60 protein-coding genes and 1 pseudogene (2 of these 61 only partly in view) are annotated in these 55,745 nt (G+C 71.1%); 42 read left to right on the top strand and 19 right to left on the bottom strand.

Translation table 11 applies throughout. The features are described from left to right. Positions 1-388 carry the 5' portion of a DUF6069 family protein gene (locus DEI95_RS05105; RefSeq protein WP_111059572.1) on the bottom strand. 35 nt of this gene lie to the left of the window's left edge, so only the first 388 of its 423 coding nucleotides appear in the window; the start codon lies at positions 386-388; its stop codon lies off the left edge, out of view. A 109-nt stretch (positions 389-497) separates the two neighbouring features. Continuing rightward, positions 498-1,010, bottom strand: coding sequence for a MarR family winged helix-turn-helix transcriptional regulator (locus DEI95_RS05100; protein ID WP_111059571.1), 513 nt, complete (start codon positions 1,008-1,010; stop codon positions 498-500). A gap of 91 nt (positions 1,011-1,101) precedes the next feature. On the opposite strand from DEI95_RS05100, the gene DEI95_RS05095 reads away from it, so the two are divergent. The 6 genes from DEI95_RS05095 (at position 1,102) to DEI95_RS05070 (ending at position 6,502) form a co-directional block, all read left to right on the top strand. Continuing rightward, positions 1,102-1,464 (top strand): DoxX family protein, encoded by a 363-nt coding sequence (locus tag DEI95_RS05095; protein WP_110826189.1) that lies wholly within the window; start codon positions 1,102-1,104, stop codon positions 1,462-1,464. 46 nt (positions 1,465-1,510) lie between these two features. After that, entirely contained in the window at positions 1,511-2,083 is a 573-nt protein-coding gene (locus tag DEI95_RS05090; protein WP_110889417.1) for an NADPH-dependent F420 reductase, read from the top strand. Next, a complete protein-coding gene (locus DEI95_RS05085; RefSeq protein WP_110889416.1) occupies positions 2,080-2,943 on the top strand; it encodes an SDR family oxidoreductase in 864 nt (287 codons plus the stop codon). Before DEI95_RS05090 ends, DEI95_RS05085 begins: the two co-directional genes overlap by 4 nt. Before the next feature lie 159 nt (positions 2,944-3,102). Continuing rightward, positions 3,103-3,765, top strand: coding sequence for a TetR/AcrR family transcriptional regulator (locus DEI95_RS16605; protein WP_181436196.1), 663 nt, complete (start codon positions 3,103-3,105; stop codon positions 3,763-3,765). Beyond that, positions 3,762-5,459, top strand: coding sequence for an MDR family MFS transporter (locus DEI95_RS05075; protein WP_258367467.1), 1,698 nt, complete (start codon positions 3,762-3,764; stop codon positions 5,457-5,459). Before DEI95_RS16605 ends, DEI95_RS05075 begins: the two co-directional genes overlap by 4 nt. A 122-nt stretch (positions 5,460-5,581) precedes the next feature. Further along, complete coding sequence (locus DEI95_RS05070) at positions 5,582-6,502, top strand: alpha/beta hydrolase (RefSeq protein WP_110889415.1); 921 nt, start codon at positions 5,582-5,584, stop codon at positions 6,500-6,502. A 38-nt stretch (positions 6,503-6,540) separates the two neighbouring features. Here the strand turns inward: DEI95_RS05070 and DEI95_RS16600 are convergent, their stop codons facing one another. After that, positions 6,541-6,786, bottom strand: coding sequence for a hypothetical protein (locus DEI95_RS16600; RefSeq protein WP_146236276.1), 246 nt, complete (start codon positions 6,784-6,786; stop codon positions 6,541-6,543). A gap of 133 nt (positions 6,787-6,919) precedes the next feature. Between DEI95_RS16600 and DEI95_RS05065 the strand changes: the two genes are divergently transcribed. The 4 genes from DEI95_RS05065 (at position 6,920) to DEI95_RS05050 (ending at position 12,677) form a co-directional block, all read left to right on the top strand. After that, on the top strand, positions 6,920-8,104 hold the full coding sequence (locus DEI95_RS05065; protein WP_181436195.1) for a sensor histidine kinase: 1,185 nt from the start codon (positions 6,920-6,922) through the stop codon (positions 8,102-8,104). Next, a complete protein-coding gene (locus DEI95_RS05060) occupies positions 8,101-8,760 on the top strand; it encodes a response regulator transcription factor (protein WP_111059569.1) in 660 nt (219 codons plus the stop codon). Before DEI95_RS05065 ends, DEI95_RS05060 begins: the two co-directional genes overlap by 4 nt. A gap of 209 nt (positions 8,761-8,969) precedes the next feature. Continuing rightward, positions 8,970-11,177, top strand: a complete 2,208-nt coding sequence (locus tag DEI95_RS05055) for an MMPL family transporter (RefSeq protein ID WP_111059568.1) — start codon at positions 8,970-8,972, stop codon at positions 11,175-11,177. A gap of 915 nt (positions 11,178-12,092) precedes the next feature. Next, positions 12,093-12,677, top strand: a complete 585-nt coding sequence (locus DEI95_RS05050; protein ID WP_146243597.1) for a hypothetical protein — start codon at positions 12,093-12,095, stop codon at positions 12,675-12,677. Positions 12,678-12,873: 196 nt separating this feature from the next. On the opposite strand, the gene DEI95_RS05045 is transcribed toward DEI95_RS05050, so the two are convergent. Further along, the gene (locus DEI95_RS05045) at positions 12,874-13,584 is read right to left on the bottom strand and encodes an SDR family oxidoreductase (RefSeq protein ID WP_111059566.1); all 711 of its coding nucleotides are present in this window, start codon (positions 13,582-13,584) and stop codon (positions 12,874-12,876) included. Here DEI95_RS05045 and DEI95_RS05040 point away from each other — a divergent pair. Then, entirely contained in the window at positions 13,525-14,034 is a 510-nt protein-coding gene (locus DEI95_RS05040; RefSeq protein WP_309146521.1) for a MerR family transcriptional regulator, read from the top strand. The two genes, DEI95_RS05045 and DEI95_RS05040, sit on opposite strands and share 60 nt — an antisense overlap. A gap of 436 nt (positions 14,035-14,470) precedes the next feature. Here DEI95_RS05040 and DEI95_RS05035 read toward each other — a convergent pair whose 3' ends face one another. Together DEI95_RS05035 and DEI95_RS05030 are read right to left on the bottom strand one after the other, a co-directional pair. Next, positions 14,471-14,848, bottom strand: a complete 378-nt coding sequence (locus DEI95_RS05035) for an MMPL family transporter (RefSeq protein ID WP_258367465.1) — start codon at positions 14,846-14,848, stop codon at positions 14,471-14,473. Positions 14,849-14,969: 121 nt separating this feature from the next. Further along, positions 14,970-15,515, bottom strand: a complete 546-nt coding sequence (locus tag DEI95_RS05030; RefSeq protein ID WP_111059563.1) for a TetR/AcrR family transcriptional regulator — start codon at positions 15,513-15,515, stop codon at positions 14,970-14,972. A gap of 120 nt (positions 15,516-15,635) precedes the next feature. On the opposite strand from DEI95_RS05030, the gene DEI95_RS05025 reads away from it, so the two are divergent. Next, a complete protein-coding gene (locus DEI95_RS05025; protein WP_111059562.1) occupies positions 15,636-16,670 on the top strand; it encodes an aldo/keto reductase in 1,035 nt (344 codons plus the stop codon). A gap of 57 nt (positions 16,671-16,727) precedes the next feature. Here the strand turns inward: DEI95_RS05025 and DEI95_RS05020 are convergent, their stop codons facing one another. Continuing rightward, positions 16,728-17,222, bottom strand: a complete 495-nt coding sequence (locus DEI95_RS05020) for an ASCH domain-containing protein (RefSeq protein ID WP_110889405.1) — start codon at positions 17,220-17,222, stop codon at positions 16,728-16,730. A gap of 349 nt (positions 17,223-17,571) precedes the next feature. Between DEI95_RS05020 and DEI95_RS05015 the strand changes: the two genes are divergently transcribed. After that, positions 17,572-18,759 (top strand): adenosylhomocysteinase, encoded by a 1,188-nt coding sequence (locus DEI95_RS05015; protein WP_111059561.1) that lies wholly within the window; start codon positions 17,572-17,574, stop codon positions 18,757-18,759. Positions 18,760-18,852: 93 nt separating this feature from the next. After that, a complete protein-coding gene (locus tag DEI95_RS05010) occupies positions 18,853-19,689 on the top strand; it encodes a hypothetical protein (protein ID WP_111059560.1) in 837 nt (278 codons plus the stop codon). Between the two features lie 60 nt (positions 19,690-19,749). Here the strand turns inward: DEI95_RS05010 and DEI95_RS05005 are convergent, their stop codons facing one another. Then, positions 19,750-21,108 carry a hypothetical protein gene (locus DEI95_RS05005; RefSeq protein ID WP_146243596.1) on the bottom strand — a complete coding sequence of 453 codons (1,359 nt, stop codon included), beginning with the start codon at positions 21,106-21,108 and terminating at the stop codon, positions 19,750-19,752. Positions 21,109-21,267: 159 nt separating this feature from the next. On the opposite strand from DEI95_RS05005, the gene DEI95_RS05000 reads away from it, so the two are divergent. Beyond that, the gene (locus DEI95_RS05000; RefSeq protein ID WP_111059558.1) at positions 21,268-21,495 is read left to right on the top strand and encodes a hypothetical protein; all 228 of its coding nucleotides are present in this window, start codon (positions 21,268-21,270) and stop codon (positions 21,493-21,495) included. Between the two features lie 262 nt (positions 21,496-21,757). Then, positions 21,758-22,306: a hypothetical protein gene (locus DEI95_RS04995; RefSeq protein WP_146243595.1), complete on the top strand. Its 549-nt coding sequence runs from the start codon at positions 21,758-21,760 to the stop codon at positions 22,304-22,306. Between the two features lie 99 nt (positions 22,307-22,405). Here the strand turns inward: DEI95_RS04995 and DEI95_RS16910 are convergent, their stop codons facing one another. The 3 genes and pseudogenes from DEI95_RS16910 to DEI95_RS04985 form a co-directional block, all read right to left on the bottom strand. Then, a complete protein-coding gene (locus DEI95_RS16910; protein WP_258367469.1) occupies positions 22,406-22,627 on the bottom strand; it encodes a hypothetical protein in 222 nt (73 codons plus the stop codon). A 118-nt stretch (positions 22,628-22,745) separates the two neighbouring features. Further along, positions 22,746-23,066 (bottom strand): annotated as a pseudogene (locus tag DEI95_RS16905) (NAD(P)-dependent oxidoreductase); the annotation flags it as partial. Further along, entirely contained in the window at positions 23,066-24,136 is a 1,071-nt protein-coding gene (locus tag DEI95_RS04985; protein WP_111059556.1) for a zinc-binding alcohol dehydrogenase family protein, read from the bottom strand. The gene DEI95_RS04985 and the pseudogene DEI95_RS16905, both read right to left, overlap by 1 nt. A gap of 94 nt (positions 24,137-24,230) precedes the next feature. Between DEI95_RS04985 and DEI95_RS04980 the strand changes: the two genes are divergently transcribed. Continuing rightward, the gene (locus DEI95_RS04980) at positions 24,231-24,845 is read left to right on the top strand and encodes a TetR/AcrR family transcriptional regulator (protein WP_181436194.1); all 615 of its coding nucleotides are present in this window, start codon (positions 24,231-24,233) and stop codon (positions 24,843-24,845) included. Here DEI95_RS04980 and DEI95_RS04975 read toward each other — a convergent pair. Then, on the bottom strand, positions 24,823-25,290 hold the full coding sequence (locus DEI95_RS04975) for a hypothetical protein (RefSeq protein WP_110910613.1): 468 nt from the start codon (positions 25,288-25,290) through the stop codon (positions 24,823-24,825). The genes DEI95_RS04980 and DEI95_RS04975 overlap by 23 nt on opposite strands. Before the next feature lie 39 nt (positions 25,291-25,329). Between DEI95_RS04975 and DEI95_RS04970 the strand changes: the two genes are divergently transcribed. From DEI95_RS04970 to DEI95_RS04895, 16 genes are all read left to right on the top strand, one after another. Next, on the top strand, positions 25,330-26,367 hold the full coding sequence (locus DEI95_RS04970; protein ID WP_111059554.1) for a zinc-binding dehydrogenase: 1,038 nt from the start codon (positions 25,330-25,332) through the stop codon (positions 26,365-26,367). A 126-nt stretch (positions 26,368-26,493) separates the two neighbouring features. Further along, complete coding sequence (locus DEI95_RS04965) at positions 26,494-26,895, top strand: hypothetical protein (RefSeq protein ID WP_110858034.1); 402 nt, start codon at positions 26,494-26,496, stop codon at positions 26,893-26,895. Positions 26,896-26,954: 59 nt separating this feature from the next. Next, entirely contained in the window at positions 26,955-28,910 is a 1,956-nt protein-coding gene (locus tag DEI95_RS04960; protein ID WP_111059553.1) for a hypothetical protein, read from the top strand. Beyond that, positions 28,901-29,632, top strand: a complete 732-nt coding sequence (locus DEI95_RS04955; RefSeq protein ID WP_111059552.1) for a hypothetical protein — start codon at positions 28,901-28,903, stop codon at positions 29,630-29,632. Before DEI95_RS04960 ends, DEI95_RS04955 begins: the two co-directional genes overlap by 10 nt. Positions 29,633-29,811: 179 nt before the next feature. Further along, positions 29,812-30,369, top strand: coding sequence for a hypothetical protein (locus tag DEI95_RS04950; RefSeq protein WP_111059551.1), 558 nt, complete (start codon positions 29,812-29,814; stop codon positions 30,367-30,369). Positions 30,370-30,447: 78 nt separating this feature from the next. Next, on the top strand, positions 30,448-31,227 hold the full coding sequence (locus DEI95_RS04945; RefSeq protein WP_146243593.1) for a hypothetical protein: 780 nt from the start codon (positions 30,448-30,450) through the stop codon (positions 31,225-31,227). 91 nt (positions 31,228-31,318) lie between these two features. Next, on the top strand, positions 31,319-31,849 hold the full coding sequence (locus DEI95_RS04940) for a hypothetical protein (RefSeq protein WP_111059550.1): 531 nt from the start codon (positions 31,319-31,321) through the stop codon (positions 31,847-31,849). A 62-nt stretch (positions 31,850-31,911) separates the two neighbouring features. Then, positions 31,912-32,622 (top strand): GntR family transcriptional regulator, encoded by a 711-nt coding sequence (locus DEI95_RS04935; protein ID WP_110889390.1) that lies wholly within the window; start codon positions 31,912-31,914, stop codon positions 32,620-32,622. Continuing rightward, positions 32,619-33,644, top strand: a complete 1,026-nt coding sequence (locus tag DEI95_RS04930; RefSeq protein WP_111059549.1) for an ADP-ribosylglycohydrolase family protein — start codon at positions 32,619-32,621, stop codon at positions 33,642-33,644. Before DEI95_RS04935 ends, DEI95_RS04930 begins: the two co-directional genes overlap by 4 nt. Positions 33,645-33,730: 86 nt before the next feature. Continuing rightward, positions 33,731-35,236, top strand: a complete 1,506-nt coding sequence (locus DEI95_RS04925) for a cytosine permease (protein ID WP_110889388.1) — start codon at positions 33,731-33,733, stop codon at positions 35,234-35,236. After that, entirely contained in the window at positions 35,236-36,156 is a 921-nt protein-coding gene (locus DEI95_RS04920; protein ID WP_111059548.1) for a PfkB family carbohydrate kinase, read from the top strand. Before DEI95_RS04925 ends, DEI95_RS04920 begins: the two co-directional genes overlap by 1 nt. Positions 36,157-36,373: 217 nt before the next feature. After that, positions 36,374-39,583, top strand: a complete 3,210-nt coding sequence (locus tag DEI95_RS04915; RefSeq protein ID WP_111059547.1) for a hypothetical protein — start codon at positions 36,374-36,376, stop codon at positions 39,581-39,583. Positions 39,584-39,801: 218 nt separating this feature from the next. After that, positions 39,802-40,854: a BLUF domain-containing protein gene (locus DEI95_RS04910; RefSeq protein ID WP_181436193.1), complete on the top strand. Its 1,053-nt coding sequence runs from the start codon at positions 39,802-39,804 to the stop codon at positions 40,852-40,854. A 293-nt stretch (positions 40,855-41,147) separates the two neighbouring features. Then, the gene (locus DEI95_RS04905) at positions 41,148-42,914 is read left to right on the top strand and encodes a hypothetical protein (RefSeq protein WP_111059545.1); all 1,767 of its coding nucleotides are present in this window, start codon (positions 41,148-41,150) and stop codon (positions 42,912-42,914) included. Positions 42,915-43,122: 208 nt separating this feature from the next. Further along, complete coding sequence (locus DEI95_RS16425) at positions 43,123-43,668, top strand: hypothetical protein (protein ID WP_146243592.1); 546 nt, start codon at positions 43,123-43,125, stop codon at positions 43,666-43,668. 13 nt (positions 43,669-43,681) lie between these two features. Next, positions 43,682-43,879 carry a hypothetical protein gene (locus DEI95_RS04895; RefSeq protein WP_111059543.1) on the top strand — a complete coding sequence of 66 codons (198 nt, stop codon included), beginning with the start codon at positions 43,682-43,684 and terminating at the stop codon, positions 43,877-43,879. Positions 43,880-43,934: 55 nt separating this feature from the next. On the opposite strand, the gene DEI95_RS04890 is transcribed toward DEI95_RS04895, so the two are convergent. Next, the gene (locus tag DEI95_RS04890) at positions 43,935-44,816 is read right to left on the bottom strand and encodes an SDR family oxidoreductase (RefSeq protein ID WP_111059542.1); all 882 of its coding nucleotides are present in this window, start codon (positions 44,814-44,816) and stop codon (positions 43,935-43,937) included. A 113-nt stretch (positions 44,817-44,929) separates the two neighbouring features. On the opposite strand from DEI95_RS04890, the gene DEI95_RS04885 reads away from it, so the two are divergent. After that, complete coding sequence (locus DEI95_RS04885) at positions 44,930-45,508, top strand: TetR/AcrR family transcriptional regulator (protein WP_111059541.1); 579 nt, start codon at positions 44,930-44,932, stop codon at positions 45,506-45,508. A 38-nt stretch (positions 45,509-45,546) separates the two neighbouring features. Here the strand turns inward: DEI95_RS04885 and DEI95_RS04880 are convergent, their stop codons facing one another. Together DEI95_RS04880 and DEI95_RS16900 are read right to left on the bottom strand one after the other, a co-directional pair. Next, the gene (locus DEI95_RS04880) at positions 45,547-46,074 is read right to left on the bottom strand and encodes a hypothetical protein (RefSeq protein ID WP_146232823.1); all 528 of its coding nucleotides are present in this window, start codon (positions 46,072-46,074) and stop codon (positions 45,547-45,549) included. Between the two features lie 149 nt (positions 46,075-46,223). Beyond that, a complete protein-coding gene (locus tag DEI95_RS16900; RefSeq protein WP_258365834.1) occupies positions 46,224-46,349 on the bottom strand; it encodes a hypothetical protein in 126 nt (41 codons plus the stop codon). A 337-nt stretch (positions 46,350-46,686) separates the two neighbouring features. Here DEI95_RS16900 and DEI95_RS04875 point away from each other — a divergent pair, with 337 nt between their 5' ends. After that, entirely contained in the window at positions 46,687-47,238 is a 552-nt protein-coding gene (locus DEI95_RS04875; RefSeq protein ID WP_111059540.1) for a MarR family winged helix-turn-helix transcriptional regulator, read from the top strand. 122 nt (positions 47,239-47,360) lie between these two features. After that, entirely contained in the window at positions 47,361-47,855 is a 495-nt protein-coding gene (locus tag DEI95_RS04870) for a DUF4126 family protein (protein WP_110824391.1), read from the top strand. Between the two features lie 88 nt (positions 47,856-47,943). Here the strand turns inward: DEI95_RS04870 and DEI95_RS04865 are convergent, their stop codons facing one another. Further along, a complete protein-coding gene (locus DEI95_RS04865; RefSeq protein WP_111059539.1) occupies positions 47,944-48,924 on the bottom strand; it encodes an aldo/keto reductase in 981 nt (326 codons plus the stop codon). A 51-nt stretch (positions 48,925-48,975) separates the two neighbouring features. Here DEI95_RS04865 and DEI95_RS04860 point away from each other — a divergent pair, with 51 nt between their 5' ends. The 3 genes from DEI95_RS04860 to DEI95_RS04850 all read left to right on the top strand — a co-directional run bounded on the left by DEI95_RS04860 (position 48,976) and on the right by DEI95_RS04850 (position 51,696). After that, on the top strand, positions 48,976-49,956 hold the full coding sequence (locus DEI95_RS04860) for an NAD(P)-dependent oxidoreductase (protein WP_111059538.1): 981 nt from the start codon (positions 48,976-48,978) through the stop codon (positions 49,954-49,956). Positions 49,957-50,006: 50 nt separating this feature from the next. Then, complete coding sequence (locus DEI95_RS04855) at positions 50,007-50,546, top strand: dihydrofolate reductase family protein (RefSeq protein WP_111059537.1); 540 nt, start codon at positions 50,007-50,009, stop codon at positions 50,544-50,546. 82 nt (positions 50,547-50,628) lie between these two features. Then, complete coding sequence (locus tag DEI95_RS04850) at positions 50,629-51,696, top strand: SDR family oxidoreductase (RefSeq protein WP_110889378.1); 1,068 nt, start codon at positions 50,629-50,631, stop codon at positions 51,694-51,696. A 39-nt stretch (positions 51,697-51,735) separates the two neighbouring features. On the opposite strand, the gene DEI95_RS04845 is transcribed toward DEI95_RS04850, so the two are convergent. Both DEI95_RS04845 and DEI95_RS04840 read right to left on the bottom strand, forming a co-directional pair. After that, entirely contained in the window at positions 51,736-52,851 is a 1,116-nt protein-coding gene (locus DEI95_RS04845; RefSeq protein ID WP_111059536.1) for a sorbosone dehydrogenase family protein, read from the bottom strand. Positions 52,852-52,967: 116 nt separating this feature from the next. Then, a complete protein-coding gene (locus DEI95_RS04840) occupies positions 52,968-53,738 on the bottom strand; it encodes an SDR family oxidoreductase (RefSeq protein ID WP_110910596.1) in 771 nt (256 codons plus the stop codon). An 89-nt stretch (positions 53,739-53,827) separates the two neighbouring features. Between DEI95_RS04840 and DEI95_RS04835 the strand changes: the two genes are divergently transcribed. The 3 genes from DEI95_RS04835 to DEI95_RS04825 all read left to right on the top strand — a co-directional run bounded on the left by DEI95_RS04835 (position 53,828) and on the right by DEI95_RS04825 (position 55,314). Further along, positions 53,828-54,196 (top strand): MerR family transcriptional regulator, encoded by a 369-nt coding sequence (locus DEI95_RS04835; protein WP_375342340.1) that lies wholly within the window; start codon positions 53,828-53,830, stop codon positions 54,194-54,196. A gap of 59 nt (positions 54,197-54,255) precedes the next feature. Next, positions 54,256-54,921, top strand: a complete 666-nt coding sequence (locus tag DEI95_RS04830) for an SDR family oxidoreductase (protein WP_110824378.1) — start codon at positions 54,256-54,258, stop codon at positions 54,919-54,921. Positions 54,922-55,029: 108 nt separating this feature from the next. After that, a complete protein-coding gene (locus DEI95_RS04825; protein WP_146243591.1) occupies positions 55,030-55,314 on the top strand; it encodes a hypothetical protein in 285 nt (94 codons plus the stop codon). 76 nt (positions 55,315-55,390) lie between these two features. On the opposite strand, the gene DEI95_RS04820 is transcribed toward DEI95_RS04825, so the two are convergent. Next, positions 55,391-55,745 carry the final stretch of an ABC transporter permease gene (locus tag DEI95_RS04820; protein WP_111059533.1) on the bottom strand. Its footprint extends 2,453 nt past the window's final position, so the window shows 355 of its 2,808 coding nt (coding positions 2,454-2,808); its start codon lies off the right edge, out of view — the gene reads right to left on this strand; it ends in the stop codon at positions 55,391-55,393.

Here is a 55,745-nt window from a genome sequence, read left to right as displayed (position 1 = left end):
GCACCGCAACCGCCGTCGTCACGAGGTGCATGATGCCCAGCGCCACTCCCGCGGTGATCGCAGCGGAGCCACCACTGACGGCGAGGAGCACGTCGGGGATGAGGGAGAGCACCAGGACGACCGGGACGAGGATCGCGAGCGCGCGCCCAGCCGAACGCGTACGGCTGATGAGCGCCCACCCGATCGCGCCGATCAGGACCCCGACGACCGTGAAGGTGATGTAGGCCGGCGGCGTCAGGCCTTGCACTGCGGGGCCAGCGCCGGCCGCGAGGGCACTGACGGCGATGATCGCGTTGGCGATGCTGCCGATGACGGCTGCGAGGACAGTCGCGACGAGGACCCCGCGGAGGCGGCTCGGGCGGCGGGTTGTCGTGTCGATCGTGCTCATGGGAGTTTCCGTTCTGGGAGGCGCGGCCGTATCGGACGAGCGGGCGCGGCGGAGCAACGGGCTGGCAAGTGCCAGTCCGGGCGGTCGGGGGTCTGTGGAGAATCGTCGGTCAGTCGTGAGCCACCGGCGCAGCGGCGGCGCGCGCCGCCGGACCGCAGTCGGCGTCCGGCGTCAGGAGGTTCGCGGCGATCGGCCGCAGGATCTCGGCGAGATCGCCGACCCGCTCGGGCGGGATCGCATCGAAGAACGCGCGTCGAGCCTCCTCGACGTGATACGGAGCCGCTCGCTCGATGAGTGCTCGTCCGTCCACTGTCAGGGTGGCCACGAGCGAGCGCTTGTCCGTCTCGGACGGCACGCGACGCACCCACCCACGCTTCTCGAGCTTCGTCACCGCGTGTGACAGACGGGAGAGTGATCCGTTGGTGAGGAAAGCCAGGCTGCTCATCGGAGCACTGTCGTCGGGTGACTCGCTGAGCATCGCGAGGACGTTGTACTCGAAGCGGGTCATCGCGAAGTCACGCTTGAGCTGCGCGTCGAGCGCCGAGGGCAGCAGCTCGATGATCGCGAGGAGATCCATCCAGGCTGCCGCCTCGGTCTTGTTGAGCCAGCGCGGTTCGTCCATGCGCACATCGTCGCAGAAAAAACTTGACCGTTCAACAAAACGCTGTGTACTGTCGGCCTCGTTACTTCAACGTTCAAGCACAAGGAAGATCATGCTCATCGCACTCTGGATCATCAACGGCCTCCTGGCACTCGCGTTCCTCGGAGCCGGCCTGATGAAGCTGGCCCGTCCCGCGGAGGCCCTGGCCAGCAGCGGTATGGGCTGGGCGGCCGACTTCGCCAGCAGCCACGTCAAGCTCATCGGCCTCGCGGAGGTCCTCGGTGCCATCGGCTTGATCCTGCCGCTGCTGCTCGACGTCGCGCCGGTCCTCACCCCGATCGCCGCGATCCTCCTCGCTGTCCTCATGCTCGGCGCCGTGGTCGTCCACCTGCGCCGCAAGGAGTCCCCGGCGGCCCCGATCGTCCTGGCGATCCTCTCGATCGTCAGCGCGATCCTCGGCTTCGCCGCCCTCTGACCACACCTTCTCCAACCGCACCACCTCTGAAACAGGAGCACGCATCATGACCAGCATCAGCATCCTCGGCACCGGCAACATGGGCACCGCGATCGCCTCCGTCTTCTCCGATGGAGGAGCCACCGTCGAGTCGATCAAGCACAGCGACGAGCCCACCTCCTTCGCCGGCGACATCGTCGTCCTCGCGGTGCCGTACGCCGCCCTCCCCGAGATCGCCGACAAGTACAAGAGCGCCCTCGCCGGCAAGACCGTCGTCGACATCACCAACACCGTCGACTTCGCCACCTTCCAGCCGGTCGTCTTCGACGCCGGCAGCGGCGCCGCGGACCTCGCCGCCCGACTGCCCGAGTCGCACGTCGTCAAGGCGTTCAACACCAACTTCGCCGGCGCGCTGGCCGCGAAGAGCGTCGGCGGCAAGAGGACCGCCGTGCTCATCGCCGGCGACGACGCCGACGCGAAGGCCGCTCTCGGCGGCGCGATCACCGCCGGTGGCCTCGACGCCTACGACGCCGGCCCCCTCGCCCGTGCCCACGAGCTCGAGGGCATCGGCTACCTCCAGATGGGTCTCGCGGTCTCCGAGCAGATCAGCTGGACCGACGCCCTCGGGGTCATCAAGTGACGATCGCCGTCACCGGTGCGACCGGCAACCTCGGTCGCCTGATAGTCGAACACCTCCTCGCTCGTGGCGTCGCAGCCGACGACGTCGTCGCCATCGGCCGGAACGCCGAGCGCCTCTCCGCGCTGTTCGCTGACTCCGGTGTCCGCACCGCCGTTGCCGACTACGCCGATCCGGCGGCTCTCGCGTCCGCGTTCGACGGCGTCGAGACCCTGGTGCTGGTCTCCGGCAGCGAGGTCGGGCAGCGTGTGCCGCAGCACACCAACGCCATCCGCGCCGCGGAGCAGGCCGGCGTACAGCACATCGTCTACACCAGTGCTCCCCGCGCCGACACGTCGACGCTGTTCGTCGCTCCCGAGCACAAGGCCACCGAGGACCTCCTCGCGGCCTCGCTCGTCACGGCGACCGTGCTCCGGAACAACTGGTACAACGAGAACTACGAGCAGGCCTTCGCTCAGATCGCCGCGACCGGACAGTGGCTCGCCAGCAGCGGTACCGGACGGATCGCTTCGGCGGCTCGCTCCGACTACGCCGAAGCGGCCGCCGTCGTCGCTGCGACGGGTGCCCACCGTGGCGAGACGCTGGAACTCGCCGGTGTCACCGCCTGGGACGGCGCGGAGTTCGCCGCGACCGCAGGCCGCGTCCTCGGACGTGACGTCGCGTACGCCGACGTCTCGTCGGAGGAGCACCAGCAGGTTCTGGTGTCCGCCGGTCTCGACGAGGGCACCATCGGGTTCCTCGTCGGCCTCGACGCAGCCGTCGCCGCCGGCGCCCTCGACGGCCCCTCCCCGGTCCTCTCCACGCTGATCGGTCACCCGACCGTGACACTCGAGGAGACCTTCCGCAGGCTCCACACGGCCTGACCCATCCGCGGAACGACAACGCTCCGTGGTGCCGGACGACAGACGGCACCACGGAGCGTTCTCGTGTTCGTGACACCCGCTGCAGGTTCGGAGAACTCCCCGTGGAAGGGCCGTGCGGGGGACTTGCACTTTCTCCTCGGAAGTGCAAAACTGCAGAGTGTGAAGACATCTGAGCGGACCCGACTGCTTCGCCGTCGCATGATCGCCACCGCCCGTCGTCGGACGATCTCCGATGGGCTGAACGGCTTCACCATCGAGCAGCTCTGCGAAGAAGTCGGCGTGTCCCGTCGCACCTTCTTCAACCACTTCGCCTCCAAGGAGGACGTCGTACTCGGCATCGAACTCGGCGTCGAAGACGGCCTGCTGACCGCGTTCGCTGCCGGAACGGCCGTCGATCCAGATCTCGCCCCCATCGATGCGGCAGTCGCCCTGGCCATCGAGCACCTGCACGTCGTCGGCCTCGACCGCGGCGAAGAATCCCTCATGCGGGACGTGCTGGATCGCGAGCCGTCCCTCGTGGCCCGGTTCGTGTCCGCGACCGACCGGCAGATGGAGCTCGTCGGGGACGCCCTGCGCTCCCGGTTCGGATGGACCGACCCGACCGATGACCGCGGACGCCTGGTCGCCGAGATCGTCGGCGCGCTCCTCAAGGCGACCGCGTGGCGGTTCTTCGCCGACGAGGACGGACCACCGTTCGAAGACATCCTCCGGACCAACTTCCGCCTCGTCACGGCGATGGCGACCTCGGACGGCGCAACCGTCCCGACCAGCACGCCGCTCGGAGCGGCCCACTCGACAAACGAACTGGAGCACACCCCATGAGCTCGACCAAGAGCGCGACACGAGCAGGACGGTCAGACGGACCGCTCCTGCTCACCCAGCGCCGCATCTGGACCATCTTCTCGGCGCTCATCGCGGGCATGCTGCTCTCCAGCCTCGACCAGACGATCGTCTCCACCGCGATGCCGACCATAGTCGGCGAGCTCGGCGGTGTCGCGCACCAGGCGTGGCTGACCACCGGGTACCTGCTCGCCTCCACCATCGTGATGCCGATCTACGGCAAGTTCGGTGACGTGCTCGGGCGGCGGAACCTGTTCCTCATCGCCATCGCGCTGTTCACCATCGCATCGGCGGGCTGCGCGTTCGCCGGCGACTTCACACAGCTGATCGTGTGGCGTGCGGTGCAGGGCCTCGGTGGAGGTGGTCTGATGATCTTGTCGCAGGCGATCATCGCGGACATCGTCCCCGCCTCGCAGCGCGGCAAGTACCTCGGCCCGCTCGGTGCGATCTTCGGCCTCTCCGCCATCGGTGGCCCGCTCCTCGGTGGCTTCTTCGTCGACCACCTCACCTGGAACTGGGCGTTCTACATCAACATCCCCGTCGGGATCGCCGCGTTCTGCATCGCTTGGTTCGCACTGACCCTGCCGACCAAGAAGGCCGAGAAGAGGATCGACGTCCTCGGCGTGCTCCTGATGTCCGCTGCCACGACGTGCCTGGTGTTCTTCTCCGAGTTCGGCGGCAACAAGGACCACGGCTGGGATGCGCTCGAGACGTGGGCCTGGTTCGCGGGCCTCGTCGTCGCCGCTTCGTTGCTCGTGCTCGTCGAGACCCGCGTCGAGGACCCGGTGCTCCCGATGTCCTTCTTCCGCAACCGCACCTTCCTGCTCGCGACCGGCATCGGTCTCGTGCTCGGTATCGGCATGTTCGCCGCCATCGGCTTCGTCCCGACGTTCCTGCAGATGGCGTCCGGCACCTCGGCCGCGGTCTCGGGTCTGCTGATGCTGCCGATGATGGTCGGCCTCATCGGGACCTCCATCGCGTCCGGCAACCTGATCTCGAAGACCGGTCGCTACCGCGCGTTCCCGATCGTCGGCACGATCCTCGTCGCGGCCGCGATGCTCTGCCTCACGCAGCTCGCCGCGGACACCCCGATCTGGCTTATCTGCTTGTACCTGTTCGTCTTCGGCGCGGGCCTCGGCCTGATCATGCAGGTCGTGGTCCTCGTCGCGCAGAACGCGGTGCCCGCATCGCAGGTCGGGACCGCCACCTCGACGAACAACTACTTCCGCGAGGTCGGTGCATCGCTCGGCACGGCCGTGTTCGGTGCACTGTTCACCGCACGGTTGACCACGTCGCTGACCGACGTGTTCCGCGGCGCCGGCGGTTCCGCGACCGATGCCGCGTCCTCGGCGGGCAGCATCGACCCGGCGACCGTGGCGAAGCTGCCAGAGGCGGTACAGGACGGCATCGTCAACGCGTACGCCGACTCCCTCGCGCCGGTGTTCTGGTACCTGCTGCCCTTCATCGCCGTCGCGTTCCTGCTCGCCCTGTTCCTGCCGCAGATCAAGCTCTCCGACACGGCCGGCATGGTCGCTCGTGGCGAAGCCATCGGCGGCGCAGAAGCCGACGAACTCGAGAAGGCGCGACAGGACGCCGCCGCCGGTGGGCACTCAGTCGCAACGGCAGGCCCCTCCGTTCCGGACTCCGTCCGATCCGGGGCGCCGCGCGACGAGTAGCCGGGACGCAGCGAGGAGGGCGCTGCGAGGCGCCCCCTCACTCCGTCCGTCGGACGCACCAGCGAGGACGCTCGACCCACAGATCACATCAGCAGCCCCGACCGAATGAGAGAGAGCACATCATGGCCGCCCCCCTCGGCATGCGCGTCCGGACCTGGGCGATGTCGACCCTCGTCACACGCATCATCCGGGCACCGAAGGTGGAGCTCACTTCCCGTGCCGTTCCCGACAACGAGATCGTGCACGTCCCCACCCGTCACGGTTCGATCCGCTGCTCCATCACGCGGCCTCCCGCTGACGCCCCCCTCGCCGTGAACGGTGCCACGCCGCCGGTGGTCATCAACACCCACGGTGGTGGGTTCGTGATCGGGAACCCGCTGCAGGACAACCACCTCGCTCGAGGGATCGCGGGCGAAGTGGGCAGCGTCGTCGTGAACGTGGACTACAGCACATCACCGAGAGCCCGGTTCCCGCAGGCGTTGGAGGAGTGCTTCGACGTGCTCACGTGGGTCGCCCGCTCCGGGGAGACCATGGGGTGGGACGGTACCCGGATCGCGGTGACCGGCAGCAGCGCAGGTGGGAACCTCGCCCTCGGCACCCTCACGCAATCGACACGCGAGCATGGCCCTGCTGTTCGCGCTGCCGCCCTCATCGTTCCCGCCGTGGACCTGTCGATCCCGCCCGCCGGAGCGACCTTCCTGATCGAGAAGCCGTTCGTCAACGCCGGGATGCTCGAGATGGTCGACGCGGCCTACCCGCTGCCGAGCACGGACCGCAAGAACCCGCTCGTCTCGCCCGCTTTCCTCCCCGAGGCGGAGCTCCGCGCACTGCCACCGACCCTGGTCGTCACCGCGGAGTACGACACGCTCCGTCCCTCGATCGAGGAGTTCACCGCGCATGCTGTGGAGGTCGGTGCGCCGGTCGAGACCCGACGGTTCGACGGGGTCGATCACGACTTCTACTACGCCGGCTCCACCCCGAAGGCGACGCTCGACACGCTCATGGCCGCGTTCACCACGCACCTCCTCGAACACCTCCGCTGACCCGCGCGTTCCAGGGCGTTGCAGCGCGGGCGGGCTCGTCAGCGGGAGATGATGCTCCGCGCTGCGCTCTCGAGGAGCATCGACGTGGCCAGCACCATGAAGCCCGCGAACCGCAACACCGCGCTCGTGGTGGCGACCGCTGCCCAGAGCGGCAGCAACGGCACGCGCGCGATCGTCCCCGCTCGAGAACGGTGGATCTGCTGGTCGTACCCGTCATCGAGCTCCGCCGGCGTCGAGACGAACATCGCCGCCGTGGCAGATGGAGCGGGAAGAAGCGTGGTCATGAGGTGTCCCTTCATCGGTGCGACTGGTGAACAGCATCAGCGCAGCGACACCCGCCGGCGTCGTTCCCCGGAACTGGAGAACCTGATGCAGATGGAGTACATGTCCGGCACCGGCCTCCCTCAGACTCAAGGGATGACCGTTCCGACGCCCAGCGTGTCCGCGACGCGCCCGCTGTGGCTGCGCGCGCAATCTGTGCTCGAGCGCCTCCCGCTGTGGGTGAGCGTGACCGCGATGATCGTGGAACTGGTCGTCATCGCCACCGACGGCGATGGTCTGCTCGCCGGTGTCGGCGCACTCGTGACCCTCACCGGAGCGCTCGTCGCCGTCCGGCTGCCGCAGGTCGGTCTCGCGTTGACGATGGCTGGCGTCGTCGTGGTGATCGTCGGAGGGCGGGACCCGATCGGTGAATGCACCGTCGTGGTGTTCGTCCTGTTCGCACTCACCCTGCGCGGCTTGCCGCCCACGCGCAGCACCGGGATCACGGCGCTGGCGATGGCCGTCATCTTCGGGCTCGCGAGTTTCCTGTCCGCTGGCCGCGCGGTCGGTCTCGACGCCGTCGCGGTCATCGTCGCCGTCGTCGCCGGTGGTGCCGTGGGCGCGGCGCTGCGGCTGCAGCGCCAGTACTGGGAGTCGCTCGAGCAGCGCACCCGCGACGCGATCGCGACGCGGGAGGCCGAAGCTGAGCGGCGAGTGGCGGAGGAGCGGGTCCGCATCGCCCGTGACCTGCACGACATCGTCGGCCACCAGGTCGCCGTCGTGAGCATGCACCTCGGCGCGGTCGAGGTCACCGCCGGCCGTGACGACGCCGCGACCCAGCGGTCGCTGGTCGCGGCGCGCACAGCGGTGCAGTCGATCCTCAGTGACACGCAACGGACGCTGGCCATGCTCCGCAGCGACGACGCCGACGACGATCACGCGGGGCGCCCGACACCCGGCCTGTCGAGCATCGACGAGCTGGTCTCCTCGTTCCGGGACGCCGGCCTGTCGATCGACGTGCAGATCACCGACCAAGCTCGCCGAGCGCACGAGGCCGTCGGGGTGACGGTGTTCCGGGTGGCGCAGGAAGCGTTGACGAACGCGCACCGGTACGGCACCGGTGAGGCCGCGCTGACGGTGCTGACGGACGAGGCCGACCTGATCATCAGCGTCACGAACCCGGTCGCGTCCACGCCGCCGACCGCCCACGGCAGCGGGTACGGACTCGTCGGCATGCGCGAACGCGTCGAGTCTGCTGGCGGAACCCTGCAGCTCGGCGCCGACGATGATGTCTTCACCGTCACGGCACGGATCCCATGGAACGAAGGAGCAACCCCGTGACACGCGTGCTGCTGGTCGATGACCAAGAGATGATCCGTCTCGGACTGCGGACCATCATCGACGTGCACCCGGACTTCGCCGTGGTCGGTGAAGCAGGGGACGGGTTCGCCGCCCTCGCGTTCCTCCGGGACCACGATGTCGACCTCGTCCTCATGGACGTCCGCATGCCCGGGATCGACGGCGTCGAGGCGACGCGACGCATCCGGGAGCGGATCCCGTCCGAACAGACCCGCATCGTCGTCCTGACCACCTTCGAGCACGACGACACCGTCCTCGCCGCGCTCCGGGCTGGCGCGAACGGGTTCCTCGGCAAGGGCGTCGGACCAGCTGAGCTGATCGCGAGCCTGCAGGAAGTCATCGGCGGGGGAGGTGCCCTGTCCGCAGCTGCCTCTGCCGCGCTCATCGGGCACGTCACCGACAGCCCGAGCCGTGTCGTCGACGCCGACCTCGCCGACCGGTTCACTGCCCTGACAGCCCGCGAACGGGACGTCGTCCTCAGCATCGCAGAGGGCCACGACAACGACTCCATCGCAGCGGAGTTGTTCGTCTCACCGTTCACCGTGAAGACCCACGCGAGCCGTGCGATGGCGAAGGTCGGCGCCCGCGACCGGGCCCAACTGGTCGCGTATGCCTACCGAGCCGGCCTCATCGCCTGACCCGACCACCTGGTCGTTTCCTCTACCCATCGCTCAGCCAGCGGAGGATGCCCGAGCGTTGTCGCCTGTCTTGACAGTGCGAGCGGGGGGCAGGATCTACTGCAGATGAAGTAGTTCGGACGGTGCAAAAGGAGGCCGTACCGAAGCGTCCCGGACGGGATCGTTGACGTTGTCCGCACCTCGCGGACCACGACGACGAAGGAAACCGCATGTCCACGTTCCTGTCCCACCTCGGGCGCTTCAGTGCCCGGTTCCGATGGCTGGTGATCGGAGCGTGGCTCCTGATCATGGCCGTGCTGATCGGCATCTTCGTCGTCGGCAGCGGCATCGAGAAGGACGCCGCGACCACGAGCATCCCCGACACCAAGGCCTCGCAGGCGTTGGAGCGGATGAACAAGGAGTTCCCCTCGACAACCGGCTCGGACACCGCGTCCCTGCAGTTGGTGTTCCAACCGGAGTCCGGCGACGTCACGGACGCGTCGACAGCGAAGCAGATCGAGTCGTTCCTCGCGAAGGCCGACAAGGTCGACGGGGTTCAGTCCGTCAGCGACCCACTGAACGCCGAACAGCCGTACATCTCGAAAGACCGCACGATCGCCGTCGCCACGGTGACCTACGGTGACCTGACGAAGGCCCAGCAGACGAAGTTCTACGACGCGGCCCTCGACCTGCAGGAGAACGCTCCTCCGGCGCTCGGCGTCGAGCTCGGCGGGAACCTCGTTCCCCTCGGCGCCCCGGCCACCGGCCCGGGTGAAGGCGCCGGCGTCATCATCGCGTTCATCATCCTCGCGATCACGTTCGGCTCGCTCCTCGCCGCGGGCATCAACCTCCTCGTCGCCGTCTACGGCGTCGGCGTCGGCCTGATCGGTGTCCTCGCCTACGGCGCACTCACCCCGATCGGTGACAACGCGATCATCCTCGCGACCATGCTCGGCCTCGCCGTCGGGATCGATTACAGCCTCTTCATCCTGTCCCGCTTCAAGACCGAACTCCGCTCCGGACGGAGGGTCGACGACGCGATCGCCCGGGCAACCGGTACCGCCGGCACCGCCGTGGTCTTCGCCGGCATGACCGTCGTCGTCGCCCTCGTCGCGCTCCTGGTCGCGAACCTCAGCTACATCACCGAGATGGGTGTCGCCGCCGCCTTCGCCGTCGCCGTCGCCGTCCTGCTCTCGCTCACCCTGCTGCCGGCACTGATGCGGTTCATGGGTGTCAAGGCCCTGTCGAAGAAGCACCGTGCGGCGCTGCAGCGCGGGGAACTCTTCACCGAAGACGGCCCGCAGAAGCGCGGCGTCCTCCGCTCGTGGGGCAGCTTCGTCGTGAAGCGCCCGATCGTTTCCCTCCTGGGCGGGGTGCTCGTCCTCGTCGTCGTCGCGCTCCCCATGCTCAGCATGAAGACCGCCTCCAACGTCCCTGGCGGATCCGACCCGGAATCCACCGAACGCACCGCCTACAACCTCATCGTCGACGAGTTCGGCGGCGTCCAGAGCCCCCTGATCGTCCTGGCCGAGGGCGACGACATCACCTCGAAGACCGCCGCAATCGAGAAGGCACTCACCGCTCTCGATGGCGTGCAGCAGGTCGTTCCCGCTCAGGTCAGCTCCGACGGCGATTACGCGCGCATCACCGTCATCCCGACCGAAGGGCCGATCGACGACTCGACCAAGGACCTGGTGCACCAGATCCGTGACGACGCGGACACCATCAGCGGCGCGCACCTCGAGGTCACCGGTGAGACCGCGATCGGCATCGACTCCGACGACCAGCTCGCTCAGGCGCTGGTGAAGTACGTCATCGTCATCGTCGTCATCTCGATCATCCTGCTCATCGTCCTGTTCCGATCGCTCCTCATCCCCGTGATCGCGACGCTCGGCTACCTGCTCTCCGTCGGCGCATCCTTCGGCGCGAGCGTCGCGGTGTTCCAGTGGGGCTGGCTGGACTTCCTGCCCGCACCGCAGGGTGACCCGATGCTGAGCATCCTGCCGCTGCTGCTCGTCGGAGTGCTCTTCGGACTCGCGATGGACTACCAGGTGTTCCTCGTCTCCCGCATCCAGGAGATGTACCGCAAGGGCCTCGACCCGAAGCAGGCAATCCGCGAGGGCTTCTCCCGATCCGGACCCGTCCTCGTCGCCGCCGCGAGCATCATGATCGTCGTCTTCGGCGGGTTCGCCACCGGAGAGTTCGCGATCGGCGCCTCCATCGCGTTCGGTCTCCTCGTCGGCGTCGCCGCGGACGCGTTCATCGTCCGCATGGTCCTCATGCCGGCTGCGCTGTCCCTCCTGGGACGCTCCGCCTGGTGGATCCCCAAGTGGCTCGACAAGGTCCTCCCCGACGTCGACGTCGAAGGCCACGCCCTCGACAAGCACGACGACGCGGCACCCGCCGCGCACGACCAGCCACGAGTCCTCGTCGGCTGACACTCCGAAGGGCCCCGGTGAACACACCGGGGCCCTTCGTCCTCCGCTCGACGAACGAAAGTGACCAGCTGATGCAGCACCCCGTCCGCCCCGACGACATCCACCTCCCCCCGACTCAGCCCATCGACATCACCGCCTACCTCGCAGCGGAAGCAGCCCGTGCGTCCGCCGAGAACGGCTCCGCACCAGGGTTGAGCGGTCAGGATCCCGAACCGCCTTGCTGAGCGCAGAAGCAGCTGGCAGCCGCTGCCCGACTCGTGCGTGGTGAACGTAGACGGAGCGCCAGGCGGCAGGCCGACCCTGTTGCAGGGCGACGCCGCCGGTGAGCGCGACCTGGGTCAGCTCGCGACCTCGATGCTGTAGTTCGGCCAGCGACACGACCCAGGTCGCGCTTGAAGGCGGCTCGGATCCAGGTGCCCATTCAACGTCTCGCATCGCGGCGCGCATGCCCGCGGTGGTGGGCCGCACCCAGCAGGAAGCCCAGTACCCTCCGAATCGGACTCCGTTGCGCTCGATGACACGCTGAACCCCGATCGTCCCGGCGGCGCTTGATGCGGGGATGACGGACAGGGCGCCAGACCCTCCGTGTGCCGGTGATGCCACACGGTTGATCGTGCCGTCTCCGATGGTGCCTTGCTCCTCTCGTGGGCAGGGATGTTTGGGGCTAGCTTTGGCGGGGGGAACCCGACTTTCGCAGCAGTCGCAAACGTCGATCCGGCGCTCGTCGGCGTTGAGGGATTCGGCGGCAGTCGGATGGACATCGACAGCTTCGTACTACCTCAGCAGCGCCGAACTGAGCCCCCGGCAAATCCACGGATACCATCGACCCGACGGGTACCCGCTGGTATCGCGCGTATGTCAGGATCGCGGCGTGGCCGCGCCGACGGCCGGGCGGGGGACCCGATGACCGACGCGATGACAGCCAACGAAGGCCGGCCGACAGCGGAGGGCCGGTGGTGGATGGGGGCCCGGGGCGTCCTCTCCGCCGCGACGATCGGCGCTCTCGTGCTGCTCGCCGGCCTCGTCGTCGCAGAGCAGCCAGGCCGACCCGACCTGCGGACGGTCGCTGCCGATGGTGGTTGTGGCGGATGGTCCGAGGACAGGCCGGGGTTCGATGAGTCGGTGATGACCGTCGCGTTCCTCGTCGAGAACCCGTCGGCCGAGCCGGTGACGATCCGAGGGACCCGCATGACGTGGGACGCCGGGCTCAAGTCGGTGCGCGTGCAACTCGCGCGACCGATCGTCGGCGTCGACGAGGGCGCGATGTTCGGCTACTTCTCCGACGACATCGACGCGGACCACGTGCTGCCGACCCGGGGCGCGGTCATCCCGGCGAATGGGTCGATCCGGGTCGCCGCCGAGATGCACCTCCGGCCGGGGGCGGACTCGGGGCACCTGACCGGGCTGCGGTTCCTGACGGACGGGCCGCTCGGCACACTGCGGACCACGACGCTGCCGGTCGGGGTGGGGATGATGGCACCGGACGTGAAGAGCTGCTGACGAGGAGGTCTCCGGCGCTCATTCGTCTGACGCGAGCAGCAGGTGGCTTGGCGCAGTCGACAGCGCTCGGATCCGGGCGTGCGATCCATCTCGCACACATTTCAGGGATGGTCGCTGCTCTTGGTCCCGCCGCCTTCGGTCGCGAGCACCTCTCCGACGCGCCCTCGCACGCACGCCAGGTGTCCTCGGGCTGCTCCTATGATGCGAGCATCTGAGCCACGACCGCGTACAGCTCCTTGGGATCCCGGGCGAGCATCTGCTTGATCAACGCAGCCTGCTCGTCCACCACGACCTCGTAGTCGCCGCGCTCGACCCCGTCCAGGGTTGCGCGCGCCACGTCCGCCGGGTCGGTCTTGGCCATCGAAACACCCGCCGCCATCTCCGTGTCGGCTACTCCGAGATGCACGGACGTCACCGTTGTCCCTTGCCCGGCCAGCTCATGACGCAACGCGTTCCCCATGTTCCACAGGGCAGCTTTCGACACCGCGTAGGCGGAGGCCCCTGGCATCGCCATCCAGGAGGCGCCCGAGGCGATGTTCACGATGCTCCCACCGCCGTTCGCGGCCAGGACAGGTGCGAAGGAGCGGATGACGGAGAGGGTGCCCCAGACGTTCGTGCCCATGTCGGCGTGCGCTGCGTCCAGATCGCCCAACAGGGTCGCTGTGGTCGCGATACCGGCGTTGTTGATCAACAGATCAACGTCGGTCGCTAGAGCGGCGGCCGCGGCGACGGACTCGGGGGAGGTGATGTCGAGGGCGAGGCGCTCCACACCCTGGAGGTCGATCAGTTCAGGACGTCGGGCGGTCGCGTACACGTTCGCCCCGCGTGCGACCAACTGGGCGGCGAGATGACGACCGATACCGCGGTTCGCGCCAGTGACGAGGGCAGTGGCTCCAGAGAGGTTCATGCCGCTACGCTAGAACCTGACATCAACGTGAGAATCAAGCCCAGGAGCCGAAGAATGCGGATCGGTGCACTCGCAGAACGCGCTGGCGTCAGCGTTCGGTCGCTTCGGTACTACGAGGAACAGGGACTCCTCGAGTCGGAGCGGACCACGGGCGGGCACCGGGAGTACCGCGAGTCCGACGTGACGCGGGTGCGCTTCATGCAGATGCTCTACGCAGCGGGCATGCCGAGTCGCCGAATCGTCGAACTCTTGCCGTTCCTCGCCACCGGCGTCGCGACACCGACGATGCTCGACCACTTCGACGAGGAGAGCGATCGCATCCAACACCAGATTGAAGCCCTCACCGCCACCCACGATCGCCTCACACGGCTCCGCGACATCGCGGCGGAATCAGTCGCGGGGCGGCCACCAGAAGAGTGTCGCTCCTCAGCGAACGCAGCCGCCGCTTGACCGGGTCGTTCCCCCTGCCCGTGAGCACCACGCCCTGCGTGGCGCCGCGGTGTTTGCACCTGCAGGGCGGAGAGCCATCACAGTCGACAGTCGTTGTTCAAGTGTCAGAAACCCCGCTCGAGCTCGGGGCTCGAGCGGGGTCGTGATCACGGATGTGCTGACGTCAGTTCTGTCCGCCGCCAACGAGCAACTGACTGCCGCTGACCCACCGCGCAAGCGGCACGACGAAGAACTCGACGGGGTCTGCGACGTCGTCGACTGAGCCCATTCGCGACCCGGTGGGGCTTGCACCCTGCACGGACGCGCGCAGCGAGTCATCCTCGGACACGGCGAGGAACGAACAACACCACCGACGGTCGAGTGGACACCGGCGGAGTGGCAGAACGAAGTCGTCCCGCTGCGGTGGCAGGCGGGACGGCTTCGTTCTGTCGGGGGACTACTGGGCAGCTACCGAGATGCTGCCGGTTCCTCGCTGGCGCTCGGTGGCTCGGTCGAGTCCGTGGCCTTCGGTGTCGAGGTTCGGGATGATCTTCTGCATCCAGCGGGGCATCCACCACGCGGCTTCACCGCAGAGGGACAGCAGTGCCGGCATGATCATCATCCGGACCAGGAAGGCGGCGGCGAGGACGCCGACGAGCAAGCCGACGGCGATGGAGGCGGCGACGGCCATCTCGCTGGTGGCGAAGCCGGCGAAGACGACGGCCATGATGGTCGCTGCGGCGACGAGGACGGTGCCGGACTTGGTGAAGCCGGAGCGCACCGCGTCCTCAGCAAGCTCACCTCCGTCGAGGACGAGATCACAGGGCTCAACCACGTCGAAGCCGTCGTGCCCGGCCAGATCACGAAGTCCGATGACGCCGCCCTGCTGACCGTCATCCCGACTGGCGGACCCATCGCCGACAGCACGAAGCAACTCGTCACCGGGGCAGCGGTGGTCACACGGTGGCGCGGTAGCGGAGCCCGTCGACCAGGAGCCCGACGAGCTGCTGGCTCTGCTCGGGCGTCGCCGCACCGTGGGACAGGTCGGCGACCGCCCGGAGCAGCTGGGGTGCGTCGATGTCGGCGCGGACCGTTCCGGCTGCTGACGCTGCGTCGAGCAACTCCGCCAGGGTGCCACCGAGGCGTGCGACGAAGTAGGCGGGGAGGGCTGCGAAGGCGGCGTCGCCGGACTGCAGCGCGGCGGCGAGCCCGCGTTTGGTGGCGACGAACTCCGTGAACCGCTGGAGCCACCGAGCGAGCGCCTCGTCGGGCGCGTGTGCTGCGCGCAAGTCGTCGGCGGCGTCCGCGCAGGCTTCGACGGCCTGCTGGAACACCGCCACGACCAGGTCAGATCGCTGGGGGAAGTGACGGTACAGGGTGCCGACGCCGACACCTGCACGGTCGGCGATCACCTTCGCAGGGGCGTCGACGCCGTCGGAGGCGAAGACGGCTTTCGCGGCGTCGATCAGCGCGTCCAGGTTGCGGCGGGCGTCGGCACGCACGGGTCCTCCTCGGATGGGGGTTGTGAAACGGAAAGGCGTTCCGTATAGTTCCGGAAGAGCGTTCCGCTTCACGTCAGCCTACGACATCTGCACTCGGGACGCCATCGACAGGAGGAACCCATGCAGTACCGCACCCTCGGCAGGACCGGCATCCAGGTCAGCCCCTTCGCGCTGGGCGCCATGATGCTCGGCACTGACGGCCGCATCGGCAACGGTGACGAACAGGACTCGATCCGGATCGTCCACCGGGCACTGGACGCCGGCATCAACCTCATTGACACCGCCGACCGCTACTCGCAGGGTGGGTCGGAGACCCTGCTCGGCAAGGCGCTCGCGGGCCGCCGTGACGACGTCGTGCTCGCCACGAAGTTCAACGGCCCGATGGGGGAGGACCCGAACCGCCGCGGGAACTCCCGTCGGTGGATCATGCGCGCGGTGGAGGACTCGCTCCGCCGTCTGCAGACCGACCACATCGACCTGTACCAGGCACACCGACCGGACGACACGGTCGACCTCGAGGAGACCCTGTCGGCGCTGACCGACCTGGTGCGCAGCGGCAAGGTGCGTGCCATCGGCACGAGTGACTTCCCGGCGTCGCTCCAGGTGGAGGCGCAGTGGACCTCGGAGCGCCGGGGCCTGGAGCGGTTCCGGACGGAGCAGCCGACCTACTCGATCCTGAACCGCGGCATCGAGCGCGAGGTCCTGCCCGTCGTCGAGCGCTACGGCATGGGCGCGCTCGTCTGGAGCCCGCTGGCCGGCGGCATGCTGACCGGTCGGTTCCGCAAGGGCCAGGAGAGCGACCTCGCCCGTGTCGGCATGTTCCGCCACAACCAGGACGAGCGACGCATCGACGCCGTCGAGCAGGTCGTCGCGCTGTCCGAGGACACGGGCATCCCGATGACCCACCTCGCGATGGCGTTCGCGATCGCGCATCCCGGCGTCACGAGTGCACTGATCGGCCCGCGGTCGATGGAGCAGCTCGACGACCTGCTCGCAGGTGCCGACGTGGCGCTGTCGGACGAGGTCCTCGACCGGATCGACGCGATCGTCCCGCCGGGCACGGACGTCGGACGGCTCGACCAGCAGTACGCGCCGCCGGCGGTCCTGGAGGCCAGCCTGCGTCGACGTCCGGCACCTGAGCGCCGAGCGGCCTGAGGGCGACGGTCGGCCCCTCGAGACGACGGGCGCCTGGATGCCGTGACGACAGCATCCTCAGGGCACTGACGAGCCTGGCCCGTCGGTCTCCTCCGGCCACAGCACCCGGAACCGCTCGCACACCACCGGCATGTCCGACGCCCAGCCCCGCGGGTTCTCCGAGTGCTCCCGCCAGTACCGCTCGTGCGACTCACGCCAGTAATCGAGGGTCCGGTCGCCCTCACCCTCGGCGCGGGCGTGCTCGGCGCTGACCTGGTCGAACGGCACGATCCGGACGTCGGTCGTCACGAGCACGGCCCGCGGCTCGTCGCTGCCGTCGAGGATGATGCTGTACTCGCCAACCTCCGGCAGGGGCTCACCGGTGGCCTCGTGGTCCCAGAGCGAGGACGCGGTCCCGTCCTTCACACCGGTGAGCACGAGGTCGAGCAGGGCGTCCGCGTGGTCCGGTGTCGCACCGAACGCCCACGCCGGGGCGATCGTGTCGGGCAGTTCGGGGGAGTCGCGGCGACGCGCCTCCCAGAAGGCGACCACGGACGGCGAGGGTGCGTTCACAGCAGTGACCCTAGCGAGGGACCAGATCGGTCAGACGGCCACGCGGCGCACCGGACGTGACAGGATCGACCCGTCCCCACGAGCCTTCCGGAGTCCCGATGACCACGCGCCGCACCGCCACCGCGGTGCCGCCGCGCCAGCGCAGCGGTCGCCGCCCCGCGCTGGATGCCGGTCGTCTCCGCCGAGAAGGCCGACCTGTACGGCAGCGACGACAGCCGCCGCGAGCTCCATCCGTAGATGCGTGACGGGCGCGCACCGCGCCTCCAGGCCGACGACCCAGAACCCGGCAACAGCAGGGGAGCCGTCGGCGCGATCCCGCACCACCCACCTCGGAACAGGAAGCACCGTCATGCCCGCACGCACCCTCACCCCCTCCGGCTCCCCGGCGATCGACTGGGCCACCCGGTCCATGCCGCTCCTCGCGGCCAGCATCGAACAGGACGCGCCGGTCTTCGCTGGCCTGCACGTCGGCATCTGCATCCACATCGAGCCGAAGACCGCCGTCCTGTGCCGGTGGCTGCTCGACCAGGGTGCCCGCGTCACGATCACCGGCAACGTCGGCACGACCGTGCCCGAGACGGCGGAGGCCCTCCGGACGCTCGGCGTCACGGTGATCGGCGGCCGCAGTGACGACGCCGAGCAGCACGACCGGAACCTCGACGAGCTGCTGGCCGCCCTGCCGGACCTGGTGATGGACAACGGCGGCGAGCTCATCGCGAAGCTGACCAGGGGGGCGCCGCGGTCGAGCACGTTCCTCGGCGCGACGGAGGAGACGACCACCGGCGGCATCGCCGTCCGCGCCCTGCCCCAGGCGCCGGACTTCCCGGTGGTCGTCATCAACGACAGCCGGCTGAAGCTCATCGTCGAGAACGAGCACGGCGTCGGGCAGAGCATCGTGCAGGGCTTCATGAACGCCACGAACGCCATGGTGCCGGGCGCCCGTGCCACCGTGGTCGGGTACGGCCCGTGCGGCAAGGGCGTCGCGGACACGCTCCGGAACCTCGGGGCCGTCGTGAGCGTCGTCGACACGGACCCGTTCCGCGCGCTCGAGGCGATCATGCGCGGGCACCGCGTCGGCCCGATGGAGGCGGTGCTGCCCGGCACCGAACTGCTCTTCCTCGCGACCGGCGCGCGGGGCGTCATCGGCTCCGCCGAGATCGCCCTGCTCCGCGACGGGGTGGTCATCGCGGGCGTCGGTCACGAGGGGCTCGAGCTCGACCTGGAGGCCCTGCTCGCGGTGACCGCGGAGACCACCGATCTCGCGGGGCCGGGTTCCGACCCGGACGCGCGCGTCCTGCACCGCCTGGTCGACGGCCGCGAGGTGGTCACGCTGTCCGGGACGCGGATGATCAACCTCACGACTGCGGGCGGCAACCCGATCCAGGCGATGGACCTCGGGCTGTCACTGCAGGCGCGGAGCCTCGCGGCGATCGCGCGCGGGGACGTGCCGGCGACCGAGGTCGGGCCGGTGCCGGCGGACGTCGATCACTGGCTGGCGACGGCGCTCGTCGCGATGCTCGGCAAGGACGGCCGGTAGCGCTGGGGTGCCGCACCACCGGGGGAGATCCACGTCGGACGGACACCGAGCGTGCTCCCTGGATACGGTGGTGACTGACTGATCGGGGGGATCATGACGAACGTGCAGCGGGACGACCTGGTGGTCCAGCGGGACACCCGGCTACGGCCGTGGTCCGTCGCCCTGGCGGTCCTGGGCCCGGTGCTCGCGGTCGTCGCGTTGTTCATCCTGATCGGGTTCGACCTCAACTCGTCCTTCGGGGACCCTGCCGACGCGAACGAGTACCTGCAGGTGTGGGTCCTCGCGATCGTCCTCGGCGGACTCGTCCCGATGGTCGGTGCCGTCGTGCTCGCCGTTGTGTGCATCGTCCGACGGTCGCCGTCCTTCGTCGGCGCGCTCGTCGGCGGAGGCGCGGGCCTGCTCCTGACGGCACTGCTGGCACCGGCGCTCTTCGCGACCCGGATCCCGGACGCGCAGGAGTACCGGGCCGCGCTCGACCGGACGACGGCAGCGGAACGGCAGGATCCCGAGTCGATGCGCGACGAGTTGGAGCAGGTCCACGCCGATGCGGTCGCAACCCTGCCGGAGGCGCCGCCGTCGGGGTCCGCCCCGGAGCCCGGCAGCGAGTCGTCCGACGACATGAGCTGGCTGCGCGGGGACATCTGCGACCTGTCCGTCGGCCACGACGGCGTCGACTGGTCGAGTGTGAACCTCGAGTCCTACGAGGTCGACGACGTCCAGGACGCGCTCGACGCCATCCGCGAGGACGCCGAGGCACACGGCCGCTCCGTCGAGGTGGAGACGGACGACGACACCGGTGGCGTCTCGCGGCTGGTCGTCTCGACGCGCTCCGGAGACCTGTTCGTCGACGTGGAGTCTCCTGTCCCGCCGCCCGGACACGAGGCGTCGACACTCGAACTGGACGCGGTCACCCACTGCGTCGTGGGCTGACGAGCTCGACGTCTCGCGTCCGCGCTACGCCCTGTGTCGCCGTGCGTCCCGGGGAAGGGGTCAGATGTCGAGCACACCGTCCACCGCAGCACTCCGCGGCGGGATGTGCCCGGTCAGGATCTCCTCGTCCAGGTACACGGTGACGTACCCGTGCTCCACCGGATGCCCAACGTCGTCGAACACCCGGTACCGCCGGCGCAGGCGGAGGAACGGCACCGCGCTGTGCTCGAAGGACACCACCACGGCCGTGTCCGGCCAGGGGCCCTCGACGTCGATCTCCACGGAGCGGTAGTCGCTGCGGACCCGCAGTGGCTCGTCGGACCCGCGCGTCCACATGATGCTCGGTTCGCCGAGTCCCTCGAACGCGGAGCGCAGCCGGGCGACGTGTCGGGCTGCGTCGGCCTCGCCACGGTCCCAGAGCGGCCATGTCGCGCCTGCGACCCCGGCGAGGTCGAAGCGGTCGATGAAGGGCTCCCGACGAGCGTCGCGCTCGGCGATCCGCCGTTCCCACTCCTCGACGTCGTCCTCGTCCACGGCGATCGACGGCATCCCGTCGGTACGCAGCTCCGTGGGCAGACCGTCGCGGACGGCGACGACGACCTGACGCGGCTCGTACACGACGTCCCACCCGCCGTGCTCGCTCCGGACGCTCCGAGGTCCGGACGGGTGGTAGCGCAGGGTCAGCGTGGAACCGTCGGACTCGAGGCCGTCGACCAGATGATCCACGGTCACGGTCGTCCGGGTGCCGTCGGGGGCGATCCGGGTGAGCTCGGTAGGCGTGGTGGGCAGTGCCTGCGGTGGCTCGAAGTCGAAGGGCTCGTCCCCGTCTCCGTCGTCGGCGAACCCGGCCGACCACTCGAAGGCGGGGCCACCGTTGCCGTCCGGCTCATCGTCGTCGTCCGCGCTCGCGTGCACGTCGAACACTTCCTCCGGTTCCTCGTCACCGGGTTCCGTCCACGTCTCACGGTCCGGCCAGAACGGCTCACTCTCGGCCCAGGCCAGTGTCTCGGGGTCGACCGGTTCACCAGGCTCGTCGTCGTCGTCCTCGTCGTCCTGCATCCAGGCTGACGCGTCACGCGGGTCGCCAAGCCACAGTCCCTCGGTGTCCGCCCCGAGGGGTCGCCGGTCGCCGATGTCGACCGGGTCACCGGCACCGTCGGGGGAGACGAAGACCGCCGTGCGCTGCGCGTCGTCCATCGTGTCCGACCGGTAGAGCATCCACACGCCCGCCGGGGTCGGCAGGGCTTCGGCCTCCTCCACAGCGCCGTCCGGCAACGGGATGTCCGGCCACGTGACCCATCGCACGAGCCGATCGCCCTCGACGACGGCGGCGACCGGGCGGGACAGGTCGGGCACCACGGTGTGGCGTCCGACCGGTACGGCGTCGAGCGGGCGGAGGTGATCGGGTCCGGGGGTCACGGACCCGACGCTACCGACCACTTCGGCTGCACGTCAGACGTGCCCGAGCCGTGCATCCGCTGCGCCTGTCGTCACACACACGTCCGAGCGAGGACCGTGGAACTCAGCGCGTCCCCGATCCTCCGGGTCTCGGACGGAACGCGACGAAGGAGTTCCACCATGGCCATCACCACGCCCAAGCACGTCACCCTCGATCCGACCGGCACCGTCCGCACCCTCGTCCTGCAGCACCCCGGCGTCGAGGACGTCGACCTGACCGTCCGTGGCATGGCCCCGGAGCGACTCCGCTACATGGGGCAGCTGTGGTCGGCGACCCACGCCCGACTGCACCGGCCACTGGCCGCCGATGGGTACGGGTACCGCGTCGAGAGCTCACTCGGCGCCTGACCACCGGACGGGAGGCGCGGTAGCAGCTGGCACTGCGCCTCGCGTTCGTCTGTGCCCGACCGCTCGTTCGGCTGCCACACTGGTCGCCATGGGGGGACCATCACGTCGAGCACTCGTGCTCGCGACTTCGATCATGTTCATCACCGCCGCGGCCGTGGTCGGCTGCAGTTCGGCTGACGACGCCGTCTCGTCCGGTGCTGGCTGGGCGAGACCGACGCCGCCTGCGTCGCCCGCATCGGACGAGGCGCTCCAGGCTGCCGTGTTGACCACAGCCGACCTGCCGGTCGGTGGCTGGGCAGAGAAGCCTGACACGAGTTCCGGCGACGGCGGTACGACGTCCCACGACGCGGAGGGCCCGGGGGCCTGTGCTGCGGACTTCTCGCAGCAGGTGCCGGACGAGGAACTCGAGAACGCGGCGAACGCCGGCCGCGATTGGACACGCGAGGCGACTTCGTCCTTCCTGTCGACAGGTGTCGCGACGGATGCTGACGCAGAGGATCACATCCAGTCCATCGCAGACGCGGTGCGCGCCTGCCCGACCGCGGGCGGTACCTACACGATCGACGGTGAGGACCAGCGGATCGCGACGACGCTCCTGGACCTCGGCTCGTGGGGTGACACCTCCGTGTGCCTCCGTTTCGAGGCCAGCGGATCCAGTTCGGTCGCCGGCAAGACGTGCATGGTCGCCGATGGTGGACACCTCGTCCTGGTCACGACCGGTTCGCCGTACACGTTCCAGCTGCCGGAGGACGACGAGTTGCGGCAGATCGTCGACGCTGCTGTGAGGAAGGCCCACGAGCAACTCAACTGACCGCTGCTGTCACCTGGTCCAGACGACCAGGGCCAGGGAGCAGGGAGCAGGGAGCAGGGAGCAGGGAGCAACGGTGGCGGCCGTGTCCACCCACCCCCGTCAGCGGACCGTGTCCTTCCGGTACGCGCTGAGGTCGCACGTGTGCACGGCGTCCGCATCGTCGAGCAACCGCAGGTCGTACGCGGCGCAGTCCCCGAACGTCCCGATGCCCGGCGTGCCCTGCGTCCGCTCGAGCACGCCCTTCGACGGACCGTCCGAACCGATCCCGGCTCGGTGCACCGTCCACTCGAGGTCCATCGCCTCGTCGGCCAGGTACCGCATGACGGCTTCGTTGTCCCGGTGCTGGCCGTCGTACGAGCGTGCGACCGTTGTTCCGGAGCGCCCAGAGCACCGGCGACAGGCGCTGGTGCGGCGGCGCACTCAGGGCACCGGCCTGGTACAGGAACCGCCGGACGCCGGTCCGTCGCATCGCGGGCACGAGACGGCGGACGAACCCGGTGTTGACCTGCCTGGTCCGCTGCGCCTGCACGTCCCCGAGCAGGGACACCACGGCGTCGACGCCGTCGAGCAGCCCGTCGAGGTCCAGCTCGTCGGTGACGGAACCCCGGCGCACCTCCAACCCGGGGCGGGACGGTCCGGCCTTCGCGGGTGTCCGGGCGAGGGCGCGGACACGGTGACCGGCCTCCAGGGCGAGGGACGTGAGGTGGCGACCGGTCTGGCCGGTCGCGCCCAGGACCAGGAGCGTGCGCTGCTGCGGCATCAGTCGTGCATCCCGACGACGACCTTGCGGGCGGACACGCCGTTCCGCAGCGTCTGCAGGGCGCCGGGGAGGGCCTCCAGTCCGTGCCCGACGACCATCGCTTCCGGGGCTGCGCGGAAGCGCCCGTCGGCCAGCGCCGCGGGCAGGAAGTCGCGGAAGACGGCCGGACCGACGGGGGAGACCACCGGGGTCCCGCCCCAGATGGCGGAGACGCGGATGCCGCGGAGGCGGGCGATCCGTGACCGCACCGCGGTGACCGGATCGGGGTAGGCGGACGCGATGCGCTTCGCGCCCGATGCACGACGGGTGATCCGCAGGGCGTGCCCGAGCGACCCACTGCCGATGGCGATCGTGCCCGCGAGCCGACGGCCCCGCAGTGCCGCGACGACCTCGGCGTCCACGTCGTCGTCCCGGTAGTCCAGGACGGTGTCGGCGCCGAGGGAACGGACGAGGTCGTGGTTCGCCCGACCGGCGGTCGCGACCACCGTGTAGCCGCTGGCACGGGCGAGCTGGACGGCGTTGCTCCCGACGCTCGTCGACGCGCCCCAGACGAGGACCACCTGGTCGCTCCGGTCCGTGCCGTCGCCCGGCAGGGGGAGGGCGAGCTGGTCGGCTTCGTACAGCCCCGCGGCCGCGGTCGCCAGCGCGAGCGGCAGGACCGCGGCCTGCTCGGAGGACAGGTCGTCCGGGAGGCGCGTGGTGACGCGCTCGAGGACGGTCACGATCCGCTGGAACCCGCCCTCGGCCGCGCTGTTCCGCGGCTTCTCCTGTCCGGCGGCGAACGCGGTCACCCGGTCTCCCACCGCGAGGGCCGTGACGTACGGTCCGACGGCGAGGACCTCGCCGGCGACGTCGCTGCCGAGGACGGTCGGGAAGCGCACCCACGGGGTCACGAGGCGCCGGAGCGGGCCGGTGATCGCGTCGACCGGGTTGACCGCCGCGGCACGGACGCGGACGACGACCTGGCCGGCGGCTGGGGTCGGCACCGGGGTGGGGCGGACCTCGAAGGGGCCGCGGGGGCTGAGCAGGAAGAGTGCGGCGTTCGTGGTGGTGGGGTCGTCGGCGGTCATGCGGGCTCCTCGCTCTCCGGTGCCGATCATCGCGATGACACGTGATGTCATCGTACGCCTCATGACACGTCGTGTCGTCAGCTACGATCGGACGATGCGATGGGCTCCGGATGCACGAGGACGGCTCGAGCGCGCCGCGTTCGAGCTCTTCGCCGAGCAGGGGTTCGCCGCCACGACGGTGCCGCAGATCACCGCGCGCGCCGGGCTGACCACCAGGACGTTCTTCCGGCACTTCACCGACAAGCGCGAGGTCGTCTTCGCCGGGTCCGAGATTCCCGAGACCGCAGCGCGACTGATCGTCGGCGCACCGGCGGACCTCGACCCGACGCAGGTCGTCCGGCACGTGCTGCACCAGATCGCGGCGGCGCGCTTCGACGGCCACCACGAGCAGACCGCCGCCTGGCGCCGGATCATCGAGGGGAACGACGAACTCCGTGACCGGGACGCCCGCAAGCGGTCCGACCTGGTCCGTGCCGCGCAGGCCGCCTTCGTCGAGCGTGGACAGACCCCGCTGCAGGCGACCGTCGTCGCGGAACTCGGCGTGCTCGTGTTCCAGGTCGCCCTCGAGCAGTGGGCGGCGGGGACCGGGGAGCGGTCGTTGGCCGAGACGATCGACGAGGTGTCCACACTGGTCCGGGAGCGCACGACCCCGGCTCCGGGTGCGCACTCCTCGGGCACGCGTCCGGTCAGCGACCACCCGGCGGACTGACCGTCGGGCCTCCCTCACCAGCCGGCCCCGAGGAGCGGTACGGCAGCATCCCGGTGTCGGCGTACCCGCGAGCCAGCCGGATGGCGGCCATCCAGCCCCACACATGCGTCCGCTTGCCGATGTACGCCGGGCCGAACCAGGTCTCCTGTCCGGCGTCACTCGGAGGCACCGATCCGACGACCTGGAGGCCGCCCTCGGTGAACACCTCGATCCGGGTCGCAGCACGCTCGAGCGGCGCGACGCCGCTGACGGTCTCCGGTGACGGCGGCCCGTCCGCCCGCCAGTCGAGGATCCCGACGACGAGGTTCACGCGGACGCGCGGCTGCAGTTCGAGGACCTGCAGACACGACCACCGCCCGCTTTCGCCCTGCACGGGGACGAGGTCCCCGACCCGGAGCGCGGTGGCGCTGCGCGGGGAGAACGGGAACGTCCTGGCGGTCACCACGCCGTCGACGCTACGGGCCGGGATGGGAGGATCGTGCCCATGCGCGCCGTCACCTTCACCGCCTTCTCCGCGACGCCGGCCGTCACCGAGGTCCCCGACCCGGAGTGCCCGACACACGCCGCCGTGGTCCGCGTGGTCGCGACCGGCGTCTGCCGCAGTGACTGGCACGCCTGGCACGGGCACGACGACACGGTGTCGCTGCCGCACGTCCCCGGACACGAGTTCGTCGGCGTCGTCGAGCAGGTCGGGGACGAGGTCCGGCAGTGGCAGGCCGGCACACGCGTCACCGCCCCGTTCGTGAACGCGTGCGGCACCTGCCCGACGTGCGTCGCAGGCCGCCAGAGCATCTGCCCGAACCAGACCCAGCCCGGGTTCGACCGGCCCGGGTCCTTCGCCGAGCGGGTCGTCGTGCACCACGCGGACACGAACCTCGTCGCCGTGCCGGACGCCATCGACGACGCCACCGCCGCCGGACTCGGCTGCCGGTTCGCCACCGCCTACCGCGCGGTCGTGAACCGCGCCCGAACCGCCCCCGGCGAGCACGTCGTCGTGTTCGGCTGCGGGGGAGTCGGGCTCTCGGCGATCGTCGTCGCCGTGTCCCGCGGTGCACGGGTGACCGCAGTGGACGTCTCCGCCGAGGCGCTCGCGCTCGCCCGCACACTCGGCGCCACCACCACGGTCGATGCGCGGACGGACGACGTCGACGAGCAGGTCCGAGCGGCGACGGACGGCGGCGCGCACGTCGTGGTCGAGGCGCTCGGACGGGCCGCCCTGGTGCGGCAGGGCATCGCCGCCCTCCGCCCCGGCGGTCGGCACGTGCAGGTCGGGCTCCTCGCCGGCGCGGACGCCAGCCCGCAGGTCGACCTCGGCCGCGTCATCGGCCTCGAGCTCGAACTGCTCGGCAGCCACGGGATGTCCGCGCACGAGTACCCGGCGATGCTCGCCGAGATCGCCGCGGGCCGTCTCGACCCGGCACCGCTGGTCGGGCGGACGATCGCGCTCGAGGACGCGCCGGCGGCGCTCGCCGCCATGGACCGGCCGGCGACGGCGGCCGGCACGACGGTCGTCGTCCTGTAGTCGCCGCCGTGTGGCAGCCGGGAGGCGCACCGCGGCACCGCCACGGGCCTCCCGGACGCGACCGGTCCGGTCCGGCAGACTGAGGGCGGGGGCCGCGCCGACCGTGCGCGGTGCGAGGGGGAGACCATGTCGGAACCGCGACCGCGCGTCCGTCGCCGCTGGCGGCTGTTCGCACTGCTCGTCGTGGTCGTCGACGTGCTGATGGTCCTGCCACTGCCCTTCCTGATCGTGAGCTACCCGCTCGGACTGGCCTCGTACAACGGGATCGCGTACGGGCTGCTCACGTGGGGTGCGCCGGCAGCGGCCGTGCTCACGGTGATCGCGCTGGTGGTGGTGCCGGCACCCCGCGAGCTGCTCGACGCCGGAGCGGGCGTCCTGGCCGGGCTGATGGCGTTGGGCGGGGTCGTCTGGCTCGGTGTGGCCGCGAGCTTCGGTGGGGCAGCGGGTCCACTCGGTCTCCTGTTGCTGGGGGCGGCGGCGCTCATGGTCGCGCTCATCGTCAGGGGCGGTCCGCGTTCCGAGCGCTGAACGGGTCCGGGAACACCGTGCCGTACCGGTGCCCGGGCAACGTGGCTACCATGCCACCCATGGGGGTCGAATTCGACGAAGCTGCAGCGGGGGCGCTGATCAGGGCGGCGCAGTCCGCGGACGGAGCGTTCACCGGGCAGAGCGGTGCCCGGCGAGGCGCGGTCGAGACCGCGATGCAGGAGTTCCGCGGGGGGTACGCCGAACTGTTCCGGATGGCGAGCGTCACCGAGTCCGCGGAGCGGGGCCGGCTCGCTCGTGCGATGGACGACCTCGCACAACAGGTCGAGCGGGCGAAGCAGCAGGCCGCGGAGGAGAACCGACGGCTCGACGAGGTGCGGGCGTGGGAGGGCCGGGAGGCCGACCGGGACGAGCGTCGACGGACGCAGCCGCTCGGTCCCGTCGTCAGCGACATCGAGGAGCTGTTCGACCCCCGACCGTCCGAGCCCGCGGTCCGGCCCTCGACGATCTCCGTCGCGTTCACCGCCTCGCAGCGAACGCGGACGAGCAGCGGCAACGCGTCGGGGACCAGCAGCGCGAAACCGGATGCCCTCCGGTCCTTCGCGACACAGTCCCGCTCGTGCAACACCACCATGCGGCAGCACCTGGAGGAGGTCGCGGACGCCTGGACACGGTTCACGTCGAGTTCCTCGTGGGTGCCGGTCGGTGGCTCCGGCTTCCTCGACAACGGGTCGCGCTTCGTCGACGAGAACGAGGCCGACGTCACGTGGATGGAGCACGTGGCCGCCGCGTTCGAGCACGCCGGCAGCGGGACGCTCACGAACCACGCGCTCGACCTCGCGGTCGCCGCCTCCCTGACGACGCAGGGCCAGGACCCGGTGGAGGTCCTCCGGCACATGGACGCCGACGTCGGTGCCGCGTGGCTCGCCGCGCACCCCGAGGTGCTCGACGCCCTGGTGACGACACCGCCGGCGTGGGGCACCCCGTCCACCGTGTACTCCGCGATCGTCCAGGCGGAGCGCGCCCGCGAAGCCGACCCGGTCGACTTCGCGACCGTGCTGCAGCGCATGTACGTGTCGCGGGCGGCGGAGAAGGTGGGCATCGACATGGCCACCTGGGACACCGGTCGGGGTGCGCAGGCGCTGCTCGGACAAGTGACGGGGTCGTACCAGTACTACGCACAGCTCTACCTCGACAACCCGGACTTCATGTGGGCCGGGATGGCGAACTTGGTCGGTCCGGACTTCGCCGCGGGGTTCCTCGACCTGCACTCGATGCGCGACCACATCGGCGAGGTGGCGCCGCTCCTGCCGCCGTCGTTGCGGCCGCTCACGGACGTGCTGGCGGACATGGGCGACGACGAGATCGCCTTCTACGAGAAGACGTTCCTCGACATGCAGAAGGGCATCTTCCTCGACGCCTCGACGATGCACGAGGCGTACCTCGACACCGGCATGGACGGCATCACGGAGCTGCGCGCGGCCGGACTGCTCGCGGGTGGCGCCGACCAGTCCCCGTCGGAGCAAGCAGTGTCGGCACAGTACGCGGAAGACGCTTGGAACGACATCGACACGGGGATGCGAACCGGGTCGCAGGACCTGGTCGACCGGGGGAACGGGGCGCTGCTGTACCGGGAGCAGCACGACACGATCCAGCGCCAGTACAACACCATGCGAGACCACCCCGTCACCGGTGAGGCCTTCACCACGGTGCTGGGCATCGTCGGGGACGCGTCCATCCCGGGGACGAAGACGCTCGGCCAGTACGAGGGCGGGACGTCCGTCACGGTGGACGCCATGCCGTTGGTCCCCGGGGTGCAGGGGGTGACCGAGACCGTGTACATCCCGTCGCAGAACCTCTCCGAGTTCCCGGTCCGCTGGGACTACATCGAACACGACACCCTGCCCGCCTGGCAGACCCTCGCGCACGACGACCCGGAGCGTGCGCGCGAGCTCGTCGCCGGGTCGGTCCCCGACCGGATCCAGGACCGACGACTCGACCACCGCCTGGGCGACCTGGTGGACGACCTGCACGACACGGAGTTCAGATGGCGATGACACCGACCCGCGTCCTCGGGCCCGCGATCGCCGCCCTGGTGGTCGTGCTCCTCACCGGGTGCACGCCCGGACCCGCCCCGGCGCCCGTCGGGTCGTCCACCTCCGACGGAAGCGAGCACGACGTGAGCCATCGAGGCCCCGAACCCACCGCCATGTCCTACGAGAACGGGGTCGAGACCTGGGACCTGACGGTGCCGCCCTCGGTCGAGGCGTTCGGGATCGACACGGACGTCCCGGAGAACACCGCCGCCCTCGTCGGCGCCTATGCCTCCACGGGTCCCGGCGGTCGCCCGGTCAGGCTGCTGCTTCCCGGCGGCGAGGAGGTCCAGGTGCAGGCGACCCAGGTGATCTTCGACGCACTCGACAGCAAAGAGGAGCGGACGGACGACTCGGGTGCGGTGACCCTGCCCGAAGGTCGGCTGTTCCACCTCCAGGTCGATGCCCTGACGGTCGAGGGCGCAGATGCCGGTGTCGACGGGTATCGGGACGTCCTCCGGCAGCTCGACCTTCCGAGTACGTCCGTTCGGGAGCTCCAGGACAAGGTCGCAGCAGCCGACTCGGTCGACCCGGTGGACGCGTCCCAACCAGTCGGTGCCAACGCCAGCGTGCCGAAGACGAACGGGCTCGACTTCGGCGTGAGTTCGTCGTTCCGGCCGAACGACGAGCCGCTGCTCTTCGCCCTGCGGCTCAACGGCGCGTGGGACCCCGTCCCGATCCCGTGATGTACTTCGGACGGGGACGCCGCAGACGAGTCGGCATCGGGGTGGGAGTGGTCGTGACGTCGTTGCTCCTCTCCGCATGCGCAGCAGCGGTCGTCCCGTCCCGTCCTGAAGCCGTTCCCGTTGCCCCCGCGGACCGTGCAGCACACGACGTGGACCACCACGGTCCCCGTCCGACAGCAATGGCGATCAAGGACGGTGTGGAGGTCTGGGACCTCACGGTTCCGCCCACAGCCGAGGCATTCGGGATCGATCCCGACGACACCGTGATGGTCGGCGCCTACAGTTCGTCCATCCCCGGTGGTCGTCCTGTCCGCTTCCTGCTCCCGGGGGGAGAAGACGTCGACGTCCGAGCGAACGAGGTGGTGTTCGAGCTCAGCGAGAACGACCAGGCGATCACGAGTCGAGCGACCGGCAAGGAGCTCTCGCCGGCGGGGCGGTTCTTCGACCTCCGCGTCGATGCCCCGGCTGCTCAGGGAGCCGAGGCGGGTGTGGCTGCGTACCGTAAAGCCCTGCAAGAACTCGGCTTGCCGGATGACACCGTGTCCGAGTTGCAAGAGCAAATCGAACGTGCCGCAACCGTCGACCCGCTCAGCTCACCGCGAGTCGGCGTGAGTGCGAGCATCCCGAAGACAGACGGTTTCCGGTTCAGCGTGAGCACCGCATTCCGCCCGGACCGGGACGATCCGACCTTCCTCCTCGAGTTCCACGGCGCTTGGGACCCGCTACCCGTTTCCTGAGCTCGGTTTCCAAGGGCGCGGATGACCCGGGACCAAGGACGCCCGGTCAGGTGATGGCAATGGGACATCGGGGAGCACATGAGCAAAGAACATCGGGATCCGGGACGCGCCACCAGCAACGGCGCGGGAGGCGGCTTGCGGCGCCTCCCGGCGGCGGTGATCACCGTCCTGCTCGCCGTCCTGCTCGCGGGGTGTGTGGCTGCCGAACCCATGGGCTCGGTCAGCGAGCCGAGCAACAGCGTCACGGCTCGTCAAAGCGTGAGCCACGTCGGCCCCGAACCGACGGCGATGACGGTCGAGAACGGGGTCGAGACCTGGGACCTGACGGTGCCGCCCTCGGTCGAGGCGTTCGGGATCGACACCGACGTCCCGGAAGGCGCGCGGACCCGGGTCGGTGCGTACGGCTCGGAGTCCGGCGGGGGACGTCCGGTCCGGTTCCTGCTCCCCGGCGGCGAGGAGGTCCGGGTCCAGGCGACCCAGGTGATCTTCGACGCCCTCGACAACGCGCAGGAGATGACGGACCAGTCGGGCAAGGTGATCCTGCCGCAGGGGCGGCTGTTCCACCTCCGCGTCAACGCCGTGCCGGTGGAGGGCGCGAAGGCCGGCGTCGACGCGTACCGCGACGTCCTCGAGCAGCTCGACCTGCCGGACACGTCCGTCGGGGAGCTCCAGCAGAAGATCGCAGCGGCCGACTCGGTCGATCCGGTGGACGCGTCTCAGCGGGTCAGCGTCGGGGCCAGCGTGCCGAAGACGGACGGACTCGACTTCGGGCCCAGCACGTCGTTCCGGCCGAACGACGAGCCCCTGCGCTTCACCCTCCGGTTGAACGGCGCGTGGGACCCCGTCCCGATCCCGTGATGGGCGCCGGACGGCGGACTGGGGCGTGAGCGTGCCCGTCTCCTGACCTCGGCCGCCGAGGGTGGGCCGACCACTGCTACGGTGCGAGCACGTGACCGGGGGGAACACGATGCGGACTCTGACCACACTCTGCGCAGCCGTCGTCATGGCGACCGTGACGATCGGCATGACGGGGTGCACCGACACACACCCCGACGGCGGGACGACACCATCGGCAGCCGCAGCGAGGCCGACGGCGTCCGCGACGCCGGGGCTGCCGGAGCACCTGGCGATCCTGCACCGGCCCTTCGCGGCGACGGACGCGTTGCCGGACACGGAGGCGGCCGCTTCCACGCTCGACGAGGTGGTGCTGAACAGCCAGCGTCGTGCCGGTGCGTGGCACGGCACGACCTACTGGGTGGCTGCGGCGTCGAACGGCGGGGCGTGTCTCATCGCGGCGAAACCCGACCCGGCCAGCCCGGACAACTGGGCGACGTGCGGCGGGACCGAGGTGCCGACCGCGGAGGTGCTCGTGACCATGGAGGGCGACGACGGACACCCGGTCTCGCTGGTGTCCGACGGCTACACCGACCGGGGGCCGACGGCGCTGCACGAGGTCGTCCCCAACGTCTGGGGGAACTGACCGCGTGCGTCCGAGCGGCCCCGCCGTGACTGGACAGGTCTTGTACATGTAGTCTGCTCTGCATGCCCGTCCCACCGAAGCGACGCCTCGTCGCCGATGCCCTCCGCGACGCGATCGCGACGGGCCGCTACGCCCCGGGCCAGCGCCTGCCCGGGGAGCACGACCTGGCCGAGCGGTTCGCCGTCAGCCGCGGGACGGTGCGGGCGGCGCTCGCCGACCTGGCGGACGAGGAGTACATCGCGATCCGCGGCGGCATCGGCTCGGTCGTCACGTTCGACGGCGCCGCGCTCGACCCCCGGAGCGGCTGGGCCCGGTCCCTCGAGGCGACGGGCACCGAGGTCGCCGTCCGCGTCCTCCGGATCGCCGCGGTGAGCGCGCCGGCGCTCGCCGCGGAGCTCGGGCTCGACGACGCCGACTTCGTCGCCGTCGACCGCGTCCGGCACGTGGCCGGGGGACCGGACATCTCCCTGGAACGCAGCCTGGTTCCGCCGTTCGGGAGGCTCGCCCGAGCCGTCGACGAGGGTCTTGTCGACGGGTCGCTCACCGCCACGATCGCGGAGACGGGCCTGGTGCCGGCGCTCGCCGAGCAGTGGGTCGACGTGCTCCCGCTGACCGAGGAGGACGCGGTGCTCCTCCACAGGACTGCGGGCGACCCGTTCCTCCACAGCCGACGCGTCTCGCGCACGGCCGACGGCACGTTCGTGGAGGCTGTCGACAGCCTGCTCGACCCGAGCCGGTTCCGCATCCACATGACGTTCGGGAGCGCACGATGACGACGACCAGCACCGCCGCCGAGCACGCCCTCGCCGCTTTCCGGGGCCTGGCGATCGGCGACGCCCTCGGGATGCCGACGCAGTCGCTGTCGCTCGAGCAGATCCGTTCCGACCACGGGGTGATCAGCGGGTTCGTCGACGCCGGGCCGAACCAGCGCATCGCACACGGCATGCCGGCCGGGAGCATCACCGACGACACCGAGCAGGCCGTCCTCGTCGCCGAACTGCTCGTCCAGGGGCACGGTCGGCTGGACCCCGTCGACTTCGCCCGCGCGCTCATCGACTGGGAGCGGACGATGGCGGCCAAGGGCTCCCTCGACCTGCTCGGGCCGAGCACGAAGACCGCCGTGCAGCGCATCCTCGACGGTGTCCCCGCGTCCGAAGCGGGCTCGACGGGCACGACGAACGGCGCCGCGATGCGGATCACCCCGGTCGGGATCGCGACACCGCTCGGTACCGGGTCCGACGGGCTCGCCGGACTCGTGGACGCCGTGCAGGACGCCTGCCGGGTCACCCACGACACCGGGCTCGGCATCGCGGGGGCGAGCGCCGTCGCGGCAGCGGTCTCGGCCGGCATCGACGGCGCCACGCGTGCCGAGGCGCTCGACGTCGCCGTCGTCGCCGCCCGGATCGGCGAGACCCGTGGCCACTGGGTCGCCGGTGGCTCGATCGCCGACCGCACGGAGTGGGCACGCGGCCACCTGGCCACGGTCCCCGACGCCGAACGGATCGACGTCGTGTCCGGGCTGATCGGCACGAGCGTCGCGTCGCAGGAGTCCGTCGTCGCCGCGCTCGCGCTCGTGGCGCTCGACCTCGACCCCTGGCGGACCGTCTGCACCGCGGCGAGCATCGGGGGCGACACCGACACGATCGCCGCCATGGCCGGCGCCGTCCTCGGTGCCGTGCACGGTGCGGCCGCCTGGTCCGCCGACGCGGTCCACCAGGTGGAGACCGTCAACGACCTGCACCTCGAGGAACTCACCGAGCGCCTCCTCGACCTCCGCACCGGCCCCGGCCGGTAGCGGCACCCAGACCGCCGGGCGGCGGTTCCCCCCTTGCCGCCGCCCGGCTTCCCCCTCGCACCCTTCCGATGACGTAAGAGGACCTGATGACCAGCACGCCGACCGACGCCACCACCCGCGCCGGGACCCTGACCACCGTCGAGCAGCGGGGCATCGAGCCGGTGCCGGCCGCCGAACGCACCGGGACGCCCGGCGCGCTGTTCTGGGTCTGGTTCGCCGCGAACATCTCGATCCTCGGGCTCCCCCTCGGTGCCACGCTCGTCGCCTTCCAGGGACTGACCGTCTGGCAGGCGCTCCTCGTCGCGGTGATCGGCGCCGCCGGCTCGTTCGCCGTGGTCGGGGTCATCTCGATCGCCGGACGCCGCGGGGGAGCGCCGGGCCTGACCCTGAGCCGCGCGGTGTTCGGCGTCCGCGGCAACGTCGGCCCGACGTTCATCTCGCTGCTGAGCCGCCTGGGCTGGGAGACCGTGAACACCACGACCGCCGCGTTCGTGCTGCTGTCGCTGTTCACGATCCTCTTCGGCACCGACGGGGGCTCGAAGGCGCACCCGGTCATCACGATCGTCGCGATCCTGGTCTTCGTCGCCGCCACGGTGCTCATCTCCGGACTCGGGCACGCGTTCATCGTCGCCGTGCAGAAGTGGGCGACGTGGGTCTTCGGTGCGCTGAACGTCTTCGTCGCGGTGTTCCTGGTGGCCCGCATCGACTGGGACGTCGTCGGCGCGCAGCCCGCAGGCCCGGTCGCCGCGATGGTGATCGGCATCGGGACGATCGCGGCCGGGACCGGCATCGGCTGGGCCACCGCGGGCGCCGACATCGCCCGGTACACGCGCACCAGCGTCCGCGCCGGCAAGCTCGTCGCCGCGAGTGCGGCCGGTGCGGGCATCCCGCTCGTCGTCCTGGTCGGACTCGGCTCGCTCGTGTCCGCCGGTGACCCGACCCTGGCGCAGGCCGGGGACCCGGTCGCCGCGATCCGCGACATGCTGCCGAGCTGGATGGCCGTGCCGTACCTGATCGCCGCGTTCGGCGGGTTGCTGCTGTCGAACCACCTGTCGGTGTACTCGGCGAGCCTCACCACGCTGACCCTCGGCGTGAAGGTGCCGCGGGTCTGGGCCGTCGCGGTCGACGTCGTCATCACCACGCTCGGCGCCATGTACTTCATGCTCGTGGCCGACGGCTTCTACGCCCCGTTCATCACCTTCATCTCGGTGCTCGCCGTGCCGATCACGGCCTGGCTCGGTGTCTTCATCGCCGACATGCTCCGCCGCACCTGGTACGACCCGGAAGCGCTGCTCGACCTCCGCCGTGGTGGCCGCTACTGGTACGCCGGTGGGGTCGCCTGGCCCGCAGTCATCGCCTGGGTCGTCGCGATCGTCGTCGGCTTCCTGTTCACGAACGTCCAGGTGGGCGACGCCGACCCGGTGTTCGTCGGGGCGTTCTCGGACACCTGGATCGGCGCGAACGGCCTCGGCTGGGTCGTCACGTTCATCGTCGCGGCCGCGGTCTACCTGCTGACCGGCGGCCCCCGCGGCACGCTGCACGAGCAGCCCGACCAGTCCGCTCCGCTGCCGCACACCGAGCACACGGTCTGATGGGCCGCCTCGTCTCGGTCGGCAACGTCATCGTCGACATCGTGATGCGCATCGACGCCCTCCCGGAGCCGGGCGGGGACGTCATCGCCGCGGGCTCCGAGATCACGGCCGGTGGCGGCCTGAACACCATGGTCGCCGCCCGCCGGGACGGCATGGACGTCGTGTTCGCCGGGCAGTACGGCACCGGCCCCTTCGGGGACGTCGTCCGGCGTGCGCTGGCCGACTCGGGCGTCACCGTCGTGCAGCCCGGGCTCGCCGACGTCGACAGCGGCTACTGCGTGGCGCTCGTCGACGCCACGACCGAGCGCACCTTCGTCACGAGCGTCGGCGCGGAAGGGCAGCTCACCCGCGCCGACCTGGACCATGTGGACCTGCAGGACGACGACATCGTCTTCGTGTCGGGCTACGGCCTGGCGCACCCGGTGAACGGTGCGGCCATCGCCGACTGGCTCGAGACCGTCCCGCCGTCCGTCCGCGTGGTGTTCGACCCGTCGCCGCTCGTCGACACCCTGCCCGGAGACCTCCTGGCCGCCGTGTCCGCGCGGTCCGACGTGGTCAGCGCCAACAGCCGGGAGGCACGACTGCTCTCCCCGACGTCGACCACCCTCGCCGCGGCGACCGCCGCGATCGCCGCGACAGCGCGGGGGACCGCCCTCGTCCGGGACGGCGCCCACGGCTGCTGGGTCGTCGAGTCCGGTGGCGCGCCGGTCCTGGTCCCCGGGTTCCCCGTCGTCGCGGTCGACACGAACGGGGCGGGGGACGCGCACGCCGGCGTGCTGGCGGCCGCGCTGGGGCGCGGGGCGGGCCTCCCGGACGCGGTCCGCCGGGCCAACGCGGCGGCGGCGCTCGCGGTGACCCGGTCCGGGCCGGCGACCGCGCCGACGGCTGGGGAAACGGACGCGCTGCTCTCCGGAGCGTGACGCGGTGACCTCCGCGATCGCCGCTCCCGTGCGGCTGGAGCGGTCCGACCGGACGGTCCAGCCGCTTGCTGGAGCCGTTCGTCGCGTTCCGCGGCTGAGGCGGGGCGCCGGTGTTTCCCGCCCGTCAAGTGTTGGTTACGAGCCCGTTTCCGATGCTCGACGAACGCTCACGCTCCTCGAAGCTTCCTCTTGAGAACCCCTTCACTCGAGGAGCCCCTTGTCCAGAACCCGTTCCCGGAGTCGGCTCGCCGCACTGGCGATCACCGCCACGCTGACTCCCGCCCTCGTCCTGACCGCAGCCCCTGCGTTCGCGGCACCAACCCCTGACCCCGTCGTCGCCTCCGGCTCCGACTGGGACGTCACGACCGCTCCCGGCGGGTACCTCGTGTCCCTCGACCTGGACGCACCCCTGCCGATGGTCGACGACGCCCCCACGCTCGTCGTGGACGGCGAGCCCATCGGCCTCGCCACCGAGTCGGCGGACGGGAAGACCCTGCAGGTCCTCACCGCCGACCGGTCCGTCGCCGACGCGAAGGACGTCACCAAGGCCTGGTCGAGCGGCGACGCGGACAAGGCGACCGAGACGACGACGGCCCCGGTCACCCCGGCCGTCCCCGAGAACCGCACCCTGAAGCGGCAGATGAAGTCCCTCGCCACGGCGGACGCGGTCGAGGACCCGTCCACGCCGGGCGCCTACGAGGTGGCCGAGGCCGAGTACGACTTCGGTGACCAGGCGATCCCCCTCGCGGCGATCGGCGGCATCCGCGGTGAGCTCACCGGGAAGATGTACCTGACGAGCGCCGCCGGCGAGCGTCCGACCGTCGTGCTGCTGCACGGCCGCCACACCTCGTGCGCGGGCACCGGTGCCAACCCGCTGCGCTGGCCCTGTGGTCCGACCCAGTCGAACGTCCGCTCGTACCTCGGGTACGAGGGCACCGCGCGTGCGCTCGCCACCCGCGGCTACAACGTCGTCTCCATCGCGGCGAACGCCGTGAACTCGAACGACAACCAGCTCGCCCTCGACTACGGCGCACAGGCCCGCGGTCAGCTGATCCTCGACACGCTGGACATGCTCGGCAAGGCCGACGCCGGGACGGCCGTCTCGTACGACGACGTCACGACGGCGACGAGCTCCGCCCCGAGCACGACCACGACCCGCACGCTCGACGACGCCCTCGTCCGCGCGACGACCCGCACCGACCAGCCGGCCGCCGCCTCCACCGTGACGGCTGCGTCGCTCAAGGGCCGGTTCGACCTGACGCACGTCGGCATCATGGGCCACTCCCGCGGCGGTGAGGGTGTGGTCTCGGCCGCCACCCTCAACGAAGCGCTCCCGAAGCCGTTCGGCATCGAGTCGGTCCTGCCGCTCGCGCCGGTCGACTTCGGCCGCATGACGCTGCCCGACGTGCCGACCGCCGTCTTCCTGCCCTACTGCGACGGCGACGTGTCGAACCAGCAGGGTCAGCACTTCATCGACGACTCCCGGCACGCCTTCGGTGACGAGGTCCTCCGCTCCGCGGTGTGGGTGATGGGCGCGAACCACAACTTCTTCAACACCGTGTGGACCCCGGGCAAGTACCCGGCGGCGACCGGCGACGACTGGAACGTCCGCGACACCACGTCGACCTGTGCCACGACCAGCCCGACCCGCCTCACCGCGGACCAGCAGTACCAGGTCGGCGTCAGCTACATGACCGGCTTCTTCCGCCTGACCATGGGCGGCGAGACCCAGTTCCAGTCGATGTTCGACGGGTCGGTCAAGCCCGCGACCACCGCGACGCCGTTCGCCGACGTCCGGACCATGGCCGCGCAGCCCACCTCGAAGACGAAGCTCGTCACCGACTTCACGAAGTCGAGCTCCCTCGTCCGCACCGTCGGGGGCGCCACGGCCGCGGTCTGCTCGAACCTGACCGGTCGGACGCTGCCGCAGTCGAACCCGTTCTGCGCCACCACCAAGGGCTCGGCCCAGGTGCCGCACTGGACGCCCGGCTCGTTCGCACCGAACGTCCCCGCGTTCCCGACCACCCGGTTCCTGTGGACCGGAGCCTCCACCACCGACCCGGCAGCGCCGAGCACCGGTGAACTCCGCGTCTCGGTCCCCGCGACGGCACGCAACGTCTCCGACAGCACGCAGCTCACCCTGAAGACCGCGCCCGACGAGGCGGTGTCCACCGGCACCGACTTCCGGATCACGGTCCTCGACGGCTCCGGCGGGACCTGGTCGACCGCTGCCTCTGCGGTCAACCCGCTCGCCGTCAACCGGATGCCCGGCGGCACGAACACGACGCTCAACAAGATCGTCCTGCAGCAGCTGACGATCCCCACGGCGTCGATGACCGGCCTGGACCTCACCGACGTCCGCGAGGTCCGCTTCACCGCGGGCGTCGGGGCCGACGGCACCGGCACCGGCGGGGTCTACCTGTCCGACCTGGCATTCGACACCCCGAGCGTCGGCACCGCCGTCGCCCAGACGCGCACCACGGTGAACGTCGCCCCCACCGCGGTGGAGGAGGGCGCCGGCCCCGGCACCGCCGACGTCGCCGTCTCCCTGTCGCGTGCCGAGTCCCGTCCGGTCACCGCGTACGTCAGCGTCCTCGGCTCGGCGACCGGCACCGTCGGCGTCGGCATGGAGCGCGTGACCTTCGCACCCGGCGAGACCTGCCGCGCGGTCACCGTGCCGACGGCCGGCAACACCATCGCCTCGGCGACGCCCAGCTCCGCCTTGAAGGTGAGCGTCACGAACACCAGCAACGCCGTCATGGGCGCGTCCGCGTTCACCAACCTGACCGTCCGCGAGGACGACGGCGTCACGGCGCCGGCGAAGGCGATCGCGCCGGTCGGCAAGCAGGGTGACGTGTGTGCCGAGCGGACCGCCGCGGCCGCTCCGGTGGCGCTCGGCACCTCCGCTGCGAAGGTCACGCCGGGTACCACGGTCCTGCTCACGGGCACGGGCTTCCGCCAGGGCGAAGGCGTCACCTTCCGCGCCGGTGAGACGGTCGTCGACACGGCCGTCGCCGGGTCGAGCGGCGCGGTCGCCGGCACCCTGCAGGTCCCGGCCGACGCGGACCTCGGCGCGCTCGCCGTGTCCGCCGTCGGTGCCGGTTCCGGCCGGGAGGCCCGAGCCACCGTCACGGTCGTCGCGACCACGCCGAAGCTCGCGCTGAAGGAGGGCAGCCGCGCGACCGTCGGCGGGTCGTGGAAGGTCGGCCGGACCATCACCGCGAAGCCCGGTTCCTGGAACGCGAGCGGGGTCACGTTCACCTACAAGTGGTCGCGTGACGGGAAGTCGATCCCCGGAGCGACCAAGGCCACCTACAAGACGACGTCGAAGGACGTCGGGGAACGGCTGAAGGTGACCGTCACCGCCAAGAAGACCGGCTACACGACCGGGACCACGACCGGGCTGTCGGGTCGGATCCACAAGTAGTGCCGCACTGATCGACGAGGGCGGGTGATCGCGAGGTCACCCGCCCTCCGTCGTCCCAGGAGCCGGACGGGAGGCGCAGCACGGGCCCGCCCCGGGCCTCCCGGCCGGCACCGGCGCGCCGCGACCACGCGACCCGAACACGGGACTGGTGCGGTCGCCCGTCGCGCGTTTGACTCGTGCCAGGGCATCCGGCCCAGCCACGACCAGGGAGGCCGACCGTGCGCACACTCGTCTACACCAGCACGCAGACCCGACCGATCTCGGACTCCGAACTCGCGCAGATCCTGGCGGTCGGACGCGAGAAGAACACGCGCCTCGGCATCACCGGCATGCTCGCGCACCGCGACAGCAACTGCATCGGCATCATCGAGGGCGAGGACGACGTCGTCCACCAGCGCTTCGAGCAGATCCGCCTGGACCCCCGGCACACCAACGTCCGGGTGCTCTGCGACGACCCGGTGCAGCAGCGCTCCTTCCCGGACTGGTCCATGGCGTTCCAGCCCCTCGACCCGCTCATGCGCGAGGTCCCGGGCTTCAGCGACCTGTTCGAGGCGCAGCGGCCGAGCGACGCCGAGTTCGGCGCCTCGCGGGCCCGCGCCCTGCTCGAGTGGTTCCGCAAGCACCCGCTCGCGCCGCTGACGAACCAGAACGCGGCCGACGACGAGGTCCCGCGCACCCGCGCCGTGAACGGCGCGATCGCGGTCCTGCACGACGGCGGGACGACGAGCTTCTCCATCGAGGCGGTGGCGGAGCGCAGCGGCATGAGCGTGTCCGAGATCGAGGGGCTGTTCCCGAACCGGCACGCCCTCCTCGCGGCGACGGTGGAGCGCTGGACGCGTGCGGTGTCGGCACCCCTGCTCCCGATGATCACGGAGCGCGGAACGGTGGCGTTCATGCACGCCCTGCTGGCCGCGCACATCGAGGAATCGGGACTGATGCGCCTGCTCGCGTCGACACTCGCCGCGGCGACGGACCCCTCGGTCGACGGTGCCGACTACTACCGGTCCGCCTACCGGCAGTTCCGGGAGACGATCCGCACGGCACTCGCCGCGGACGTGCGGGAGGGCCGCGAGCCGGCGACGATGGACCCGGAGCGGGGCGCACAGCAGCTGCTCGCCCTGTACGACGGTCTCCGGCTGCAGGCCCTGCTGACGGGTGACACCGACCCGGTGGAGGCGTTCGACCGTGCCGCCGCGCGCATGCGGCGGGGGTGGTCGGAGCAGTACGAGCAGCCGAGCTACTGGGAGATCCCGGTCGCACCGGCACCCTGACGCCGGAACCGTCCGTTCTCCCCCGTGAGTTGGGGGCGGTGGAGCGCTCCGCGATCGGGCAGGATGGACCGCGGGGCGTGGACCGGGTATCCGCGCCCTGCTCGCTCACCCAGGGTGGTGAGCCCGGCCGTCTGGTCGCCTTCGGGTGGTGATCAGGCGGCCGAACACGTTCCGGGACGCCCGTGCTTGTCCGCCGTTCGTCCGACTGCGGAACGCGCATGATCGGGTCTACCGTCGCGTCCGTGCGGCAACGGGGCCGCACCGGTCATGAATCGAGCATCATGCAACGACGGATGAGAAGTCTCGTCGCCCTCGCCGTGAGCGCCGGCGTCGTGGGGGCCCTGGTCCCGGCGATCTCGGCGCAGGCGGTCACGACGAGCGACACCCCGGACTTCGGGAGCAACGTCAAGGTCTACAGCCCATCGACCCCCACCTCGACCATCCAGGCCGACGTCGACGCCGCCTTCACCTCGCAGCTCCGCAGCACCACGGCGCAGTTCGGGTCCCAGCGGCACGTCTTCCTGTTCAAGCCGGGCAGCTACAACCGTGTCTGGGCGAACCTCGGCTTCTACACGACGGTCGCCGGCCTCGGGAAGAACCCCGACGACGTCACCATCACCGGCGCGGTCAACGTGGACTCCGGGTGGAACGCGGGCGACGAGAAGAACGCCACGCAGAACTTCTGGCGGTCGGTCGAGAACGTCGCGGTCGTCCCCGAGGGCGGTACCGACCGCTGGGCCGTGTCCCAGGCCGCTCCGATGCGGCGCGTGCACATCAAGGGCAACCTGACGATGGGCCCCTCGAACCAGGACGGCGGCCAGGGCTACTCGTCCGGCGGTTACATCGCGGACAGCAAGGTCGACGGCACCGTCACCTCGGGGTCGCAGCAGCAGTGGTACACCCGCAACTCCACGCTCGGTTCGTGGCAGGGCGGGAACTGGAACATGACGTTCTCGGGAGTGCAGGGTGCCCCGGCGAACGACTTCTCGAGGAGCTACACGACGCTCGCCACCACGCCGACGACGCGCGAGAAGCCCTACCTGTACGTGGACTCGTCGAACAAGTACCACGTGTTCGTCCCCTCGCTCCGGCAGAACTCGAGCGGTGTCACCTGGCCGAACACCGCGGGCACGGACATCCCGATGCGGAACTTCTACGTCGCGCACCCGGGTGACACGGCGGCGACGATCAACAGCGCGCTCGCGCAAGGGCTGAACCTGTTCTTCACCCCGGGCACCTACCAGCTCGACGCGGCGATCAACGTGCAGCGGGCGAACACCGTCGTGACCGGCATCGGCTTCCCGACGCTCGTGCCGACCAAGGGCAACTCCGTCCTGGTTTCGAACGACGTCGCTGGTGTGAACGTCTCGAACCTCGTCGTCGACGCCGGCACGCAGAACAGCACGCAGCTGATCCGCCTGGGGACGGCGGACTCGCACATCGACCACGCGGCGAACCCGCAGAGCATCCAAGACGTCTTCTTCCGCGTCGGGTCGAGCATCCAGGGCAAGGCCAGCACCTCGCTGCGGGTCAACGCCGACGACACCCTGATCGACCACATCTGGGCCTGGCGTGCCGACCACGGTGGTGCCCCGACGGGTTGGACGGTCAACACCGGCGCCACCGGCGTCGAGGTGAACGGCAACGACGTCCTCGCCACCGGGCTCTTCGTCGAGCACTACCAGAAGTACGAAGTGCTGTGGAACGGCAACAACGGGAAGACGATCTTCTTCCAGAACGAGATGCCGTACGACGTGCCGGACAACGCCTCGTGGCAGAGCCCGACCGGAGCCGGGTACGCGGCGTACAAGGTCGCGTCGAACGTCACCACGCACGAGATCTGGGGCGGCGGCGTCTACTGCTTCTTCAACACGAACCCCTCGGTGCACGCCGACCGGGCGTTCGAGGTGCCGCAGACGCCGGGCGTGAAGGCGCACGGTCTCGTCACGGTGTCCCTCGGTGACGTCGGCACCATCTCGAGCGTCATCAACGGGGTCGGCGGCGCCGTCCCGACGCCCGCCGGCAACACCTCGCCGAACCGCGTGGCGAACTACAACTGACCGGCCGTCGCGACGCGACCACCTGTCGAACGGGAGGCCCGGTGCCAGCTGGCACCGGGCCTCCCGTCCGTTGTCTGCCGACCCTTCAGGACCGCAATCCCTTCACCGTGATCAGCATGATATGTCACAGGGTGGAATCTGGTGTCCCCGTACTACTGTTGCCTCTCGAGTCGTCCGTCGGGCGGCTTACAGACCAGAGGGGGAGAAGATGTCGACATCATGGAACGTCTCCGCTGCGATGGCGCTCACAGGCGCGCTCGTAGCCGCCGGACTGGTGGTGGGTCCAGCGGCGGAAGCCGAAGTGGCGCCGATGCAGCCGATCGTCAGTGCGTCTGAGGGGGACCCAGCTGTCACCGACGCCGTCATCCGAGAGGCCCTCGCTGAAGCACGACGTGCTGGCGCTGTCGTCGAGGAACGAGCCGGAGCAGATGGTACCGAGGTCGTCGTGATCGAAGGTGAGGACGGGGCCGTGCTCGAGCTCGGTGTTCCTGACTCCGGGTCTCGCCTCGCGGCCGGACCTGACAAGTACGGCATGTACGTGGCGTTCAACGCCTTCGACCAGAACTTGATCATCAGCGGCGCGATGACTGCGATCGCGGCCAGCATGTGCGCGCTCGGCCCGGCGGTGTGTGCCGTCGCGAACGTGGCTGCAGTGCTCGCGAGCAGCGCCATCGGGAGCGGGGGTGGCATCCGCTGTGGAACGAAGTCCTTGCGCGTCTACCCGGTGTCGCACAGGGCGCCGCGGTGCGCGTAGGGCTGGCGAGGGCATGAAGGCATTCACGACCCGCACGTTCGCGATCGTCGTCTCGATCGGAGCGATCGTCGCCGGTTCGGCGTGCTTCGCGGCGACGGTGGGGACCTCGGCACAGTGGATCGGCGTGCTGATCTCGGGCCTCGCCACCGGACTCAGCGGGATGTACGTCGGGACCGTTGCGCGTCACCGCTCCCGGAAGCCCAGGGGCTGACCGCGGGAGGCTCGGTGCCAGCTGGCACCGGGCCTCCCGTCCGTCGTCTGCGCCGTCAGGGCTGCAGCGCCTCCAGGTCCTCGAGGAGGCCCGGGTGCGTCGGCTCCCAGCCGAGCGCCTGCCGGGTGTGCGCGCTCGACGCCGGCTGGTCCATGGCGAAGATCGGCCCGAAGGGACCGAACGTCTCGTCCGGCACGGGCTGCACGGGGAGTCCGAGGCGGCGGCCGACCACGGTGGCGATGTCGACGACGCGGTCGCCCTCGTCACCGACGGCGTGCCACGCGGTGCCGGCCGGCGCGGACTCGAGGGCGATGCGGAACAGTGAGGCGGCGTCCCGCGCGTGCACGGCGGGCCAGCGCTGCTGACCGTCGCCCGGGTACCCCGCGATCCCGGTCCGACGCGCGGCCTCGGTGAGCAGGCCGGCGAACCCGCCCTGCCCGTCCTCGTGCACCGTGCGGGGCATGCGGACGGCCGAGGCGCGGACGCCCTGCGACGACAGTGCGAGCAGGTCGGTGACGGCGACCGCGCGGCTCGCGACCGGCCCCTCGACGGGCAGCGGGTCGTCCTCGGTCGCAGCGCGTCCGGCCACCCAGGGCGTGCCGGACACGGTGACGATCGGCTTGCCGCTCTCGATGAGTGCTGCACCGAGCGTGGCCATGGCGTCGCGCTCCTCGCCGAGGCCCTGCTCGAGTGCCTCGGCGCTACCGTAGTCGCGATTGAACGCCAGGCTGATGACGCCGTCGGCGCGGGTGGCTCCCTCGCGCAGGACGTCGAGGTCGGTGAGCGAGCCGCGCAGGACCTCGGCGCCGGCGGCCTCGAGGGTGGCGGCGGACGCGTCCGACCGGGCGAGGCCGAGGACGGTGTGACCGGTGGCGAGCAACTCGGCGACGACGGCGGTGCCGATCGTGCCGGTTCCGCCCGTGACGAAGACGTGCATGGGGACTCCTCGAGTGATGGGACGTTGGTACCGTCACCATAGGACGCTGACGGCACTCTTGTCCCGTCGGAGTGCGCTGACGGGACAAGAGTGCCATCAGTAGGATGGTGGGCATGGCGCGATGGGAACCGGGAGCACGGGAGCGGCTCGTCATCGCCGCCGTGGACCTGTTCACGGAGCAGGGCTACGACGCGACGACCGTCACCGCGATCGCCGAGCGCGCCGGCGTCACCAAGAGCACCTTCTTCCGGCACTTCCCGGACAAGCGCGAACTGCTCGTCGCCGGGCAGGAGACCCTGAGCCGTCTGCTCGCCGAGGGCATCGCCGGTGCCCCGACCGAGGCGAGCCCGCTCGAGGCCGTCGCTGCCGGACTCGAGCGGGCCTCCGGCGAGATGGGGCCGCGGAACCGGGAGCTCGGCCCCCGACTCAAGGCCGCCGTGGCCGCGAGTACCGAGCTCCAGGAGCGGGACGCGCTGAAGAGCGTCGGCATGGCCGCCGCGATGACGACGGCGCTGCTCGAGCGCGGGGTGCCCGAGACGACCGCGCATCTGGCCAGCGAGATGGGCGTCCTCGCGTTCAAGCAGGGCTACGCGCGGTGGTCCGAGGGTGAACGGAGCGACGACGACGGTCTCGCACGCCACGCACTCGACGTCCTGCAGGAGCTCCGGAGCGCGACGGCAGCACTCGGCTGATCCGCGCAGGGTCGCTGCACGGGACCGCGGTACCCACGTCAGTCCCGCGCGACGACGCCCTGCCGCAGCATGTCCCGCGCGACCCGGGCCCGCGGGATCACCCACAGCGCGCTCCACAGCGCCAGTCCGGCCCAGAGGCCGAGGAGCAGCAGGGTGATCACCGTGCCGTGCTGGTCACGCATGGACCAGGTCATCGCGCTCCAGAAGACGCAGAGCACGATCTTGCCCCAGCCGCCGACCTGCTGGTCCGCCTGGGCCTGTAGCCGCGGGACCCAGACGTCCGCGGGAACCTCGGCGGGGACGTGCCGGTCGGTCACCCACCGCTCGACCATCACCACGCGCTCGTACCCGCCCTCGGCACGCCAGGACCGGAGCCGCAGCCAGCCGGCCACCGCGGCCCCGACCACTCCGGCGGGGAGGCCGACGGACACGAGCACCTGCGGGGTCGCGGTCCGGAACGACGACAGGACGAGCATGGTGAGGACGAGCGCGAACGCAGCACCCGCCACCGCGGTACCGAGCAGCCGGAGCCGCCCGGCTTCGTCGACCACTCCGACCCCGTGCACGCTCCGACCGTACCCGTGGCGGCCGACCTCCCGCTGCCCGCCGGGGGCAACGCACAGGAGGCCCGTCACCGGTCCGACGGACGGGTGACGGGCCTCCTGGAAGGGGTCTGCCGGTACTGCGGTACCGGCATCGGCGTGCCGGCCCGGGGTCAGTCCCCGGCGTTGATGAGGCCGAGCCAGCGGCCGAAGCCCGCGTGGTCGTCGTCCTGCAGGTGGAGGTGCGGGTGGCGGGCGAGGTCGTCGCGCTGGCCAGGGGTGCGGTCGTCGTCGATCACGGCGGACTCCTTCTCGTTCGGGGGTGTTCATCTCTACACGCGGGCCGTCGCGGACATTCCCGTCCCTGCGGAACGCCGGCGTGCCTGCGAGACGCCGGTGTGCCTGCGAGACGCCGGTGTGCCTGCGAGACGCCTCGGCCTGGCCGGGACGCCGTCACTTCCGGCGGCGTCTCGAGGCGATGGAGGTGTCGCTCGCTGACGGGGGTGTCTCGATGCGTCAGCCGTCCCCGCCCGGCCGTACCGGGGGACACCGCTGCGACCCGGCTGAGTCCGGCCCGCCCGGTCCTGGTACTCCTTGGGGATCGGCTGCGCCCGCAACCGAGGACGAGGTGACGCCATGGTCGACGCGAGGACCTACGACGAGTCCGGGTACTGGTACCCCGACCGTGCGGCGAAGAGCGGCGTGGAGCTGCTCAACGCCATGCGCCGCTACCGCTCCGCCGAGGTCGCCATGCGCCAGCGCACGCGCGACACCATGCACATGGGCGCCACCGACATGGCCGCCGTCCGGTTCCTCCTGCAGGCCCGACAGCGCGGCACCGCGGTGAAGCCGACCGGACTGGCCGCACACCTCGGCATCACGACCGCGTCCACCACGGCCCTCGTGAAGCGACTCGTCGCAGCCGGACACGTCGAACGGCAGACCGACCCCGACGACGGCCGCGGGTTCCTGCTCGTCGCGACCGACTCGGGCGACGAGACGGTGCGGTCGAACCTCACCGCGGTGCATGCGCGGATGATCGCCGCCGCCGACCGGCTCTCCCCGACGACGATCGCCGAGATGAGCGCCTTCTTCGCCGAGATGACGGCCGCGATGGACGACGCCGCCGCGGTGGTCCCGGACGACGCTCGCGGTGCCGTGGCCGTCGCCGTGCCCGCCCACCACTGACCGCCACCAGCCGCGCTGAGTAGCGTCGGGCACGTGCCGACGTCCGCACCGTGCCGACGTCCGCACCACGGCGGCGTCCGGACCGCGACGACGCCGGCAGGGAAACGAAGGAGACCACCCGCATGTCCAAGAAGAGCCGGACCACCAGCACCCTCACGCGCGCCCTGCTGCTCGGGGTCCTCAGCGGAGGCCGCTCGGCCACCCCGCTCGCCGTCCTCGGCCTGCACCAGGGCGACAAGCGCCTGTCCGGCGACTGGCAGAAGTGGAAGACCTTCGACTCGTCGCTCGGCCGCGCCGGACTCGTCGCGGGTGCCGCCGGCGAGATCATCGGCGACAAGATGCCGAAGACCCCGAACCGCATCGCCCTCCCCGCACTGCTCGGTCGCATCGGCGCCGGCGCCTTCGTCGGCGCGGCGTTCGGGACCACCACGAAGTCCGGGAAGTCGGACCTGCGGATCGAGGGCGCCATCGTCGGCGCGATCGGGGCGCTCGTCGGTTCCTACGTCGCCTGGGCGGCCCGCAAGGCCGTCGGCACGGTCCTGCCGGACCCGGTGGTCGCCGTCGCCGAGGACGCGGCCGTCATCGCCGGCTCGCGTGCGGTGGTCCGCGGCGCCTGAGCCGCGGTCTGCCGGTCGCACGACCTGACGGACGGGAGGCCCGACTCACCTGGTGAGCCGGGCCTCCCGTCCGTCGTCGTGCCGGCGGCTACCAGCGTTCGTGCACGGTGGCGCGGAACCAGCGGTCGTAGAGGTCGCGGACCGTTGCCCCGAGGTCGGCGGGCAGCTCGAGCGAGCCGGCCTCGGCGTTCGACCGGGCCTGCTCGGCGTTGCGGGCACCGGGGATCGCCGCCGTGACGCCGTCCTGCGCGACGACCCAGGCGAGGGCCGCCTGCGGGACGCTGACGCCCTCGGGCAGGGCCGCCGCGAACTCCTGTGCCGCGCGGACGCCGTCCTCGAACGGGACGCCGCTGAACGTCTCACCCTGGTCGAACGCCTCGCCGTTGCGGTTGTACGTGCGGTGGTCCTCCGGGGCGAAGGTGGTGTCCGTCGTGTACTTGCCGGACAGCAGCCCCGAGGCCAGCGGGACGCGGGCCAGGATCGCGACCCCGGCCTCCCGGGCGGCGGGGAGCACGCGGTCGAGCGGCTTGAGGCGGAAGGCGTTGAGGATGATCTGCACGCTCGTGACCCCGGGTCGGGCGATCGCGGTGAGGGCCTGGTCGGCGGTCTCGACGGAGACGCCGTAGGCGGCGATCGACCCGTCGGCGACCAGCGCGTCGAGGGCGTCGTAGACCGCGTCGTCCTCGAAGACCGCGGTCGGCGGGCAGTGCAGCTGGACGAGGTCGAGGGTGTCCTGGCCCAGGTTCTCCCGCGACCGGTCCACCCACTGCCGGAAGTTCTGGGCCACGTAGTTCGACGGGACCTGGTCCACCCGGCGGCCCATCTTCGTGGCGACCGTGACACCGGCGTCGGCATGCGCGGCGATCCACCGGCCGATGAGCTGCTCGCTGCGGCCGTCGCCGTACACGTCGGCGGTGTCGAACAGGGTGATGCCGGCCTCGGCGGAGGCGTCCATCACGGCGAAGGCGTCCTCCGCGGCCACCGGACCCCAGTCACCGCCGAACTGCCAGGTGCCGAGGCCGATCACGGATACGTCGCGGCCGGTACGGCCGAGGGTGCGTCGCTGCATGCCCACGACGGTAGCCCCTGCTCGCCGAGGGCCCGCGCGTACGGTGACGGCATGGACAGCAAGCGCATCGTCGTCATCGGCGCGACCGGCCACATCGGCTCCTTCCTCGTCCCGCGCCTGGTGCGTGCCGGACACGACGTCGTGACCATCAGTCGCGGCAGCCGGTCGGCCTACGTCGACGCACCGGAGTGGCAGCACGTCGAGCAGGTCGCCGCCGACCGCGAGCAGGAGGACCGCGACGGCACGTTCGGCAACCGGGTCGTGGCGCTCCGGCCGGACGTCGTCATCGACCTCGTCTGCTTCACGGTCGAGTCCGCTGCGGCCCTGGTCGCGGCGCTCCGCAGGACCGACGTGCACCTCGTCCACTGCGGGTCGATCTGGCGGGCGGGGCCGAGCGCCGTGCTGCCGGTGACCGAGGAGAACGCGACCCCGCCCGTCGGCGAGTACGGCATCGGGAAGGACGCCATCGCCCGACTGCTCAAGGAGGAGACCGCCGATGGGGGTGTCGTGACGACCTCGCTGCACCCCGGCCACATCAGCGGCCCGGGCTGGGCACCGATCGGCCCCGTCGGCAACCTCGACCCCACGGTCTGGCAGAAACTGTCCGCCGGCGAACCCCTGCTCGTCCCCGGACTCGGAGCCGAGTCGATGCACCACGTGCACGCCGACGACGTCGCCCAGGCCTTCGAGCTCGCCGTCGAGCACCGGGACGCAGCCGCGGGGCAGGACTTCACCGTCGTCGCCCCGACCGCGCTCACGGTGCGCGGGTACGCAGCGCTCGCCGCGTCCTGGTTCGGCCGGGAGGCCCGGCTCGAGTCCGTCTCCTGGGACCGGTTCCGGAAGGTGGTGCCGGCCGAGCACGCCGAGGCGAGCTGGGAGCACCTGTCCCGGAGCCACGTGTTCAGCATCGACAAGGCGCGGCGGCTGCTCGGCTACGCCCCGCGGTACACCGCGGAGGAGACGGTGCTCGACGCGGTGCGCTGGCTCGTCGACAACGACGAGGTGGCGGTCGCGGGGCCGCTGGTCGTCTGACCCGACGCGGTCGGATCCGCGCTGTCGGTGCTGCTCGGTACCGTCCCGACATGAGCACGATCTACTCCGTCGCGGCGTCCCTCGACGGGTTCGTCGCCGGGCCCGACGACGACCTCGACTGGCTCCTGCAGTTCGGCTTCGACGCGTTCCGGGAACACCACGACCGCTTCACCGCCGGTGTCGGCGCCCTGGCGATGGGGGCCACGACCTACGAGTGGCTCCGTGGACACGACGACGCGTGGCCGTACCCGGACACGGTGACCTGGGTCTTCTCGTCGCGCAGCCTCGACGTCCCGGCGGACGGGGACGTCCGTGTGGTCACCGGTGACGTGCGGGGCCACCACGGACTGGTGATGGCGTCCGCCGGGGGCCGCGACCTCTGGATCGTCGGAGGTGGCGTGCTCGCCGCTCAGTACCAGCAGGCGGGGCTGCTCGACGAGCTCCACGTCACGGTGATGCCGATCGCGCTCGGAGCCGGCACGCCGCTCCTGCCCGTCGAAGCCGGCACGGGTGCGCTCGACCTCGTCGGCACGACGGCGTTCGACGGCGGAGCGATCGAACTGCGCTACCGGACGTCGACCCCAGGCTGAGGACCTGCATGGACCGGGCACCGGAATACACCCAGGCGACAGGTGTTGTCTCCGGTCCACCGTCCCCGCCGGAAGGACCCGCATGACCGCGACCCCGCACGCCCTCGTCGTCGGCGCCACCGGCATCGCCGGATCGGCGATCGTCGACCACCTCGTCAGCGACGGCTGGACCGTCACCGCGCTCTCGCGCCGACCCGGAGCCGAGCGCGCCGGCGTCACCTGGCGGTCGGCGGACCTCCGGTCGGCGGCGTCCCTGGGGTCGGCGCTCGCCGACGTCCCGGCGACGCACGTGTTCTTCACGGCCTGGTCGCGCCAGGCCACCGAGGCCGAGAACATCGCGGTGAACGGCGGCATGGTGCGCGACCTCCTCGCCGCACTGTCCGGTGCGCCGGTGCAGCACGTCGCACTGATGACCGGCCTGAAGCACTACCTCGGTCCGTTCGAGGCGTACGGCCAGGGCGCGATGCCGGACACCCCGTTCCACGAGGACGAGCCCCGACTGGACGTCGACAACTTCTACTACGCCCAGGAGGACGAGCTGTTCGCCGCCGCGGCACGCCAGGGCTTCACCTGGTCGGTGCACCGCTCGCACACCGTCCTCGGGTACGCCGTCGGCAACGCGATGAACATGGGGCTGACGATCGCCGTCGCCGCCGCGATCAGCCGCCACACCGGGCGTCCGATGGTGTTCCCCGGCAGCGAGACGCAGTGGAACGGGCTGACCGACGTCACCGACGCCGACCTGCTCGCCGCGCAGATGGTGTGGGCCGCGACCGACCCGGCCGGTGCCGACGAGGCGTTCAACACCGCGAACGGCGACGTCTTCCGGTGGCGGTGGATGTGGCCGCGGATCGCCGCACACCTGGGTGTCGAGGCCGAGGGGTTCGACACCGCGCCGCGGCCGTTCGAGCAGCAGATGGCCGACGCCGCACCGGTCTGGGCCGAGGTCGTCGCCGAGCACGGCCTCGTCGAGCCCGACCTGGAGCGCCTGGCGTCGTGGTGGCACACGGACGCCGACCTCGGCCGCGACATCGAGGTGATGACCGACATGTCGAAGAGCCGGCTCGCCGGGTTCACCGAGCACCACCGGACGCTCGACTCCTTCACGCGGCTGTTCGACCGGTACCGGGCGGAGCGGCTCGTCCCCTGACGCCCGGACCGGTCGGCAGCCGTTCGACCGGCCGGGCGGTCAGCCCGTGGTGAGCGGGACCTGCACGATCCGGTCGTCGCCCTCGCCCGGGTCACCGCGGCCGTCGGTGTTGTTCGTGACGAACCAGAGCGTGTCGTCCGGGCCGGCGAGCACCGTGCGGATCCGGCCGTACTCCCCGGCGAAGTACTCGTGTGCTGTGCCGGGGTCGTCGACCGGGACGCCGCGGAGCACCCGGCCCTGCAGGTTCGCGATGAACACGGTGTCCCCGACGACGGCGAGGCCGCTCGGGCTGGCGTCGTCGGTCGCCCACTGCTGGACGGGGTCGACGAACCCCTGGTCCTCGCCGCCGGTGCCCTCGACCTCAGGCCAGCCGTAGTTGCTCCCCGGCTCGATGACGTTGAGCTCGTCCCGGGCGTCCTGCCCGAATTCGGACGCGAACATCGTGCCGTCCGCGCTCCACCCGAGGCCCTGCACGTTCCGGTGCCCGAGGCTCCAGACGGGGGAGCCGGGGAACGGGTTGTCGTCGGGCACGTCGCCGTCCGGGGTGAGGCGGAGGATCTTGCCCGCGAGCGAGTCCCGGTCCTGCGCGTCCTCACTCGTGCCGGCGTCCCCGACGCTGGCGTAGAGCATGCCGTCCGGGCCGAACGCGATCCGCCCGCCGTCGTGGAAGGTGTTCGCGGGCAGGCCGTCGACGAGGGTCGTGGCGTCCCCGAGCGTGGTCGACCCAGCCGGTCCCTCCAGGTCATAGCGCTCGATGCGGTTGCCGTCCTCGCCGGTCGAGTACACGAACAGGTCGTCCTCGTGCAGGGCGAGTCCGAGCAGGCCGCCCTCGCCCCCGTGTCGGACACCGGGGACCGTCCCGACCGTGCGGCGCTCGCCGTCGGCCGTCAGCTCCAGCACCTCCGCGGAGTCCCGCAGGCTGATGAGCGCGTCGGGACCGTCACCGGTGAGCACGACGGACCAGGGGGCCTCCAGTCCGGTGACGACGTCGGTCGTCTCGCCGTCCGGCGCCAGCTGCCCGGCACCCAGGTCGGTCGGTGCGGAGGCCCGGGGCACGCGGTCCGGGCCGGCCTCGGATGTACCCGTGCAGGCGGTGAGGGTCAGGGCGACGAGCGCGACGCTCGCGGCCGAGACGGTACGACGTGTCCTGCCCATGGTGTGCCTCCCGGTGCGGTGTCCGTCGATTGCACCCCGTGCAGGTGCACAACCGCTGGGTGGACCGCGACCGGGAGCGCCGTCACATTCGAGACCGGCAGCCGCCCGGGTGCCCGCTACCGCGCCAGCACCCGCAGGGCGAGCGCGGTGACGGCACGGGTCGGAAGCAGCCGCAGCACGGTCGCGGCGAGTGTGTTCGCCCGCCCGTCGACGACGGACGGGCCGGAGCCGTCGAGCGCCGCGAGGACGGTCGCGGCGACCTGCTCGGGTCGCCGTCCCCACCGGCCGGTGGCCGCGTTCATCGGGGTCCGCGTCGGGCCGGGACTGACGGCGACGACCCGCACGCCGCTTCGCCGTGTCTCGGCCCAGAGCGCCTGCGTGAACGACAGGACGTACGCCTTCGAGGCCGCGTAGGCCGCCAGGACCGGTGCCGGGGCGAACCCGCCGGTGCTCGCGATCGAGACGACGGAACCGTGCCCCCGCTCGACCATCCGCGTGACCACCGCCGTCGTGAGTTCCGTCAGTGCTCCGACGTTGAGGTCGACGAGGCGGCGCAGGGCGACCGGGTCGCTGTCGACGACGAGGCCCCGCGAAGCCACGCCGGCACTGCCGACCAGCAGTTCGATCTCGGTCCCGTCGCCGGCCAGGCGGTCGAGCAGGCGGGTGACGGCTCCGTCCTCGGCCAGGTCGAGTGCGATGGCCGTGACGGGGACACCGTGCCGGTCGCGGATGCCGTCGGCGGTCTGCTCGAGCCGGGTGGCGTCCCGGGCGACGAGGACGAGGTGCGCTCCCGCTCGCGCGAGGGCGTCGGCGACGGCGGCCCCGATCCCGGTGGAGCCCCCGGTGACGAGGGCGGTGCGGTCGCGCATCTGTGCTGCTGTGGTCATGCGGGTACCGTAGACATTGACGTCAGCGTCAAGGTCAAGCGGAGGGCGGCGGGATCGTGCTGATCGGCGAGTTGAGCGCGGCGACGGGTGTGAGCACGCGGTCGCTGCGGTACTACGAGCACGAGGGGCTCATCACGAGCAGACGGCGTCCGAACGGGTACCGGGACTACGACCCGGACGCGGTCGAGATGGTCGCGCTCATCCAGGACCTCTTCGCGGCCGGGCTCTCGTCGGGACTCCTCCGTGACGTGGTGCCCTGCGTCGCCGGAGACGCCGGGGGACCGCCGCCGGCGGACCTCCTCGCCCGGGTCGAGCAGGTGCGGGACGACCTGCTCCGGCAGGAAGCGCGGCTCCGGGCTCGGCGGGAGACGCTCGACGACTACCTGTCCGGCCGGCGGCGACCGGCGCGGATCGACGCCCTCGTGTCGGCGGACGCGTGCCTGCCGGACCGGACCTGACTGCCGCAGGAGGCCGCCTGGTTCAGTGGAACGACCACCACCAGTCCCTGGAGGACCACATGACCACCATCGCCATCGTCGGCGCCGGCAAGGGCCTCGGGCTCGCCGTCGCCGAGCGTTTCGCCCGTGAGGGCTTCGCCGTCGCCCTGATCTCCCGCAACCAGGCCCGCCTCGACGAGCTCGCCGCCTCGCTCCGGGAGCAGGGGCACCAGGCCGCCGGGTTCGCCGCGAACGTCCGCGACGGGGACTCGCTCCGCCGTGCGCTCGAGCAGGCCACCGAGCAGCTCGGACCGATCGAGGTCCTGCAGTACAGCCCGCTGCCCGCCAAGGAGTACATGCGGCCGGTGCTCGAGACGACCGCCGAGGACCTCGTCGGCCCGATCGAGTTCTCCGTCTACGGCTCGGTGAACGCCGTCCGCCAGGTCCTGCCCGGCATGCGCGCGATCGGCTCCGGCACGATCCTGTTCGTCAACGGCGGCAGCGCGGTCCGTCCGGGCGCGCGCGTCACCGGCACGTCGGTCGCCTTCGCCGGCGAGAGCGCCTACGCGCAGCTGCTCCACGACGCCGTGCGGGACGAGCAGGTCCACGTCGGCCAGCTCATCATCCCGTTCGGCATCGACGACGGGCAACAGGACCACTCGGGCGCCGCGATCGCCGAGCGGCTCTGGTCGATCCACACCGAGCGGGGCGACTTCCGCACGTACGCGGAGCCGCTCCCCGAGTAGACGGTCGCGGCGCCCGACACCGCGCAGGGGCCCGGCACCGCGCGAGTGCGGAGCGCGGTGGCCGTTCCGGGGTGTCGACGACCCCACCGGCGGGCTACCGTGGTGCGCATGCGACGCAGGGACCGGCCGACCGGTGACACCGCGCTGACGGTGGACGAGGCCACCGCGATCGCCGACCACGCCGAGGCCGGCCGTCTCGACTTGGAGGACCCGGAGGTCCGCCGCCTGGTCGGCGAGGCGAACCGTGTCCTCGTCCGGGCCGGCGTGTGGGGCGTCGACGAGACCCCTCGGCAGCGCCGACGCCGACGGATCCTCGCGGTCGGCGCGTCGGTGCTGGTGCTGTCCTGGCTGGCCGGGCTGTTCCTGCCCCTGCTCGCCCGGCTCGCCGACTAGCGCGCCGTGTCCGCTGGCGGCGACGTGACCGCCGGACGGGAGGCCCGCAGCCAGCTGGCAGCGGGCCTCCCGTCCGTCAGGCGGTCCGTCGGACCGCCACACGCCGTCGCCGGCCGGCGACCGCCCAGACCCCCGCGGTCACGAGGACCGGCAGCCCGAGTCCGAGCACCGCGAGCGACACCGGGTCCGGGGCGAACGGCATGTGGACGACGCCGTCCGGTGTCGGTGTGAACCGGAGCGTCAGGGCGCGGAGCGGCAGGGTCCCGAGCGCGACCCCGACCAGCGAGCCGACCAGCGTGAGCAGCGCGGCCTGCCACGTCGAGACCAGGCGGCGGACACCGGGCGAGGCGCCGACCGCGTCGAGCACCTCGTCGTCACGACGCCCGTCGGCCCGCGCGAGCCCGATCGCCACGGTCGTGGCACCGAGCGTG

It is taken from the genome of Curtobacterium sp. MCBD17_008 (assembly GCF_003234475.1).
In the GTDB taxonomy this organism is placed as follows: domain Bacteria; phylum Actinomycetota; class Actinomycetes; order Actinomycetales; family Microbacteriaceae; genus Curtobacterium.
This window is presented reverse-complemented; position numbering and strand designations above follow the sequence as displayed.

Bases quoted from the DNA above. Each gene is read 5' to 3' on its own strand.
- DEI95_RS05100 (WP_111059571.1), bottom strand. From the start codon at position 1,010: ATGGACGAACCGCGCTGGCTCAACAAGACCGAGGCGGCAGCCTGGATG.
- DEI95_RS05095 (WP_110826189.1), top strand. From the start codon at position 1,102: ATGCTCATCGCACTCTGGATCATCAACGGCCTCCTGGCACTCGCGTTC.
- DEI95_RS05090 (WP_110889417.1), top strand. From the start codon at position 1,511: ATGACCAGCATCAGCATCCTCGGCACCGGCAACATGGGCACCGCGATC.
- DEI95_RS05075 (WP_258367467.1), top strand. From the start codon at position 3,762: ATGAGCTCGACCAAGAGCGCGACACGAGCAGGACGGTCAGACGGACCG.
- DEI95_RS05070 (WP_110889415.1), top strand. From the start codon at position 5,582: ATGGCCGCCCCCCTCGGCATGCGCGTCCGGACCTGGGCGATGTCGACC.
- DEI95_RS16600 (WP_146236276.1), bottom strand. From the start codon at position 6,786: ATGACCACGCTTCTTCCCGCTCCATCTGCCACGGCGGCGATGTTCGTC.
- DEI95_RS05065 (WP_181436195.1), top strand. From the start codon at position 6,920: ATGACCGTTCCGACGCCCAGCGTGTCCGCGACGCGCCCGCTGTGGCTG.
- DEI95_RS05055 (WP_111059568.1), top strand. From the start codon at position 8,970: ATGTCCACGTTCCTGTCCCACCTCGGGCGCTTCAGTGCCCGGTTCCGA.
- DEI95_RS05050 (WP_146243597.1), top strand. From the start codon at position 12,093: ATGACAGCCAACGAAGGCCGGCCGACAGCGGAGGGCCGGTGGTGGATG.
- DEI95_RS05040 (WP_309146521.1), top strand. From the start codon at position 13,525: ATGACGACCGATACCGCGGTTCGCGCCAGTGACGAGGGCAGTGGCTCC.
- DEI95_RS05045 (WP_111059566.1), bottom strand. From the start codon at position 13,584: ATGAACCTCTCTGGAGCCACTGCCCTCGTCACTGGCGCGAACCGCGGT.
- DEI95_RS05025 (WP_111059562.1), top strand. From the start codon at position 15,636: ATGCAGTACCGCACCCTCGGCAGGACCGGCATCCAGGTCAGCCCCTTC.
- DEI95_RS05015 (WP_111059561.1), top strand. From the start codon at position 17,572: ATGCCCGCACGCACCCTCACCCCCTCCGGCTCCCCGGCGATCGACTGG.
- DEI95_RS05010 (WP_111059560.1), top strand. From the start codon at position 18,853: ATGACGAACGTGCAGCGGGACGACCTGGTGGTCCAGCGGGACACCCGG.
- DEI95_RS05000 (WP_111059558.1), top strand. From the start codon at position 21,268: ATGGCCATCACCACGCCCAAGCACGTCACCCTCGATCCGACCGGCACC.
- DEI95_RS16910 (WP_258367469.1), bottom strand. From the start codon at position 22,627: ATGCGGTACCTGGCCGACGAGGCGATGGACCTCGAGTGGACGGTGCAC.
- DEI95_RS04985 (WP_111059556.1), bottom strand. From the start codon at position 24,136: ATGACCGCCGACGACCCCACCACCACGAACGCCGCACTCTTCCTGCTC.
- DEI95_RS04980 (WP_181436194.1), top strand. From the start codon at position 24,231: ATGCGATGGGCTCCGGATGCACGAGGACGGCTCGAGCGCGCCGCGTTC.
- DEI95_RS04970 (WP_111059554.1), top strand. From the start codon at position 25,330: ATGCGCGCCGTCACCTTCACCGCCTTCTCCGCGACGCCGGCCGTCACC.
- DEI95_RS04965 (WP_110858034.1), top strand. From the start codon at position 26,494: ATGTCGGAACCGCGACCGCGCGTCCGTCGCCGCTGGCGGCTGTTCGCA.
- DEI95_RS04960 (WP_111059553.1), top strand. From the start codon at position 26,955: ATGGGGGTCGAATTCGACGAAGCTGCAGCGGGGGCGCTGATCAGGGCG.
- DEI95_RS04955 (WP_111059552.1), top strand. From the start codon at position 28,901: ATGGCGATGACACCGACCCGCGTCCTCGGGCCCGCGATCGCCGCCCTG.
- DEI95_RS04950 (WP_111059551.1), top strand. From the start codon at position 29,812: ATGGCGATCAAGGACGGTGTGGAGGTCTGGGACCTCACGGTTCCGCCC.
- DEI95_RS04945 (WP_146243593.1), top strand. From the start codon at position 30,448: ATGAGCAAAGAACATCGGGATCCGGGACGCGCCACCAGCAACGGCGCG.
- DEI95_RS04935 (WP_110889390.1), top strand. From the start codon at position 31,912: ATGCCCGTCCCACCGAAGCGACGCCTCGTCGCCGATGCCCTCCGCGAC.
- DEI95_RS04930 (WP_111059549.1), top strand. From the start codon at position 32,619: ATGACGACGACCAGCACCGCCGCCGAGCACGCCCTCGCCGCTTTCCGG.
- DEI95_RS04925 (WP_110889388.1), top strand. From the start codon at position 33,731: ATGACCAGCACGCCGACCGACGCCACCACCCGCGCCGGGACCCTGACC.
- DEI95_RS04920 (WP_111059548.1), top strand. From the start codon at position 35,236: ATGGGCCGCCTCGTCTCGGTCGGCAACGTCATCGTCGACATCGTGATG.
- DEI95_RS04905 (WP_111059545.1), top strand. From the start codon at position 41,148: ATGAGAAGTCTCGTCGCCCTCGCCGTGAGCGCCGGCGTCGTGGGGGCC.
- DEI95_RS16425 (WP_146243592.1), top strand. From the start codon at position 43,123: ATGTCGACATCATGGAACGTCTCCGCTGCGATGGCGCTCACAGGCGCG.
- DEI95_RS04895 (WP_111059543.1), top strand. From the start codon at position 43,682: ATGAAGGCATTCACGACCCGCACGTTCGCGATCGTCGTCTCGATCGGA.
- DEI95_RS04890 (WP_111059542.1), bottom strand. From the start codon at position 44,816: ATGCACGTCTTCGTCACGGGCGGAACCGGCACGATCGGCACCGCCGTC.
- DEI95_RS04885 (WP_111059541.1), top strand. From the start codon at position 44,930: ATGGCGCGATGGGAACCGGGAGCACGGGAGCGGCTCGTCATCGCCGCC.
- DEI95_RS04875 (WP_111059540.1), top strand. From the start codon at position 46,687: ATGGTCGACGCGAGGACCTACGACGAGTCCGGGTACTGGTACCCCGAC.
- DEI95_RS04870 (WP_110824391.1), top strand. From the start codon at position 47,361: ATGTCCAAGAAGAGCCGGACCACCAGCACCCTCACGCGCGCCCTGCTG.
- DEI95_RS04865 (WP_111059539.1), bottom strand. From the start codon at position 48,924: ATGCAGCGACGCACCCTCGGCCGTACCGGCCGCGACGTATCCGTGATC.
- DEI95_RS04860 (WP_111059538.1), top strand. From the start codon at position 48,976: ATGGACAGCAAGCGCATCGTCGTCATCGGCGCGACCGGCCACATCGGC.
- DEI95_RS04855 (WP_111059537.1), top strand. From the start codon at position 50,007: ATGAGCACGATCTACTCCGTCGCGGCGTCCCTCGACGGGTTCGTCGCC.
- DEI95_RS04850 (WP_110889378.1), top strand. From the start codon at position 50,629: ATGACCGCGACCCCGCACGCCCTCGTCGTCGGCGCCACCGGCATCGCC.
- DEI95_RS04845 (WP_111059536.1), bottom strand. From the start codon at position 52,851: ATGGGCAGGACACGTCGTACCGTCTCGGCCGCGAGCGTCGCGCTCGTC.
- DEI95_RS04840 (WP_110910596.1), bottom strand. From the start codon at position 53,738: ATGACCACAGCAGCACAGATGCGCGACCGCACCGCCCTCGTCACCGGG.
- DEI95_RS04830 (WP_110824378.1), top strand. From the start codon at position 54,256: ATGACCACCATCGCCATCGTCGGCGCCGGCAAGGGCCTCGGGCTCGCC.
- DEI95_RS04825 (WP_146243591.1), top strand. From the start codon at position 55,030: ATGCGACGCAGGGACCGGCCGACCGGTGACACCGCGCTGACGGTGGAC.